The 56,395-nt window shown below is 66.1% G+C and carries 54 protein-coding genes (2 of these 54 only partly in view); 24 read left to right on the forward strand and 30 right to left on the reverse strand.

The annotated features are described in order from the left end of the window. From BLW48_RS35450 to BLW48_RS21915, 6 genes are all read left to right on the forward strand, one after another. A protein-coding gene (locus BLW48_RS35450) for a hypothetical protein (RefSeq protein ID WP_177142382.1) crosses the window boundary here: on the forward strand, positions 1-293 show its 3' portion. 3,874 nt of this gene lie to the left of the window's left edge; only the last 293 of its 4,167 coding nucleotides appear in the window; its start codon lies off the left edge, out of view; the stop codon is at positions 291-293. Positions 294-390: 97 nt separating this feature from the next. Further along, positions 391-894, forward strand: coding sequence for a peptidoglycan-associated lipoprotein Pal (gene pal, locus BLW48_RS21890; RefSeq protein WP_093057541.1), 504 nt, complete (start codon positions 391-393; stop codon positions 892-894). A gap of 111 nt (positions 895-1,005) precedes the next feature. Further along, positions 1,006-4,122, forward strand: a complete 3,117-nt coding sequence (locus tag BLW48_RS21895) for a glutamate ligase domain-containing protein (protein ID WP_093177447.1) — start codon at positions 1,006-1,008, stop codon at positions 4,120-4,122. A 357-nt stretch (positions 4,123-4,479) separates the two neighbouring features. Next, complete coding sequence (locus BLW48_RS21905) at positions 4,480-6,300, forward strand: peptidase domain-containing ABC transporter (RefSeq protein ID WP_093177448.1); 1,821 nt, start codon at positions 4,480-4,482, stop codon at positions 6,298-6,300. 31 nt (positions 6,301-6,331) lie between these two features. Then, complete coding sequence (locus BLW48_RS21910; protein WP_093079720.1) at positions 6,332-7,648, forward strand: HlyD family type I secretion periplasmic adaptor subunit; 1,317 nt, start codon at positions 6,332-6,334, stop codon at positions 7,646-7,648. After that, positions 7,645-9,216 carry a TolC family protein gene (locus BLW48_RS21915; protein ID WP_093177450.1) on the forward strand — a complete coding sequence of 524 codons (1,572 nt, stop codon included), beginning with the start codon at positions 7,645-7,647 and terminating at the stop codon, positions 9,214-9,216. Before BLW48_RS21910 ends, BLW48_RS21915 begins: the two co-directional genes overlap by 4 nt. A 15-nt stretch (positions 9,217-9,231) precedes the next feature. On the opposite strand, the gene BLW48_RS21920 is transcribed toward BLW48_RS21915, so the two are convergent. The 16 genes from BLW48_RS21920 to BLW48_RS21995 form a co-directional block, all read right to left on the reverse strand. Next, positions 9,232-10,671 carry a sigma 54-interacting transcriptional regulator gene (locus tag BLW48_RS21920; RefSeq protein ID WP_093079715.1) on the reverse strand — a complete coding sequence of 480 codons (1,440 nt, stop codon included), beginning with the start codon at positions 10,669-10,671 and terminating at the stop codon, positions 9,232-9,234. A 13-nt stretch (positions 10,672-10,684) separates the two neighbouring features. After that, positions 10,685-12,805, reverse strand: a complete 2,121-nt coding sequence (locus BLW48_RS21925; RefSeq protein ID WP_093177451.1) for a TadG family pilus assembly protein — start codon at positions 12,803-12,805, stop codon at positions 10,685-10,687. A 12-nt stretch (positions 12,806-12,817) separates the two neighbouring features. Continuing rightward, on the reverse strand, positions 12,818-13,330 hold the full coding sequence (locus BLW48_RS21930) for a TadE/TadG family type IV pilus assembly protein (RefSeq protein WP_256330864.1): 513 nt from the start codon (positions 13,328-13,330) through the stop codon (positions 12,818-12,820). Further along, the gene (locus BLW48_RS21935; protein WP_093177453.1) at positions 13,327-13,806 is read right to left on the reverse strand and encodes a TadE/TadG family type IV pilus assembly protein; all 480 of its coding nucleotides are present in this window, start codon (positions 13,804-13,806) and stop codon (positions 13,327-13,329) included. The genes BLW48_RS21930 and BLW48_RS21935 overlap by 4 nt, the downstream gene beginning before the upstream one ends. 35 nt (positions 13,807-13,841) lie before the next feature. Beyond that, complete coding sequence (locus tag BLW48_RS21940) at positions 13,842-14,246, reverse strand: DUF3613 domain-containing protein (RefSeq protein ID WP_093177454.1); 405 nt, start codon at positions 14,244-14,246, stop codon at positions 13,842-13,844. Continuing rightward, positions 14,243-15,013, reverse strand: coding sequence for a tetratricopeptide repeat protein (locus BLW48_RS21945; RefSeq protein ID WP_256330865.1), 771 nt, complete (start codon positions 15,011-15,013; stop codon positions 14,243-14,245). The genes BLW48_RS21940 and BLW48_RS21945 overlap by 4 nt, the downstream gene beginning before the upstream one ends. A gap of 83 nt (positions 15,014-15,096) precedes the next feature. Beyond that, the gene (locus BLW48_RS21950) at positions 15,097-16,056 is read right to left on the reverse strand and encodes a type II secretion system F family protein (RefSeq protein WP_093177456.1); all 960 of its coding nucleotides are present in this window, start codon (positions 16,054-16,056) and stop codon (positions 15,097-15,099) included. Beyond that, positions 16,053-17,048 carry a type II secretion system F family protein gene (locus tag BLW48_RS21955; RefSeq protein WP_177142383.1) on the reverse strand — a complete coding sequence of 332 codons (996 nt, stop codon included), beginning with the start codon at positions 17,046-17,048 and terminating at the stop codon, positions 16,053-16,055. Before BLW48_RS21955 ends, BLW48_RS21950 begins: the two co-directional genes overlap by 4 nt. Next, positions 17,041-18,357, reverse strand: coding sequence for a TadA family conjugal transfer-associated ATPase (locus tag BLW48_RS21960; RefSeq protein WP_093177457.1), 1,317 nt, complete (start codon positions 18,355-18,357; stop codon positions 17,041-17,043). Before BLW48_RS21960 ends, BLW48_RS21955 begins: the two co-directional genes overlap by 8 nt. A 4-nt stretch (positions 18,358-18,361) precedes the next feature. Next, the gene (locus BLW48_RS21965; protein WP_093177459.1) at positions 18,362-19,645 is read right to left on the reverse strand and encodes a CpaE/TadZ family protein; all 1,284 of its coding nucleotides are present in this window, start codon (positions 19,643-19,645) and stop codon (positions 18,362-18,364) included. A gap of 37 nt (positions 19,646-19,682) precedes the next feature. Continuing rightward, positions 19,683-20,966 carry a type II and III secretion system protein family protein gene (locus tag BLW48_RS21970; protein WP_371127563.1) on the reverse strand — a complete coding sequence of 428 codons (1,284 nt, stop codon included), beginning with the start codon at positions 20,964-20,966 and terminating at the stop codon, positions 19,683-19,685. Between the two features lie 131 nt (positions 20,967-21,097). Then, entirely contained in the window at positions 21,098-22,117 is a 1,020-nt protein-coding gene (cpaB, locus tag BLW48_RS21975) for a Flp pilus assembly protein CpaB (RefSeq protein ID WP_093177462.1), read from the reverse strand. 73 nt (positions 22,118-22,190) lie between these two features. Next, positions 22,191-22,688 carry a prepilin peptidase gene (locus BLW48_RS21980; protein ID WP_093177463.1) on the reverse strand — a complete coding sequence of 166 codons (498 nt, stop codon included), beginning with the start codon at positions 22,686-22,688 and terminating at the stop codon, positions 22,191-22,193. A 13-nt stretch (positions 22,689-22,701) separates the two neighbouring features. Next, positions 22,702-22,887: a Flp family type IVb pilin gene (locus BLW48_RS21985; RefSeq protein WP_093177465.1), complete on the reverse strand. Its 186-nt coding sequence runs from the start codon at positions 22,885-22,887 to the stop codon at positions 22,702-22,704. 425 nt (positions 22,888-23,312) lie between these two features. Further along, positions 23,313-24,797, reverse strand: a complete 1,485-nt coding sequence (locus BLW48_RS21990; RefSeq protein ID WP_093177466.1) for a L,D-transpeptidase family protein — start codon at positions 24,795-24,797, stop codon at positions 23,313-23,315. Further along, entirely contained in the window at positions 24,764-25,867 is a 1,104-nt protein-coding gene (locus tag BLW48_RS21995) for a nuclear transport factor 2 family protein (protein WP_093177468.1), read from the reverse strand. Before BLW48_RS21995 ends, BLW48_RS21990 begins: the two co-directional genes overlap by 34 nt. A 157-nt stretch (positions 25,868-26,024) precedes the next feature. Between BLW48_RS21995 and BLW48_RS22000 the strand changes: the two genes are divergently transcribed. From BLW48_RS22000 to BLW48_RS22045, 10 genes are all read left to right on the forward strand, one after another. Beyond that, positions 26,025-26,987 (forward strand): LysR family transcriptional regulator, encoded by a 963-nt coding sequence (locus BLW48_RS22000; RefSeq protein ID WP_093057559.1) that lies wholly within the window; start codon positions 26,025-26,027, stop codon positions 26,985-26,987. Positions 26,988-27,117: 130 nt separating this feature from the next. Continuing rightward, entirely contained in the window at positions 27,118-27,639 is a 522-nt protein-coding gene (locus tag BLW48_RS22005; protein ID WP_093057560.1) for a cupin domain-containing protein, read from the forward strand. A gap of 37 nt (positions 27,640-27,676) precedes the next feature. Beyond that, positions 27,677-28,684 carry a hydroxyquinol 1,2-dioxygenase gene (locus BLW48_RS22010; RefSeq protein WP_093057561.1) on the forward strand — a complete coding sequence of 336 codons (1,008 nt, stop codon included), beginning with the start codon at positions 27,677-27,679 and terminating at the stop codon, positions 28,682-28,684. A gap of 83 nt (positions 28,685-28,767) precedes the next feature. Then, on the forward strand, positions 28,768-30,231 hold the full coding sequence (locus BLW48_RS22015; protein WP_093177599.1) for an aldehyde dehydrogenase family protein: 1,464 nt from the start codon (positions 28,768-28,770) through the stop codon (positions 30,229-30,231). A gap of 44 nt (positions 30,232-30,275) precedes the next feature. Next, on the forward strand, positions 30,276-31,529 hold the full coding sequence (locus BLW48_RS22020; RefSeq protein ID WP_093079672.1) for an ABC transporter substrate-binding protein: 1,254 nt from the start codon (positions 30,276-30,278) through the stop codon (positions 31,527-31,529). 5 nt (positions 31,530-31,534) lie between these two features. After that, a complete protein-coding gene (locus tag BLW48_RS22025) occupies positions 31,535-32,254 on the forward strand; it encodes an ABC transporter ATP-binding protein (RefSeq protein ID WP_093177469.1) in 720 nt (239 codons plus the stop codon). After that, entirely contained in the window at positions 32,251-32,967 is a 717-nt protein-coding gene (locus BLW48_RS22030; RefSeq protein WP_093057564.1) for an ABC transporter ATP-binding protein, read from the forward strand. Before BLW48_RS22025 ends, BLW48_RS22030 begins: the two co-directional genes overlap by 4 nt. Continuing rightward, the gene (locus BLW48_RS22035) at positions 32,960-33,823 is read left to right on the forward strand and encodes a branched-chain amino acid ABC transporter permease (RefSeq protein WP_093177471.1); all 864 of its coding nucleotides are present in this window, start codon (positions 32,960-32,962) and stop codon (positions 33,821-33,823) included. Before BLW48_RS22030 ends, BLW48_RS22035 begins: the two co-directional genes overlap by 8 nt. Positions 33,824-33,837: 14 nt before the next feature. Continuing rightward, entirely contained in the window at positions 33,838-34,845 is a 1,008-nt protein-coding gene (locus tag BLW48_RS22040; RefSeq protein ID WP_256330868.1) for a branched-chain amino acid ABC transporter permease, read from the forward strand. Positions 34,846-34,979: 134 nt separating this feature from the next. Further along, positions 34,980-35,987 carry a Bug family tripartite tricarboxylate transporter substrate binding protein gene (locus BLW48_RS22045; RefSeq protein WP_093177474.1) on the forward strand — a complete coding sequence of 336 codons (1,008 nt, stop codon included), beginning with the start codon at positions 34,980-34,982 and terminating at the stop codon, positions 35,985-35,987. Between the two features lie 22 nt (positions 35,988-36,009). On the opposite strand, the gene BLW48_RS22050 is transcribed toward BLW48_RS22045, so the two are convergent. Together BLW48_RS22050 and BLW48_RS22055 are read right to left on the reverse strand one after the other, a co-directional pair. Beyond that, positions 36,010-37,278, reverse strand: coding sequence for an esterase-like activity of phytase family protein (locus BLW48_RS22050; RefSeq protein WP_305367589.1), 1,269 nt, complete (start codon positions 37,276-37,278; stop codon positions 36,010-36,012). Between the two features lie 268 nt (positions 37,279-37,546). After that, a complete protein-coding gene (locus BLW48_RS22055; protein ID WP_093079655.1) occupies positions 37,547-38,332 on the reverse strand; it encodes an IclR family transcriptional regulator domain-containing protein in 786 nt (261 codons plus the stop codon). A 138-nt stretch (positions 38,333-38,470) separates the two neighbouring features. Here BLW48_RS22055 and BLW48_RS22060 point away from each other — a divergent pair, with 138 nt between their 5' ends. The 4 genes from BLW48_RS22060 (at position 38,471) to BLW48_RS22075 (ending at position 42,250) form a co-directional block, all read left to right on the forward strand. Beyond that, complete coding sequence (locus tag BLW48_RS22060; RefSeq protein ID WP_093177477.1) at positions 38,471-39,172, forward strand: 3-oxoacid CoA-transferase subunit A; 702 nt, start codon at positions 38,471-38,473, stop codon at positions 39,170-39,172. Positions 39,173-39,232: 60 nt separating this feature from the next. After that, on the forward strand, positions 39,233-39,874 hold the full coding sequence (locus BLW48_RS22065; RefSeq protein ID WP_093177479.1) for a 3-oxoacid CoA-transferase subunit B: 642 nt from the start codon (positions 39,233-39,235) through the stop codon (positions 39,872-39,874). Between the two features lie 35 nt (positions 39,875-39,909). Continuing rightward, positions 39,910-41,115, forward strand: coding sequence for a 3-oxoadipyl-CoA thiolase (pcaF, locus tag BLW48_RS22070; RefSeq protein WP_093057572.1), 1,206 nt, complete (start codon positions 39,910-39,912; stop codon positions 41,113-41,115). Positions 41,116-41,245: 130 nt separating this feature from the next. Continuing rightward, entirely contained in the window at positions 41,246-42,250 is a 1,005-nt protein-coding gene (locus tag BLW48_RS22075) for a Bug family tripartite tricarboxylate transporter substrate binding protein (protein WP_093177480.1), read from the forward strand. Positions 42,251-42,331: 81 nt separating this feature from the next. Here BLW48_RS22075 and BLW48_RS22080 read toward each other — a convergent pair whose 3' ends face one another. The 3 genes from BLW48_RS22080 to BLW48_RS22090 all read right to left on the reverse strand — a co-directional run bounded on the left by BLW48_RS22080 (position 42,332) and on the right by BLW48_RS22090 (position 45,302). Next, on the reverse strand, positions 42,332-44,188 hold the full coding sequence (locus BLW48_RS22080; RefSeq protein ID WP_093177482.1) for an ATP-binding response regulator: 1,857 nt from the start codon (positions 44,186-44,188) through the stop codon (positions 42,332-42,334). Continuing rightward, entirely contained in the window at positions 44,185-44,793 is a 609-nt protein-coding gene (locus BLW48_RS22085) for a response regulator transcription factor (RefSeq protein WP_093079647.1), read from the reverse strand. Before BLW48_RS22085 ends, BLW48_RS22080 begins: the two co-directional genes overlap by 4 nt. A gap of 101 nt (positions 44,794-44,894) precedes the next feature. After that, positions 44,895-45,302 carry a hypothetical protein gene (locus tag BLW48_RS22090; RefSeq protein ID WP_093177483.1) on the reverse strand — a complete coding sequence of 136 codons (408 nt, stop codon included), beginning with the start codon at positions 45,300-45,302 and terminating at the stop codon, positions 44,895-44,897. A 204-nt stretch (positions 45,303-45,506) separates the two neighbouring features. Between BLW48_RS22090 and BLW48_RS22095 the strand changes: the two genes are divergently transcribed. Further along, positions 45,507-47,186 (forward strand): InlB B-repeat-containing protein, encoded by a 1,680-nt coding sequence (locus BLW48_RS22095; protein WP_143047764.1) that lies wholly within the window; start codon positions 45,507-45,509, stop codon positions 47,184-47,186. 40 nt (positions 47,187-47,226) lie between these two features. On the opposite strand, the gene BLW48_RS22100 is transcribed toward BLW48_RS22095, so the two are convergent. Continuing rightward, a complete protein-coding gene (locus BLW48_RS22100; protein WP_256216909.1) occupies positions 47,227-47,649 on the reverse strand; it encodes a ribbon-helix-helix domain-containing protein in 423 nt (140 codons plus the stop codon). A gap of 77 nt (positions 47,650-47,726) precedes the next feature. Next, the gene (locus BLW48_RS22105; RefSeq protein WP_093177486.1) at positions 47,727-48,305 is read right to left on the reverse strand and encodes a DJ-1/PfpI family protein; all 579 of its coding nucleotides are present in this window, start codon (positions 48,303-48,305) and stop codon (positions 47,727-47,729) included. A 336-nt stretch (positions 48,306-48,641) separates the two neighbouring features. On the opposite strand from BLW48_RS22105, the gene BLW48_RS22110 reads away from it, so the two are divergent. Then, positions 48,642-49,058: a hypothetical protein gene (locus tag BLW48_RS22110; RefSeq protein ID WP_093177488.1), complete on the forward strand. Its 417-nt coding sequence runs from the start codon at positions 48,642-48,644 to the stop codon at positions 49,056-49,058. A gap of 26 nt (positions 49,059-49,084) precedes the next feature. On the opposite strand, the gene BLW48_RS22115 is transcribed toward BLW48_RS22110, so the two are convergent. Further along, positions 49,085-49,600 (reverse strand): DinB family protein, encoded by a 516-nt coding sequence (locus BLW48_RS22115; RefSeq protein WP_093177490.1) that lies wholly within the window; start codon positions 49,598-49,600, stop codon positions 49,085-49,087. A gap of 124 nt (positions 49,601-49,724) precedes the next feature. Between BLW48_RS22115 and BLW48_RS22120 the strand changes: the two genes are divergently transcribed. Beyond that, positions 49,725-50,321, forward strand: coding sequence for a TetR/AcrR family transcriptional regulator (locus tag BLW48_RS22120; RefSeq protein WP_093057577.1), 597 nt, complete (start codon positions 49,725-49,727; stop codon positions 50,319-50,321). Between the two features lie 4 nt (positions 50,322-50,325). Here BLW48_RS22120 and BLW48_RS22125 read toward each other — a convergent pair whose 3' ends face one another. The 6 genes from BLW48_RS22125 to rtcR form a co-directional block, all read right to left on the reverse strand. Next, complete coding sequence (locus BLW48_RS22125; protein ID WP_093057578.1) at positions 50,326-50,556, reverse strand: hypothetical protein; 231 nt, start codon at positions 50,554-50,556, stop codon at positions 50,326-50,328. 140 nt (positions 50,557-50,696) lie between these two features. Then, positions 50,697-51,647 carry a bifunctional Delta(1)-pyrroline-2-carboxylate/Delta(1)-piperideine-2-carboxylate reductase gene (locus BLW48_RS22130; RefSeq protein WP_093177491.1) on the reverse strand — a complete coding sequence of 317 codons (951 nt, stop codon included), beginning with the start codon at positions 51,645-51,647 and terminating at the stop codon, positions 50,697-50,699. Between the two features lie 8 nt (positions 51,648-51,655). Next, positions 51,656-52,516, reverse strand: a complete 861-nt coding sequence (locus tag BLW48_RS22135) for an alpha/beta hydrolase (protein WP_093177493.1) — start codon at positions 52,514-52,516, stop codon at positions 51,656-51,658. Then, a complete protein-coding gene (locus tag BLW48_RS22140) occupies positions 52,513-53,088 on the reverse strand; it encodes a 3'-5' exonuclease family protein (RefSeq protein ID WP_093177495.1) in 576 nt (191 codons plus the stop codon). The genes BLW48_RS22135 and BLW48_RS22140 overlap by 4 nt, the downstream gene beginning before the upstream one ends. Before the next feature lie 4 nt (positions 53,089-53,092). Beyond that, positions 53,093-53,953, reverse strand: coding sequence for a 2'-5' RNA ligase family protein (locus BLW48_RS36075; RefSeq protein ID WP_093177497.1), 861 nt, complete (start codon positions 53,951-53,953; stop codon positions 53,093-53,095). A gap of 16 nt (positions 53,954-53,969) precedes the next feature. Further along, complete coding sequence (rtcR, locus tag BLW48_RS22150) at positions 53,970-55,577, reverse strand: RNA repair transcriptional activator RtcR (protein WP_093177499.1); 1,608 nt, start codon at positions 55,575-55,577, stop codon at positions 53,970-53,972. Positions 55,578-55,789: 212 nt separating this feature from the next. On the opposite strand from rtcR, the gene BLW48_RS22155 reads away from it, so the two are divergent. Next, on the forward strand, positions 55,790-56,395 hold the 5' portion of the coding sequence (locus tag BLW48_RS22155) for a vWA domain-containing protein (RefSeq protein WP_093177501.1). It continues 948 nt past the right edge of the window; only the first 606 of its 1,554 coding nucleotides appear in the window; it begins with the start codon at positions 55,790-55,792; its stop codon lies beyond the right edge, outside the window.

Consider the following 56,395-nt stretch of genomic DNA (forward strand, 5'->3'; position numbering starts at 1 on the left):
TGGCCAACATCCTGCAGCCGGTGACCTCGGTCGCCAGCGGCCTGACCGACACCGTGGCCCCGATCGTCTCGAACGCGACGGGCGCGGTGCACGACGTGACGGCTCCGGTGACCGACATCCTGGCCGGTGCCACGACGGCCACCGCTCCGGTGGCAGACGCTGTCAGCAGCGTGGTGAACGGTGTCGAACATGCAGCCACCCCGCTGGTGACCGATGTCGTGACCCCGATCACTAGCCTGGTCGAGCACGCCGCGTCGCCCGTGACGAACATCCTTCACGGTCTGCTGGGCTGATCACTAAAAGACAAAGAAGGAAGAGGGGCGAGGGAGCTAGTAGCTGCTGCAGCACCAGGGACAGGCCACCACCGGCCTGTCCCTCGAAAGGACCGATATGAAAAAGAATTTCCGCACACTGACCATCGTCGCCCTCGGCGCAGCCCTCGTGGGTTGCGCGGCCCCGAAAGCGGGCCGCGACGATGCAACGTACTACTACTCGAACAAGGCCGCCACCGCGGTGCCGAAGGTGGAGCCGGCACCGCCGCCGCCGCCGCAGAACGGACCGGTCGGCGTGCCGAAGATCGTCTACTTCGACTTCGACAAATACAACATCAGGCCGGGCGATCGCAACATCGTCGAGGCGCATGCGAGCTTCCTGCGCAACCGGCCGGCGAGCCGGGTCGTGATCGAAGGCCACACCGACCAGCGCGGCGGCCGCGAGTACAACCTCGCGCTGGGCCAGCGCCGTGCCGATTCGGTACAACGCACGCTCACGCAGCTCGGCGTACCCGCCGAGCGCATCGAAGCCATCAGCTGGGGCCTGGAAAAACCAGCGTCGCTCGAAACCACCGAGGAGGGCTATCAGCTCAATCGCCGAGCCGAATTCAGCTATCGCTGAACCGGATCACCGCGATGACTTCGACGACGGCGGTTTCCGGCCCACGCACACGTCATCAAAGCGAGAGCAGATGACGGGCGCGGCCGGTCTCCCGCATTCGTCCGGAGCCGAATGATGTCCTTCCCAGACCAGCTCCACGCCTGCCACGAACGCCTGGTGTCGGTGTGCGCGGCGCTGCCTGCCCCGTACCCGGCGTTCACGCTGTTCTTCTCCGTGAGCGATGGCTCGCAGCGCGCACACGTCGTGCACGCGCGGGCCGCCGATTTCGAGACCGCCTGGCGCGAAGGCGCCGAGCATGCCGAGCGCTGGGTGCGCGAGCGCGGCATCGTGTCGCCGTGGCTGCGCATCGACTGGGTCGAGGGCGCGAGCCCGATGGACTGGGCACAGTTCAAGACACAGCTCACCGCCGTCAAGCGCAACTACTTCCGCCTCGGCCTGGCCTTCGACAAAGATTTCGCGCTGGCCTTCACCGAGCAGGAGCTCAACGCCAACGCCATGCTGTGCGGCGATTCGACCATTCCGCATTCGGTGGTGAACGCGCGCAACTTCGAGGTCTACGGCCAGGCGCGTTTCCAGAGTTCGCCGCCGCTGGACATGCCCTCGGACCAGCCGGTCTACCTGCTCGCCACGGTGGGCGTGTTCTGCCAGCCCGACGGCGTGGTGCACAAGCTGGTGGGCACGGGGCTCGACGCGGGCCGCCGGCAGTTGCCGGCACTCAACCCGCAGTCGGTGCTCGACCTCGTGCGCAGCGGCTCGTCGTACCTGGCGCGCCAGGTGCAGAGCGACGGCCTCTTCGTGTACGGCTACTTTCCGTGCTTCGACCGCCGCATTCCGACCTACGACGCGATGCGCCATGCGAGCGCGCTCTACGCAATGATCGAAGCGTGGGAGCTCACGCGCGACGAAACGCTGCGCGCGGCCATCGACCGCTCGCTCGACCATCTCACGAGCTCGCTGATCCGCGACTACACGCTGCTGGACGGGCGCGCGGTGGCGTTCCTGGTAGACACCGGCGGGGAGATCAAGCTCGGCGGCAACGCGGCCTGCGTGCTCGCACTGGTGAAGTACTGCGAGCTGACGGACACGCGCCGCTGGCTGCCGCTGCTGGAAAAGCTCGCGCTCGGCATCGCCTCGCTGCAAGACCCGTCCACCGGCCGCTTCAACCACGTGCTGCATGCGGCCGACCTCACGGTCAAGCAGGCCTCGCGCATCATTTACTACGACGGCGAAGCGGCCTATGGCCTCATGCGCCTCTATGCCCTCACGCGCGACCCGCAATGGCTGGCCGTGGTCGAGAAGGCGTTCGATCATTTCATCTCCAGCCAGCACTGGCAGGCGCACGACCACTGGCTCAGCTGCTGCGTGTACGAGCTCACGCACTGGAGCCCGCAGGAGAAGTACTTTCGCTTCGGCCTGCAGAACGTGGCGGGGTATCTGGACTTCGTGCTCGACCGGAAGACCACCTTCCCGACGCTGCTCGAACTCATGCTGGCCGCGCAGCAGATGCTCCAGCGGCTCGAGGGCATGCCCGCGATGCGGCACCTGCTCGACGAGCTCGACGTCGAGAAGTTCTACCGTGCGCTCGACTACCGCGCGCACTACCTGCTCAACGGCTTCTTCTGGCCCGAGATGGCGATGTACTTCCGGCGGCCTTCCACCGTCGTCGGCTCGTTCTTCATCCGCCATCACTCGTTCCGCGTGCGCATCGACGACGTCGAGCAGTACGTGTCGGGCTTCGTCGCCTATCACCGCTACCTGGTGGAGCGGCGCGCCTCGCCCGGAGCGGCCGGCACTGGCGGCGGCGGCAGCACCGGCGTGGGCGGCGCGCGCGACGACGGCGCCGTCTGGACCGCGAGCGAGATGGCACGCGTGACCGGCGGCGAATGGGTCGTCAAGCCCGAAGACGGCTGGCGCGCCACCGGCGTGGCGCAGCGCTCTTTCATGCGCAAGGGCCGCGTGGTGTTCGACCACCAGACGCGGCCGTCGAAGACACCACTGGCGGCCGTCACGCTCAAGGGCGTGCTGCAACCGGCCGCGGCCGTGCTGTGCACCGACCCCAAGCCGCACCTCGACAAGCGCGTGCCCGTGCTCAAGGTGTCGAACGTGCTGCAGGCCGTACTGGAGCTGGGCGACCATGCGCGCGCCGAGTTCACCGGCCGCGTGTGCGGCGTGCTCGGCAGCGGCGCGACGAACGGCGCGGCAAGCGGCACCGTTGCCGCCATGCTGGCCGGCGCGCTCACCGTGTGGGGCGAGGTCGGCCAGCCCGAGGGCAACGTCAGCCTGCCATCGGGCATTGCCTGGAACATGACCTGCATGCCGCGGCACGCGGCCTACTGGGTGCTGGAGATGGGCACCTCGCACATGCCGGCGTCGGCGCAGCTGGTGCGGCCTTCGCTGGTGGTGGTGACGGGGCTGTCGGCTGCGTCGCAGAAACACCGCGGCCCGTCGGAGGCCGCAGCGCGGCTCGACAGCCGGATCTTCCAGGCCATGGCGCCGGGCGACAGCGTGGTGCTCAACCGCGACATGCCCGAGTTCGCGACCTTCGCCGAAGCGGCGATGGCGCAGCAGCTGCAGATCGTGACCTGCGGCGAGCACAAGGACGCCGACGTGCGCCTGCTCGCCTTCGACCATGGCGAAGTGCAGGCGATGGTGGCGGGCGAGCCCTTTCAGCTGCGGCTCAATGCGCCTGGGCGCCACATGGGCGCGAGCGCCATCGCCGCGCTCGCGGCCCTGCAGGCAATGCGCCTGCCGCTGGCGGCCGCGGTCGAGCCCTTCGCGCATTTCGAGCCGCCGGGCGGCCGTGGCGCACTGCACACCATTCACATCGGCGGCGGCAGCTTCAAGCTGATCGACGAGACCTACGACGCCAACCCGAGCTCGATGCGCGCGGCGCTGGAGCTGCTGTCGCAGGCGCCCTGCGAGCCGTCGCGCCGCGTGGCGATCCTCGGCGACATGCAGGAGCTCGGCCCCGCCGCGCAACGCCACCACCTCGACCTCGAAGCCGAGCTGCTGGCCTCCCAGCCCGACCGCGTGCTGCTGTGCGGCCCGCTGATGCGGGCGCTGCACACGCGCATTCGCACCAAGGTGCGCTCGCACTGGTTCGTCGACGTGTCCGATCTGTCGACCGCGCTCGGCAGCCTGCTGCAGCCCGGCGACTGGGTGCTGGCGAAGAGTTCAGCGGGCGTCGGCCTGTCCCGGTTGGCCCGGGTTTTGAAAGCACTGCCATGAGATGGAACGTACTCGCGAATTCGCCCTTCGAACATGAGGCGCCGCTGCGTCGGCAGCCGTTGCGCCGCTGGTGGCTGGGCTGGCTGCAACTGCTGTGCGCATGGGTGCTTTGCATGCTGCTTTGCGCCAACATCGCATTGGTGTTCGCAGAGGGTTTGCCCCAATCAAACAGGGAGGCCAAAGCAGGGAGTCCGGCCGGTTGCGCGGTTAAGGGAAGCGCCGCGCAACCGGAGCCGGTTCATGGGAGGCGAAAGCTGTCGTGTTGATGTGCACGGCGAGTGAATTTTTGCCTTGTAACAGCCGGGTAACAGTTGATAATGACGCAGGCGTCATTGCACGACGGATCGGCTCTTTCCCATGATCAAGTTCCTCTTGCCCAGTCAATTGGTTGCCGACACGCCAGACGAACCTGGCGCCAGTCCCTATGCGGGCGCCTTGAACGCCGCATTCCGAGCGGCCTATCCGCTGGTGAAGAGCGCGGCATGGCGCTCGCTACCCATCAGCCTGTTCGGGCTGCTGCCCTCGATCTTCCTGCTGCAGGTGTATGACCGCGTGCTCTCGCGCAGCGGTACCTCGACGCTTGCCGCGCTGGTCAGCGGCATTCTGTTTTTCCTGTGCATCGAGTTCTGGCTGCGCACGCGCCGCTCGCGCCTGCTGCGCAATGCGGGCGCCATCATCGACCACGGTGTGTCGGGCGCGCTGCTGAATTCGATGCTGGGCCGCCCGCTGCGCGCGCTCGAAGCACGGCCTGCTTCTGTGTGGCACCTGTACTTCCGCGACGTGGCCTCGGTGCGCGGCACCGTCACCGGCGGGCTCGCGCAATCGATCTTCGACCTGCCGATGGCCATCTTCGCGCTCATCGTCATCGGCATCGTCGCGCTGCCGGTGTTGCCGGTGGTGGCGCTGTTCCTGGCCATCATGTCTTTCCTCGCGTGGTGGTGGGCCGACGAAGTGCGCTCCGGCCGCGTCGAGGAAGTGCAGCGCGGCCGTGGCCTGGAGCGCGTCACGGCCGAGATCTGCAACGCGCGCGAAACCCTCAAGGCCCAGGCCAACGACGCGCCGACCATCGAGATGTGGCGCAAGACCTACAACTCATGGCTCACCGAGAGCTTCAGCAAGAACGGCCAGATCGAAACCGCGCGCGACGGCACCACCGTGCTGCTCACCGTGTTCTCGGTCGTCGTGGTGACCGTTGGCGCGGTCTCGGTGATGGAGCAGTGGATGACGGTGGGCGGCCTCGTCGCATCGAACATGCTGGCGCTCAAGGCGCTGCAGCCGGTGGCGGGGCTGGTGTCGAACTGGCGCTCGCTGGCCACCGCGAAGGAAGCCGCCAAGCGGCTCGAAACCGTTCTGAGCGAACCGGTCGAGAAGCCGCCCACGGGCATGACGCTGCCGCAGCCGCTGGGCCGCATCACCCTGAAGGACGTGAGCTTCAGCTTCACCGAAACAGCGCAGCAGCCGGTGCTCGAAAACGTCGACCTCGACATCGGCCCGGGCGGGCTGCACGTGATCGTCGGGCGCAACGGCGCGGGCAAGTCCACGCTGGTGAAGCTGCTGTCGGGCCTGTACACGCCCACGCGCGGCATCGTCAGCATCGGCGAGTACGACCTCTCGCAGTTCGGCCGCGAAGAGCTGTCGCACTGGATCAGCTATCTCTCGCAGGAGGTCTACTGGTTCGGCGGCTCGCTCATCGACGTGATGCGCCGCACGGCCCCGGGCCAGAGCGACGAGCAGATCGTTGCGGCCTGCAAGCTCTCGGGCGCGCACGACTTCATCTCGCGGCTGCCCGATGGCTACCGCACCATGGTCGGCGAAGGCGGCACCGGCGTGTCGGTGGGCGAGCGGCGCAAGCTGGCGCTGGCCATGAGCTTTCTGCGCAAGCCCTCGGTGCTGGTGCTCGACGAACCCAGCAACGACCTCGACTTCCAGAGCGAGCGCAACCTGCTCGCCACGCTGCTCGCGGTGGCCAAGGTACGCACCGTGGTGGTGGTCACGCATTCGCTGCGCATCGTCTCCGCCGCCAGCGTGGTCTACCACGTCACGGGGCTGGGCAATGTGGAGCAGGGCACGGCCGCAGTGATGGTGCCGAAGCTGTTCGGCGTGAAGAAACCGCTGGTCGCGCTGGGCGATGCGGAAGACGGTGCAGCGGGGGCCACGGCCTCCCGCTCGATGGCGTGATGCGCGAATGACGAGTGACCGGGGACGCGACTTGAAATCAGATTTGCCGCAGATTCTTCAGGACGAGAACGACAAGCGCGCGGCCCAGACCTCGCCGCAGGGGCGGCGGCGCCAGTGGATCATCGGCGGCGCGATCGGCGTGCTGGCCCTGGTGGGCCTTGGCTTCCCGATGGAGACCGTGGTGGTCGCGCCCGGCCGCGTGATCCCTTCTGACCGCGTCAAGTCGATCCAGCACCTGGAAGGCGGCATCGTCAGCAACGTGCTGGTGAAGGAAGGCGACAAGGTCAAGCAGGGGCAGTCGCTGGTCGAGATCGACCTTGGCGGCAGCGGCCTCAACCTCGAAGAACTCACGGCCCGCTATGCCGCCACGCAGGCTACCCGCGTGCGCCTCATCGCCGAGAGCCGCGGCCAGCCGCTCAAGCGCGAATCTTTTGCCACCGACATCGACGAAGCCGTGTTCGAAGGCGAGACCGGCGCCTACCAGGCGCGCGCGCTCGAACAGCGCGGCGTGATGGCCGGCGCCGTGTCGGGCCTGGAGCAGGCGCGCAGCAAGCAGCTGGAGCAGCAGGCCAAGGTCAAGGGCTTGAGCGACCGGTTGGTGCTGGCGCAAAAGGAACTGGAAATCTCCGAACAACTGCTCAGCGAGAAGCTGGTCGGCCAGGTCGAGGTGCTGGAGAAGCGGCGCCAGGCCGAGAGCGCGCGCAGCGAACTCGCGGTGGCGCGCCAGGGCGTGATTTCAGCCAACGCGTCCATCACCGAGGCGCAGGCCAAGATGGCCGAGGCCGAAGGGCGCTTTCGCCGCCGCGCATCGGATGAACTGGCCACGGTGGAGCGGCAGTTCGCCAGCCTGAGCGAAGACCTGGCGCGTGCCCGCACCCAGCGTTCGCGCACGGTGGTGAAGGCGCCGTCGGACGGCATCGTCAAGGGCCTGCGCAACTCCAGCCCGGGCTGGGTGGTGAAGCCCGGCGAGTCGATTCTCGAAGTGGTGCCCGACGAGGACGAAATCATGGTCGAGGCGCGGCTCAACCCCAACGACCGCGGCTTCATCGAAGTGGGCCAGCAGGCGCGGGTGAAGATCACCGCCTACGACTACCTGCGCTACGGCGCGGTCGACGGCAAGGTCAAGCTGGTGGCGGCCGATGCCGACCGCGACCCCGCCATTTCCAGTGGTGCGCCGTACTACCGGCTGCTCATCAGCATGTCTCAGTCCCACGTGGGGCGCGACGAGAACCGCATTACCGCCGGCATGGAGTCCGAAGTGGACTTGCGTGTGGGCACCGACCCGTTCATCTGGTACATCCTGCGACCTGTGCTCAAGCTGCGGCGCGAAGCCTTCCGCGAACCATGAAGTACCGCAAACCGGTCGACCTGCGCCGCATGGGCTCCGGCGCTGTCTGCGCAGCGTTGTGCGCGAGCTTCGCGCTGCCGCCCGCTGCCTTTGCGCAGGAGCAACAACAGCAGCAGGAGGCAGGTGCCACGCTCATGCTTGCGCGCCGCCTGTCCCCGCCGTCGCTCGGCGCCGCGAGCTACACCCAGCAGGTGAAGCAGGCCCTGATAACGCTGTCGCAGGAATACCCTGAAGTGCAGACCGCGCAGGCGGCAGCCAACACCAGCAGCTACAGCGTGGATGCGGCCAAGCAGGCGCGCTACCCGCGCTTCAAGCTCGGCACTTCGTCCGGCAACTACAACAGCGGCGCGGAAAACGCCAAGACCCAAAGCTACACCGTGCTCACCGCCGAGGCGCGCGTGAGCCTGATCGACGGCGGTGCCATGAGCGCCGCGCAGCGCGCCGCCGAAGCGGGCAACCAGGCGGACGACGAAGCCGTCATCACCACCTCGCAAAAGGTGGTGCTGGACGCGCTCACCGCCTACCTGCAGGTGCAGCGCTTCGACCTCAAGAAGCAGATCGCGCACAAGGCCACCGAAGTGGTGGCCGAAATCTCCAAGGCCGAGGCCCGCCGCGTGGCGCTTGGCGTGAGCGGTGACAACGACCTGAACATGGCGGCCTCGCGGCGCGCGCTGGTGGCCGCGCGCGAGTCCGACTTCGAGGCGCAGCGCGACGAGGCGCTCGCCAAGTTCCGCAACTACTTCAAGTTCTCGCCCAATCCCGAGTCGCTGCCCGTGCTCGCGGCGCCGGCGCAATGGCGCATCGGCTCGCAGGAAGAAGCGCTGCGCCGCGCCGAGTCGCGCAGCACCGAGATCGCCGAGGCGCAGGGCCGCATCGACCGCGCCAAGGCGCTGGCCGACCAGCAGGACGCGAGCCTTTATCCGACGATCGACGCCGTGCTCGTGAAGAGCAAAGACCCGCGCGGTGTGTCGCCGCAAGACCCGACGCGCGCGGCCTTCGAGCTCAACTGGAACTTCGGCAACGGCTTCGACCGGCAGCTGCGCCTGAAGTCGGCACTGGCCGAAGTCGCCAACCAGGAAGCCAAGCTCGAAGGTGTGAAGCTCAACCTGTTCGAGCTCACGTCGGCATCGTGGTCGCGCACCGTCTCCGGCCGCGAGCGCGAGAAGCAGCTGATGGAAGCCGTCAGCACCGCCGGCCAGGCCTTCCGTGGTCGCCGCCGCCTGATGGAGTTCGGCCGCGAGACCCTGCCCAAGGTGCTCGACGCGCAGCTCGACTACTACACGCTGCTGTTCGACTACGTCGACGGCGTGTTCGACCTGCGCATCTCCGAACTGCGTCTTGCGCGCACCACCGGCGAACTGCGCATCGACCCGGTGGGCACCAACGGCTGGATCGACCGCCTCTTCGGCGCGCCCAGCCGCCAGGTGCTGACGGAAGACGGCCTGCTGGCAAAGCTCTGCATCTCGAGCAACACGGCCTGCGCGAGCGAGCCGGTGGCCGAGCGCAGCGTGGACGCGGCTGGAGCGAACCCGCCGCTGCGCAGGACCCCGCGCCTTTCGACGCCCTGAGGCCGCTGTCGTCGGTCAGGCGTCTTCGGGGATGCCTGGCTCGCCGTCGAGGATCTGGTACTTGCGCATCTTCTCCCACAGCACCTTGCGGCTGATGCCCAGGTGCTGCGCGGTGTCCTGGCGCTTCCAGTCGTTGATCTCCAGCGCTGCGATGATGCGGTTGCGCTCGCTGCTGTTCCAGCCCTTGCGGTCGGCGCTGCCATCGAGCGAGCTGCCATTGCCGTTGCTGCTGCCGCCGCCCATGCCATTGCGGTCGGCGAAGATCGCCGGCGCGGGCGTGCCGCGCGTGAGCGCGATGGCGCGCTGGATCAGGTTCTGGTCCCAGGCGTGCAGTTGCCGCGCGATCACGCCCACGCGCTCCGCGAGATTGCGCAGCTGCCGCACGTTGCCCGGAAAGTAAGTCTCGGCCACCGCGTCGCTGAGCCAGTGCGGCGTTTCGCCGAGCGTTTCGAGCTCGTCGCCCAGCACGTTGGTCAGCAGCGCCTTGAAGATCGCGATCTTGTCGACCTCGCCGCGCTCTTCGAGGCTGGGCACGTGCAGCTCGATCACAGCGAGCCGGTAGAACAGGTCGGCGCGGAACTCGCCGCTCGCCACCATCTCGCGCAGGTTGCGGTTGGTGGCCGCCACCAGCCGGAAGTCGACGCGCACCGGCGCCGTCGCGCCCAGCCGCGTGACCGCACTGTCTTCCAGCACGCGCAGCAGCTTCACTTGCTGGTAGCGCGGCAGGTCGCCGATTTCGTCGAGGAACAGCGTGCCGCCCGTGGCCTGCTCGAAGTAGCCGCGATGCGCGTGCACAGCGCCCGTGAAAGAGCCCTTGGTGTGGCCGAAGAACAGCGACTCGAAGAGCCCGTCGGGAATCGCGCCGCAGTTCACCGCCACGAACGCGCCCTTGCTGTAGTGCTGGTGCCCCAGGTGCAGCTGCTGCGCAATGCGCTCCTTGCCCACGCCCGTTTCGCCGCGCACCAGCACGCTGTGATCGCAGTCGGCAAAGGCGCCCACTTCTGCCAGCAGCGCCTTCATCGCTTCGGAGTGCGCCACCAGCACATCGGGCGGCTGCGGCGCAACCTCGCGCGCGCGCAACTGCCGCACCAGCTTCGCGACCATCGTGCGCAACTCCGCGCAGGTGAAGTCGTACGGCAGCACGTGCAGATATTCGGGCGGATAAGTGCGCGAATCGCGCTCGCGCGAACCCGCCGCAACCCAGATCACCGGCATGCCCTGCAGCAGCTCGGTGGCATGCGCCAGCCCGCCGCTGTCGATGACCGTGACGCTGATGATCGCCACCGAGGGACGCAGCGCGGCACCGCGATCCTGCGGCGGAGGCGGCAGGCCATCGGCCCGGATCACCTCCACGTCGAAGCTCGCCATGCACCGCGCGATGCGGTCGAGGATGTCGGCTTTGCCTTCCCAGACAAAGAGGTCGAGTTCGTCGAAGTTGGAGGCGGGGGAATTCATCGGAGGGGGAGCGTCAATACACCAGCTTGGCGTTCTGGCAACTGAGGGATTGCAGGTGAACGTCGGTACGACCGAGTTCAAGGCCCAGCGTGCTGCCAAGCAGATTGGAAATGAGATTGCCGACAGAGTTCAGGATGGGCTGCAGCAGTTGCAGCAGCGGGCCGAGGATCGCGGAAAGCAGAGGCGTGCCGCTGTCGCCCCTGCCCAGGCCGAGCAGGTTGGACACGAGGGTGACCAGCCCATTGAGAAGGCCGGAGACAAGGCCATCCTGTGCAGCCGACTGAAGCGAATCGATCAGCTTGGTGCGGATGCATGCGGCGGTGGGAGGCGGTCCCAGCAGTTGCGAGCAACCCGTGGGTTTCAATGCTCCGACGTTTGCCGCCCACTCGTCGGGCATTGGCACTGAGAAGAGGCCAAGCAGGCCGCCGGGTCGGCTCCATGTCAGGCTGTCGGCGGTGAGTAGTGCCTTGACCGCATTGACATTGGTGCTTCCGCCCTTGGCGAGGTAATAGTCCGCAAGCTTCGCGGCAATCTCCGGTGTCGTTGCTCTGTCGGCGGGAGTGTCATCCGCGCCGGTGTTGCCGCCCAGCAGCAGCTTGAGCACTTGATTGAGCAGTGCGGTGACCGTGTCGCCGATATTCAGCGGATTGCGCGTGGTCGATTTCGTCTCGCCGACCGCGAGAGTGACATCCTCGACAGCATTGAGGGCGGGGACGGCCACCTTGCCTTTCAGGAGGTCGATGCCGAGGAGTCTGACGAAAGTCTTCGTGTTCAGGTCTGTCGTGCAGACGTCGGACTTCGACCAGAGCTTTGTCGGATCGATCGTGCCGGCACACGCTGTCAGGATGGGGGCTTCCACACGAATCGTCGCCTGGGGGGGCGTTACATCGCAGTTGATGGCGGTGAGCTGACCGAACGCGTTCACCACGTCGATGGCGATCGGCAGGTCGATGGTGGTGCCCAGCGCTCCCAGCAGGCCACTCAGTGCCGAGCTGCCGGTATTGATGCCAAGGACCACGCGCACCTGCGAGTTGTAGGCCTTGGTGCCGACGGGACCGATCCCGATCGAGGGCGGCTCGATGATGCGTGTTTGAAGTGTGACGCCCAGGGGGTTCACACCCGTATTGACATTCACGGCATGCCCTGTGGTGCCTACTCCAACTGCCGCTGTCACCAGATCGAGAGCATCGAGTTTCACGTCCAGCGCGGATCCTGAAGTTGGCGCTGTGATCTGAGCGAAGAGGCCCCGCACACCGCTGGCGGGATCGGTGCCCAGTTGCACCAGCAGGCTGTCCACGGTCACACCGGCGCTTACGAGTGAATTGATGAGACCCGCGTTGGCCGACAGCAGGCTGTTCTGTCCGGCGACAACGGCGATGGCGTCGAGCAACTGTCCCAACGTCACTTTCTTCGCCGCCAGCAAGGCGTTGAGGCCTGCGACGGTCAGGTCGGTGGTGACTGGAATGCCAAGCTGCGCGAGCAGCCCGCCGGGCGTGATCTTGACGCCGGCAAGGCCGGTGTAGCACGCGATGCACGTTCCGGAAATGTCGGCGCCTGCAAACTTCAGGAGCGAGATCAGAGGCGCATTCGAATTGATGTCGATGAGCTTGGACCCTACGGTGAACACTGCCAGGGGATCGTCCTTGGCGGCGTATGCATCCACGATTACTGTCCGTATCGAGTTGCCCGGAAGAGCCGGGAAAAGGAGCGAGGGCCGACCCACGATGTTGATGTGGAGCGCATTGATCGTTCCGCTGCCGCCAGTACTGAAATGCTGGGGAGTGGAGGCATTGGCCACCGGATCCCATACCCCGCAGGTCGAGGTCAATGTGTACTGGCTTGCCGGAAGCGAAAGGTTGCTGGCTGCGTTTGCAGAGGCCGCTGCCGATGCCGGGGCGCAGTTGCCGGGTTGAAGGACTTGCGTTCCCGCCAGCGCTGCCAGGTCAGCTGCTTTCTGGAGCTCCCGCTTCATGTAGAAAAGGTAACCGAGTTCCGTGCCGATGAGGACGATCAGGACGAGCGACAGCGCAATGACTGCGTTCACGACCACCGACCCCCGCATGCGCGCGCTGCGCGGGCGGTGAGGCCTTGCGAGAGAGCGATGGCGCTGCTTGATGTTGCGTGTGGCGTTCATGCGCGTGCTCCTTTAGGACGGAATCGCGACCGTCGCCTGGCTGCGCAGGGTGTCGGGCATCCATCGACTGGTATCGAGAACGGGCAATGTCGGGAGCAGACGGTTGGCGCTGTACGGGTAGGTCACGGTGACGACTGCCGTCGTGTTGGGGCTGGTGCCCGCCGCACCGCTGAGGGTGACAGCCACGGTGGTGTTCGAGGCTATCCAGCTGCGTTTGCTGCTCGACGTGCTGCTGTTCGCCGCAGGAACGACCAACGCGGCTGCCAGCGAGTCATAGACCGTGGCCTTGATCCTTGCATCGTCGGCGGCGATGACGGGAGACAACATCATCGGGACGGCCCGTGCTCCATCCTCTGCCGCACGGGAAACCACTTGCTGCGTATAGAACACGGCGCCGAATGTCGCGAGCCCGTAGATCAGAAAAAAGAGTGCCATGAAAACGAATGCGAATTCGATGGCGGCGACGCCGCGCTGGCGACGGGCAGGGACGAGACGCGATACGTGCAAAAAAATGGATGTCGTCACAGCGACCTCCCGTCGAGAAGCATGCTGGCCTGCCCGGCGATCGTGTCGGGCACGGCAAATCGGGGCAGTGGCGGGAGCAGGCTGCCCATGCTCGTTGCCGTGACTGTCACGACCACCTGGCAACGGAAATCCCAGGTGGTGCCGCAATTCGGTGTGTCGCAATTGCTGGCCCCGGTCGACAGCACCTGGCAACGCTGCGCCGTAACGGTGGGAGGCACCGGAAGCGTCAGGGGAATCTGGGCCTGGGCTACCCGGATTGCCTCCGCCTTGCGCGCTTCCCAGTTGACCTGGTAGCGCAAGGCCGCCCTCGCTCCGTCCTCTGCTGCATTCTGCAAGCCGAATCTCAACGTGAACACGATGCCGTAGCAGACGATCGCGTAGAGCATCGTGAATACGAGGAGGAACACGATGGAGAACTCGACCGCGTAGGAGCCGCGCTGCGTGCGGGCAGAGTGGCTGCGTGTGAGGCGGTTCATGGCGGTACGGGGCGCAGGCAATCTCGGGCTTCGGCTTATTGGCTGCCGGTGCTGCTCGACGCCTTCTTCACCGACGAATTCAAGCGCTCGGGAATGGGGTATTCGAAGCTTTTCAGATAGCGCTCGTAACTCCGAACCGCAACCGCACCGGCGATGGGGCGCGGCGTCTTGGATGCAATCTCGCCGGAGCTCTGCCAGGCCAACAGGTTCTGCGTGGCGTCGCCCACTTGCAGCGGCGCGGCCTCCTCTTCTTCCATCGGTTGTTCGAGGGGGGCCATGGCAGTTGCGTCCGTGGGCGCTCCCGTCGCCTTGTGCATATCGTCGGATGCCACAGGCTGTGCTGCGACCTGAGCGATGGCTGCAGGCGCGAACGGTGCAATGACCAGCGTCAGCGCAAGAACCTGAATGATGGAATTGCGCGTGGATGGAATTTTCTTCATGGCGTACCTCTGGAGGTCGAACCGGTCGGTGCCGGGGTGGTGGAGCGCGAGGCTTTCAATGTCAGCTGCACGGCGTTGTCGTTCAGCACGGCGTTATTGGCGACAGGCACGGCAGCGCTGACGCGTGTCGAAGCCACCAGTTGCCTCGCGGCGTCCTGAATCGCCGCACGCGTGGTGGCGGGAATCTTGTTCGCGTCCATCAGTGCGGTTGCCTGTTCGCGTTGCTGCGTGACCTCGAGGTACATCGCCAGGTTGGCCTGCGCCTGCGGGTTGTCGGGCTTGAGCTGCAGTGCCTGCATCAGAGGCAGTCGCGCATCGTCGATCAGGCCCGCGCGCAGGCTGGCGTAGCCCAGATCGTTCAGCAATAGGGCGTCAGTCGGGTTGCGTACCTGGGCCTGCTTCAGCATCCGAACGGCCTCGGGGTAGTCGCCGCGCGCGCCGGCCAGCAGGCCAAGGCCGCGATAGCCAGCCGCTTCGAGGGGCGTTGCGAGCAGCCGCCGATAAGCGGCCTCGCTTGGCAGGGGCTGTCCGGCATGACGCAGGGCCTCGGCGCGTGCGCGAGTCGAATCGGGCGAGACGCCCCAGCGTTGTTCGAGTGCGTCGATGTGGGCGAGCGAGGCAAACCATAGCCCCTCCTGTTGCATCTGGTCGACCAGCTTCAGGTAGGTGGCCTGCGTATCGATGTTGGCGCCTGCGCGGGTATTCGCGTTCTCTTCGGCGGCTTGCCGCTGCTGCGCTTCGGCGGCCGCGGGATAGGCATCCTTCATGCCGGCACAGCCGGTCGCGGCGAGCGACGCAACGAGAACCAGGCAACCGAAAAGGCGGCCCCTGGTGGGTGAAGTACTTGCATTCATTTGGCGAGAGCCCCCAGTGAGCGGAAGACGGCAAGGAAGCCGGGGCCGGCAGTAACGATGATCAACGCCGGTAGCAATGTGACCACCATCACACCGGTCATCTTCACAGTGATCTTGCCGATGCGTTCTTTCAGCTCCGCGCGGCGATGTTCCCGCAGGCGATCGCTGTATTGGCGCAGTGGTTCTTGAACTGCACCCCCGTGCCGATCGACCTGGACAAGCAGCGCGACGAGTCCCGCAAGGTTCTCGTTGTTGTGCAATGTGGCAAGCCGCAGCAACGAATGCTCGCGAGTGCGGCCCTGGCTGTATTGCCGGTTGGCGAATGCAAGTTCGTAGCCCAGCACACGAAGCACGTGCGAGAAATCGGTCGCCATGATCTGCAGGCTCTGGTCGAGACTGAGTCCTACGCCTTGCAGCAACCTCAGCAGGTCCACGAACAACGGCAACTCGTGCGCCACACGTTCGCGTCGCGTCGCGGCTTGCCGTGCAAGCAGCCACTTGGGTGTCATGAAGCCGATCACGAATGCGCCGGCAAGCACCGCAAACACTTGCCTTTGCGGATGCTCCGAACCCCAGACGAAGTACGCGACTACCGGCAGCAAGACCGCGAGTGTGATGCGCGAGACGAGGAAGATGAGTTGCGCGCGCAGCGAGGGGAAACCGCACTGATCGATCAGTTTTCGATCTTCGTTTGCCACCAGCATGCGGCCGAGCTTGGTGTCGAGCCAATGGAAGGGCAATTCGACCTCGGCCTGTGCTGGCGCACCGTCGTCGGTCGACGCGGTGGTCGTGTTCGTCGTGGACGTCTCGGCACCGCGACGAATGGCGCGGCCCAGTACTTCGCCGCGGCGTGCGCGCCGAAGCTCGCTTCCGATCAGCAGGCCGGCCGCTGCAAGCAACCCAAGGGCAAGCAGCGACAGGCTCATGACGCCGAGTTGGGAGGGCGTGAACGTCATACGAACCTCGCCAGCCGATAAAGCAGGAATGCACCCAGGATCTGCATTCCGACCGCACCGAACACCATGTACTGACCTGTGCCGTCGTGCCACATCCGCAGAAAGTAGGAGGGGTTGAGCGTGATGATCATGGCTCCCACGCACACGGGCAACAAACCGAGGATCCAGGCGGACAGGCGTGTCTCGGCCGAAAGGGCCACGAGCTCATGCTCGGCCTGCTCGCGATCGCGCATGAAGTTTCCAACGCGTTCCAGCAGCAGGTCTGCGCGGCCGCCGTAGCGCACGCCCAATCCGAGGATGGAGGCCAGCAGGAACAATTCTTCGATGTGAACGCGCGAGGCCATCTGGTGCAGCGCGCGGTCGAGGTCGACGCCCGCGCGCACAAGACTGCTGGCACGGTCGAGGTAACCACGCAGCGGTGCACGCGTGGTTGCAATGGCGAGTTGGAAGGCTGCCTGGGTCGAGTTTCCGATGGTGATCAGGCGCACCATCGCATCGATGTAGGAGGGCAACTGGGTGACGAGCTGGCGGCGGAATTTCTGCAACCGGAACCACAGGCCGAATGCCGCCAGCAGCACGGAGAACAGAAATGCACCCAAGGCTGCGGGCCAGCCGCCGAGCAGGGCCGCGGCCACTGTGAGCACGACGATGGCCCCGGCGCCCAGGACAAGCACCGGCGCTTCCACTGCGCCTTCGAGCCGGGCCGGAATCAAGGCCTCCATGCGATTCGCGCTCGACTTCGCAGCCGCCTCGCCAGATGTAGCTGTGCTCCAGGGATCGGCAAGGGCCGAGTCGACCGCGCTGGCCGCAGGGTTGTCGCGAAGCGGCGGCAAGACGGTGGTTGGCGGTGCGATGGTTGCTTCGATCTGTTGCCTCAGATGCTCCTCTGTCATCTGGCGTACCTGCCGGGTGGAGGCCCAGCGCCACATCAGCAGCCCGGAGGCCGCCAGCAAGAGCGCGATGCATGCCACGACAAGCAGCGTTTCAGCCACGACGTTCTCCCCCGCCGGAGCGTGCCAGCGTCTGGCGGAAGCGCGTGATCTTGGGCGAGTGCGGGGCAATGCCGAGCGATATCCAGCGGTCGCGCTCCTCGCCGTCGGGGGAGACGACCGGTTCGTAGCGGTACAGCTCCTGCATCGCGACCACGTTGTCGTTGACACCGGTCACTTCGCTGAGCGAAAGAATCCGGCGCTGGCCGCCCGACAAACGGCCGATCTGCACGATGAAGTCGATGGCGTTCGCGATCTGCCGGCGCAGGCTGGTTTCGCTGCCTTGATAGCCTGCGAAGCCGGCAAGCATTTCGAGCCGGTAAAGGCATTCGCGCGGCGAGCTTGCATGGATGGTGCCCATGGAGCCTTCGTGGCCCGTGTTCATCGCCTGCATCATCTCGATCACTTCGGCGCCTCGGACTTCGCCCACGATGATGCGGTCGGGCCGCATGCGCAGGCTGTTGCGCAGCAGGTCACGGATCGATACCACGCCCGTGCCGTCGAAGCCACCCGGACGGCTTTCGAGCCGAACCACGTGGGTGTGACCCAGCGAAAGCTCGGCCGTGTCTTCGATGGTGATCACGCGCTCTGCATGCGGAATGAAGCTCGCCAGTGCATTCAGAAGAGATGTCTTGCCAGAACTGGTGCCACCGCTTACGAGGATGTTGCAGCGCGCGCGCACCGCGATTTCCAGAAGCTGAGCCATGCCCGCGTCGAAGGTGCCGAGCTTCACCAGGTCGGCCGGCGTGAGCGGCTCCTTGCGGAACTTGCGGATCGATACCGACAGGCCGTCGATGGCCAGCGGCTCGATGATGACGTTGATGCGGCCACCGTCGGGCAGGCGCGCATCGACCATCGGATTGGCTTCATCCAGGCGACGACCAAGCGGCGCGAGGATGCGGCGGACGATGCGCATCACGTGTTCCGAATCAGCGAAACGCAGCGTTTCCCGCTCCAGCACGCCGTGGCGTGACACGTAGACGTTCTGGTAGCCGTTGATCAGGATGTCTTCGACAGCCGGGTCGTTGAGCAGGTCTTCCAGCGGGCCGAAGCCCGCGAGCTCCTTCGTCAGCGCATCGGAGATGAGCTGCATCTCTCGGTCGTTGATCGGCACGCGACGCAGGCGCACGAAGCTGTCGACTTCCAGTTCGACGAACTGCTGGATCGAGGCGCGCGACCAGCGGCCGAACTCCGCGCCCAGCTCCTCGATGCGACTGAGCAGGTGGTCATGCGTCCAGCTCTTGATGTCCTGGAACTGCTGGGAGTTGATGAACGCCTGGTCGTCGTCGGCAAATTCGATATCGGTGGACATGGGCTCAACCTTCGTGTGAACTCTTCCAGAGGCCGGTAACTTGCGACATGAGCGCAACCCAGCGTGGATCCTTGGCCGGGGGTTGGCCCGTGGCAGACATGTATTCCTGGTGCAGGCTGCGGGCAACTCCAGTCACAGCCTGCGAATATGGGTCGGTGCGCGACGTACGGATCAGCATCTCTCCACGGCTTGCTGCGGCCAACAGTTGCGCGCTGCGTGCCGGTAGTACGTGGCGCAGCGGCAACTCGAGGCGCTCGGCGATGTCCTTGGCGGACAGGCCCACATGGTTGTCAAACTTGTTGACGACCAGCGCGAGACGCTCGGTCTCCACGCCTCGTGCACGCAACTCCTTCAGCATGCTGGCCGTGGACACGATGCCTCCGATGCTTTGGTCGCACACAACCCACGCCTGTTGGGCTTCGCGCACGGTCTGCGCCACGAAGTCGATCGTCGAGAAACCGCCGAGATCGGCAATCTGGAAATCGAAGAAATCCGCCAGCCGCTTGATCAACGCCACGGAGTCTGCGTGCGAGATTTCTCGCACCTGCGAAAGACTTGCGGGCAGCGGCAGAACGGCGACGCCGCTGGTGTGGTGTGCGAGGGCCGTGTGCAGCAATGTCTGGTCGAGGCGGCGCAGGTTGCGCACGCCGTCGACAAAGCTGAAGCCACTTTGTGTGTCGAGGTAGAGCAGGCCGTCGCGCGCCGGCAGGCCCAGGTCCAGCAAGGCCACGCCGTGGCGCGCGGCACGGCCCGGAGGACGCGCCGGTGCTTGCGACAGCTGATCGTTCAGCGTCAATGCCAGACTGCTTGCCAGCGTGGTGACCCCCAGGCCGGCACGTGCACCGAGCAACGCCAGGGTGCAGCCGCGGGTGCCTCCCTGGAGCGAGCTGCGTTTTTCGAGCAAGGCGCGCAAGATGTTGACTGCTTCGCCGGGTGGCGCCGCGATGTCGATGAAATCGTCCACGCCCGCGCGCAGCGCAGCCAGCATGGCGGCGGGCTCGGCGGAAACGCCCGTCGCGAGCACTGGCAACGTTGGCCAGTCCCGCTTGAGGCGCTGGTGAAGCTGATTGGCGTCTGCGATCTGGTCCGACGAGAAATCGATGAAGACGGCCACCGGGCCCAGCAGGGCGATCCGTTCATCGATCGACTTCGTGCCTGGTGCGAGGACCACCACCGAGCCCAGGCGACCGAGCGCATCGGTCAGCCAGGTGATATGTGCACCGTTGCTTGACGCAAACAGGTAGGTTTCGGCACCCATTTCAGGAATGCTGTCTCGTGGAGCGTTCATGGTGTCGGCCCGTGGTGCATGGTCCGATGGGGTTGCATCAACGCGAGAAGCCCGGGAGCGCCGTGTTCGAGGCGCCACCGAGGAAGATGGAGCGCCACACGGCACCGTCACGCTGCTCGGTACTGCCGGGCATGTAGGGCGTGAGATCTGTGCCGCGAGCGATCGGCTTGACGAGGTGCGGCGTCACCACGATCACCAATTCCTTTTCATTCATCTGGTACTTGCTCTGCTTGAAGAACGTACCGAGGATGGGCAGGTCGCCGAGCAACGGGATCTTGTCGGAGTTGGATGTGGTCGTGCGGCTGACGAGGCCGCCGATGATGAAGCTCTCGCCGTCGCCCAGCTCGACGGTGGTGTCGGCGCGGCGGGTCGTGATTGCAGGTACGGCAACGCCGCTGAGGCTCAGTGAATTCGTGTAGTCGAGATCGCTTGCTTCAGGCGCGACCTTGAGCACGATCCGTTCGTTCGACAGCACCGTGGGTGTCAGCGTCAGGCCGATGCCGAATGGCTTGTACTCGATGGCCGTGGTGCCCAGCCCCTGGGGGACCGGCACGGGCAGTTCGCCGCCAGACAGGAAGCTTGCGCTTTGGCCGGACATTGCCACCAGCGTCGGCTCGGCGAGCACTCGGGCCATGCCGTTGCCCTCGAGGAACCCCACGTTCAGGCCCACGCCGGCCTTGCCGAAATTCAGCAGCAGGCTGAACGCCTGCGCAAGTGGATGATTGGCTTCCGTGGTGATGGAGCCATCACCGCCGAATGTGGATTTGGTAAGCGTGGTCGGAGTGAACACGCCGAAGCTGAACCCGCTCGAGTTGGCCCGGGTGCTGAAGATATTCAGGCCTGCCTGCTTGAGGACGCTGCGATTGAATTCCACCACCTTCACCGACACCTGCACCGTCTGGCTGCGGACATTCACTGTCGCTGTGTCGTTCACGGGCGTTTTTTCCGCCTCGGTTGACAGTGCAGCATCGCGGGCCTGCTGGTACGCAGGAAGACTGTCCATCGTGCCGGTCACTGACGCTGTCCGCCGTTGCACGGCCAGCGTGTACGTGGTGGCCGAGGCCTGTCCTTTTTCCCACACCATCAAGGTAGTGCGGCCCGGCAGCTTGCCTGTAATGATGAGCCGCGCCGCAGGCGAGCCCGGCGTCTTGCGGGTGACGGTCACACCCGCGATGGCTTCGTCCGCAATGGCGATGCGATCCACGCCCTTGTCGATCAGCAGTTCACGCTGCGAACCTGCTGCAACCGTCAAAGGGGCCGGGGATAGTGCTGGCGCGCCCGGCGCCGACGATGCGACCGGCCAGGTGGCGGGCGCCATCATGCACAGCACGAGCAGCGAAGGGCGCAGCAGGTGCTGTTGCGTACGGCGGCGTGTGGCGGGGGGCGTCATCGCGCGGGGCTGGTCCGGCATGGATTTACTTTCTTTGACAAGGGCGGTCATGGCGGAGCGGGTCAGTAGCGCACTGTCTCGCTACGGTCGCCGCGGATCATTTCGACCTCCAGGCCTGACCGGCCGCCGGTGCCGGGTGAGCGAGGGGTCGAGGCGGTTGGTGTCGTGTTTGCACGGGATTCGACAGTCGGTCGACGGCCGCCAACGCCGCCAGAGACCAGGTCGACTGTCGTGAGGCCTGCCTGAGCGCGATCGAGGCCTTCCAACGGAGGGCGAGGTGGTTCACCGCGCCGCGGCGCCGGAGGCTGTATTGCCGTTGGCAGTTCGGCCAGCAGCTTGGGGTCTGGAACCGTGGTGTCCAGGGGGTTGCGCAGCGCCAGCAGCAAACGGCCCGCGGATTCACCGAGCGTGAGGCGGTTGATGTCTTCGACCGGCACGGCGAGCACTGCCGTACGGGCCGCGTCGCCACGCTGTTGCTGCTGTGCGCCAGAGCTTGCGTTGGCGCGGCCATCGATGTTCTTGGAGGCCAGTCCATCAACCGACGCACCGCCGAACGCAAGCACGCGTTTGCGAGACAGCAGCAGGCGTGCCTGACTGCGGTCGATGTCCTTGCTGTCGGACTTGAGCATCACGAACACATCGACGAAGTCGCCTGGCTGGACCTTGTTGCCCACGCCCATGACTTCGTCGGCCTTGACTGCGACAGCGCGCTCGCCTTCCTCAATGCGTGAGGCCAGGCCTGAAGAAAGCTGACCTTCCAGCAGCGGCGTACCTTCTCCAAGATCGAAAACCGGGACGCGACCGACGACTGCCGTTGTTTCCCTGAACGCACCGGCCGGGTTGATGGTCAGTTGCTCCACGCGCAGGGCGTCGGGTGGGATCGCCTGTCCTGCCGGCAGCGGCTTGGTTGCCACGACCACCGCAAATGTCGGAACTCGCGCCGTGCTTGAAGAACTGGCCGCAGGCGCCGTTGCGACAGGCGCGGGCGTGGCGGGCTGTCGACTGAGCACCCATGCATATCCCCCGAGAGCGATGGCCAGGAGCACCAGGATGGCGGCGATGATTTTTGTAAGGTGGATCATGGGCGGCGGATGAAGGAAATGGGTAGGCGATCGGCGAGTTGAGGGAAGGCCCACGGTGACGAGTAGCGCGGGGCTAGCTCGGTCGGCCCCAAATCATCCAGACCGCCGAAGCCAACGCGAGGTAAGCCGCGAAGGGAATAGGGCGGGTTTGCTTGCGCGAACCCGAGGCAGCGTCGCTGCGAGGCTTTCCCGACAGCATCAATGCAAGTCCGGGAAACCAGGCGAAGCGCTGCAAAGCCAGCAAGAGCAGGCCATGTGCTCCAGCCAACAGGCTGGCACCGATCCAGATCGGCAGTAGCGGCGACATGCCGACCCAAAGGCCGAGTGCGCCCGCGAACTTGACGTCGCCAGCACCCATGAAGCCGGTGGCGTAGAAAAGCAGAAGGAACCCAAAACCGACGACGCAGCCGAGGAGTGCGTCGGACCATCCGATGCCGAAGGGTTGCGCATTCATGGCAAGGGCTCCGATTGCGACCGCCGCGCCCCCCAGCACCAGCCAGTTGGGGACGCGGCGTTGTTGAGCGTCATAGACCATGATCATCAGCAGCCACAGCAGCGACAAATGGAGCATCCGGACTCGGTGCTTATTTGGGAGTCGCCTTGGTACCGATGGCCGTGAAGATGCCATCCAGGATTTTGCCGACGCCGGACGAAGTGTCGGTGCCAAAAACAGCAATAAGAATTGTCGCCATGAGCCCCGCAATAATTCCATATTCAATTGCGGTTGCACCCTCTTCGTCGCGCAGAAAACGAGTAATAGAGCTAAGCATGATTTCCCCTTTCAGGAAGTGTTAACAAAGGCTTGCAAGGTGGATGTTATACAGCGTAACTCCGTGTATCAACAAGGCAAACCCGCAAGACTTTCGCCCAGGTGTGCTAGCCAAAAGGAGTAAAGCAGGGTGGCTGCAAGCCTCCTGCCAGCCCGAGCCAGGAAGAGACCTGGTCAGCTGGTGGACAGTTTGGAAGTGAATTTTTCCCTCTGTAGGGCGCGCGGCGCCTCCCATGAAGAGGGGATGCGACGTTACGTCGCCGGGAACGCGCGAAACGGGGGTGTTACGGGAACAAGTGCGTTACGTGTTACGTAGCACGAAGCCCCAAAGGGCCAGATGTAACAGTGAAAAAAGGCTAAACCCGTGAGCAAAAAGTCACGGGTTTGAGGGGGTGACCCCGTCGCCGAGAGGGATTCGACCGGGCCTCAGCCCAGGATTTCTTCGTGAAAGAGCTTCCAGTCGGTACCCTGGCGTAACCAGTACTGGCGCCGGGAACGTCCGCTCTTCTCGCCTTCGAACACTTCGCCGAAGGTAACAATCATGGTGTCGTCACCGTCCCGCCAGTGGAGGTACGACATGTCCTTGAATTGCACGCGCTTGCCCTGCGCGTATTTCACTTCTTCGTCGACAGCCGAAATTCCTTCAGTGGATTTCTTGCTGCTGCGCTGGAAATCGGGCAAATAGAATTTCTTCAATTGCGCTTCATTTCCATTGGCTCGCGCATCTTTCCAGCCATTGATGGCGCTTGTAATTGACTGGGTTTCTTTTTCAGCCTGCGGTTGTGAAATCCATTGCAGGCTGCGCGCGGTGACCACCGGGGTGGCGCCAATTTGCACTTTTCGCAAAAGCTGCTTCAGGTCAGGGTTTGCCATGACCACGCACCCGTCGCTTGCCAGCGGCGCCCGGGCGAACTGCTGGGGCGGGGTGCCGTGCAGCCAGATGCCGCCGCCGGTCTTGCCGCGCCGCACGTCGTACGGGTTGGGGTAGTTGATGGGCAGGGCGCCCGCGCCGTAGAAGTCTTTCAGCGACTTCGGATCGAGGCTGCTGGTGATGTAGTACACGCCCAGCGGGGTGCGCGCGTCGCCCTCGGTGACCTTGTCGGTGCCCGACTTGCCGACCGAGATGTAGTAGTCGGCCGTGAGCTTCAGGCCCTTGTCCGAGTTTTCGAACAGGTACAGCCGCGAGCGCGAGGCGTCGACGGCAATGGCGTAGCGGCTGCGGGTCGAGAGCGTCAGGAACTGCGACGGCACGGTGTTGGCCGGCGGGCGCTCGCGCAGGGCCTGCAGGCGGCGTTTCGATTCCTCGTGCAGCTCGGCCATGGCCGGATTGCCGCGCATCTTCGCGATGCTGGCGGTGTCGGGCAGGGCATTCGACGGGGGCACTTGCGCCGCGAGCAGGTCGCCGTAGACGAGCTGCGCAAGCTGGAAGTTCGGGTAGTCGCGCACCAGGTCGCGGGCCTTGGCCAGCGCGGGGCGGGCCTGTCCGCGGCCGAACATTTCATAGACCGCGATCAGGCGGGCTTCGGCGTTGCTGGCTTCCTGGATGGAGGAGGCGGATGCCGACCTGCGTGTGGGCCTTGTTGCCGTCGCGGCAGCCGTTCGGGCCTCTGCAGCGGCCACGCCCTTCTTGCCCTTGGCGGAAGAAGACCGGCCGGTCGCGCTGCGCGCGGTGGAACGGCTGCTGTTCGCAGCCTTGGCCTTGGTGCTGCCGCTGGCGGCTTTGGCGCTGCCGGCCTTGTGGGTGCTGTTCGACGCCAGCGCCGCACCGGGCGCCGCCAGCATCAGCGCCGATGCGGTCATCAGCGCTGCGAGCAGTTGTCCGCTGCGCAGACGAAACGGGGGATTCTGAAGCCGGCCGAGCCGGACGATGTCTGCCACTAGCCGCCGACGCTTTCCTTGCGAATGTGCCATTGATTGCCGGAGCGCTGCAGGTCCAGCGTCTTGCGGCTCGAAACGTTGAGGTTGTCCGCGCGATAGATCTGGCGGAACTTGGCCGTCGCGTTCTGTCCGTCGACCTTGATCGCGAGGTTCTCGATGTTCACGCTGATGCTCGACTTGCCGACGATGCGGGCGCGGCGGTCTTCTTCCCAGCCCTTGCGGCTCTGGCCGCCGGTGGGCGTGAAGTCGGGGCCGTAGGCCGCGAGGTAGCGGTCCATGTCCTGGCTGGCCCAGGCCGAAGCCCAGGCGCGCACGGCGGATTCGACTTCGGCATTGGAAGCGGTGCTGGCTGCGGGGGCCGGTGCAGGTGCTGGAGCCGGCGCCGCTTCGGGCGCCTTTGCCTCGGGCGCCTTGGGCGCGGCGGCCACCGGTGCGGGAGCTGCGGCAACCTTGACTGGTGGCGGCGGCGCAGCGGGGGCTGGCGCGGGAGCCGGCGCCTTTGCCGCGGGGACAGGTGCTGCCGAGGCCACCAGGGCTGTCGGCTTGGCGCCCGGCGGTGTCGGCGTGAAGAGCGTGCGGATCACCGCCAGCTTGGGCTGCACGGCCGTGTTGTTCTGGTCGAGCTGCAAGGCCTTGCTGTAGGCCTGGCTGGCCAGCCGTGCATACACGTCGCCGAGGTTTTCCTGGGCAGTGGCGTAGCTGGGGTTGGTGCGAATGGCGCTTTCGAGCGCGCTGCGTGCCTTGTCGAACTGGTTCTGGCTCGCGTAGATCACCGCGAGGTTGTTGTACGGCTCGGGCAGCTCGGGCGCGTCCAGCGTGAGCTGGGTGAAGGCGGCGATGGCCTCGTTGCGCTTGCCGGTGTCGAGCTGGATCACGCCCTTGAGAAAGCGCATCTGCGGGTCGCGCGGCTTGTCTTTGAGGAAGGCGTCGGCCTTCGTCAGGGCCTCGTCGAGCTTGCCGGCCTGCATGAGCTTGTCGACCTCCTCATGCTCGATGGCGGCCAGCGCCGGGAGCACGGCGCCACAGGTTGCCGCGGCCAGGAACAGGGCGCGCACGGTGGGGGAGAAGCTGAAACGGGCGCGTGGCCGGGGGCTCTTGGGCATTGCGGACAAGACCTCGTAGGGGTGGGTGATGCGGCAGGGATTGTAAGTGGGGCACGTAACTCCCCGACACAGGGATGACCGTCTTTCGCGGCCTTTAGGCTTGCCCGCAACGTCCCGTGGCGCCCCGCGCCGACCGGCCCCGCAGTACAGTGCCGCCGTGGACCGCCTCCAAAGCATTGAAACTTTCGTTCGCGTCGCGCAGACCCAGAGCTTTGCGGAAGCGGCGCGGCAGCTGCGCGTGGCCAACTCGGTCGTCACCACGCGGGTCAAGCAGCTCGAAGAGTTCCTGGGAGCGCCGCTGTTCCATCGCAGCACCCGGGTGGTGAGGCTCAGCGACATGGGCCAGGCCTTTCTGCGCGACTGCACCGAGCTGGTGGGCCGCGCCAACGACATCGTCGACCAGATGCGCGATGCGCGCGGCACGCCCTCGGGCATCCTGCGCGTGCATGCACTCACCGGCATGGTGCTGGGCCGCTTCGCCACGCTGCTGCGCGAGTTCCAGACGACATACCCTGACATCCACCTCGAGCTGATCGTGAGCGACGCGGTGGCCGACCCCGTGAAGGCCGGCGTCGACTGCGCGCTGCAGATCTTTCCCGCGGCCTCGCAGGAGCTGGTGTCGCGGCCGCTCTTTCCGGTGCGGCGGGTGCTCTGCGCCACGCCGGCGTACCTCGAAGCGCACGGCACGCCCGCTGCGCCGCGCGACCTGCACCGGCACAAGCTGGGCCTCTACTCGGGCTACCCCACGCGCGACCGATGGACCTTTCACCACGAGGGCGAGCAGACCACCATCTACCTGAACGCCGCGCTGCTGACCAACAGCGTGCACCTGCTGCGCGAATATGCACTGGAGCATGCGGGCATCGTCTGCCTGCCCACGCTGGTGGCGGGCGATGCCATTGCGCGCGGCGAGCTGCGCGTGGTGCTGGCCGAGCACCAGCTGTCGTCGTTCTCGCTGAGCGCGGTTTATGCGGGCACCTCGCGCAATGCGCTGAAGCTGCGCCTCTTCATCGAGCACATCGCCACCCGCTTCACGCGCGTGCCGCCGTGGGACGCCACGCTGATCGAGCGAGGCCTTATTCCTGCCGAGCTCATCGAGTTCAGCCGCTCCAGCGGATAGCGTCCGAACGGGGGTAAACCCCTGCGATTGTTCGGAAGCTCCGAATAATCCTCTTCCAAACTGGTCCCTACCGGTGCCGCCGCTTGACTCCTAGAGTTCACCCATCACTGGAGACAACAGGAGACAAGCCATGACAGCCACCACTGCGACCGCCTACAAGACCCGCTTCGGTTCACTCAAGCACTTCGAGAAGGGCCACGTCGAGCCCATCGACGACGACGTTCGCCACTACGCGTTCTCCAACTGCTTCGAGATCGCGAGCATCAGCAAACCCTACGAGAAGGTCGTGTTCGGCCAGAACCAGATCTACGTACTGGAGACGCTGCGCGCCGAAGGCACCTCGCCCTGGTACACCTGCGCGCACGACGAGTTCGCGCTCGTGATGGACGGCGACGTCGAAGTGCACCTCGTGCAGCTCGACGACGGCCAGGCAGTGGCCGACAAGGAAAAGAACGGCGCCGTGCTCGTCAAGGGCGAGCCCAAGGGCAAGAAGATGGGCTGGATGAAGCTCTCGCGCGGCCACCAGGGCCTGCTGCCGAAGAACACCGCCTACCAGTTCCGCAGCGCCGGCGAGCCGGGCGTGATCGTCCTGCAAAGCTGCAAGGGCGACCTCTCGGTCGAGAAGTGGGCCGACATCTGCCAATCGCACTGAGTGCATTGACCGCACCCGAATCCAGGAGCCACACACCATGAACGCACCCGCAGAACTCGCCAAGGTGATCGCGTCGCAGCCCGACGCCACGCTCGGCTACAAGGACTTTTCGCTCGGCAGCTTCAGCTTCCGCCGCGACGAATACTTCGTTCACATCGGCTGGAAGACCCGCGACGGCCGCCCCATGAGCCACACCATGGACGCCGGCAGCTACCTGCGCGCACTGATGCGCGACGTGGCCTGGGGCTTCTTCTACGGCTGGGTCAACTTCGACGACGTGTTCGGCACCGTCAACCACTACGAGTCGGTCGACCTGTACGCCGGCAGCTTCAACGGCACCATGAAGGACGCGGGTATCGACCTGCTCGAGAACTTCCCGACCGCGCAGATCCGCGCCACCTTCGAGGCCATGCTCGACGACTGGACCAACGAGAGCTTCGACCCCTTCGCCGCGCCGCAGGAAACCGGCTCGCCCTACGGCCGCAAGAACGGCAACAACACCGCCAAGATCACGAGGGCGCGCGAACTTGCCAAGCGCTGCGTGGGCCTGAAGGGAGACCTCGACCTGCGCAGCGACGAACGCGGCGCTCCGGTGAACCGCGCCTTTGCCGACGTGCCGCAGGGCCAGCCCGAGCTGCACCCCGAGCCCGGCTTCGAGAACGACGTGCACGCCTTCAATCTCTTCGGCTTCCTGAGCCGCTCGCAGGTCACGTGGAACCCGAGCTTCACCTCGGTGGTGAAGCACAGCTACATGTGCCCGACGACCGAGGAGCACATCCTGCCGATCATCCACGGCAACGACCGTGTCGAGTGGTTCTTCCAGATGACCGACGAAATCCACTGGGACTGCGGCGACAAGAACACCGGCAGGCCCATGGCCCGCGTGATCATGAAGGCCGGCGACATGGCAGCCATGCCCGCCTACTGCCGCCACCAGGGCTTCAGCCCCAAGCGCTCGATGCTGCTGGTGTGGGAGAACGGGTCGCCGAGCCTGGTGTACGAAATCCAGAAGGGCGAGAGCCCGGAGATCCCGGTCGAGTTCTGACCGGTTTTTCTCTCCCTCCCGACGCCCTTCCATCCAACTCTCCCCAAGCGGGGAGGGAGAGGAAACTCATGCCTGCTCTTTCCATCCGCCACCAGCTCTTCATCGACGGCCGCTTCGTCGACGCCGAATCCGGCGAGACTCTCGCCACGCTGAACCCGCACGACAACACGCCCATCGCCCAGGTCGCGCTGGCCGGCAAGGCCGACGTCGACAAGGCCGTCGCTGCTGCGAAGCGCGCCTTCCCGAAATGGAGCCGCATGGCTGCCGCCGACCGTGGCCGCATCCTGCTGAAGCTCGCCGACCTCATCGAAGCCAACGGCGAAGAACTCGCGCGCCTCGAATCGCTCGACACCGGCCACCCGATCCGCGATTCGCGCCGGCTCGACGTGCCGCGCACGGCAGCGTGCTTCCGCTACTTCGGCGGCATGGCCGACAAGTTCCAGGGCGAGACCATTCCGGTCGAAGAGGGCTTTCTCAACTACACGCTGCGCGAGCCCGTCGGCATCGTCGGCCAGGTGGTGCCGTGGAACTTTCCGCTCATGTTCACCAGCTGGAAGATGGCGCCCGCCCTCGCGGCCGGTAACTGCATCGTGATGAAGCCGGCGGAGATCACGCCGCTGTCGTCCCTGCGCATCGCCGAGCTGATGGCCGAGGCCGGCCTGCCGCCAGGTGTGGTCAACATGCTGCCGGGGCTCGGCAGCGTGGCGGGCCAGTACATCGCCGAGCATCCGGAGATCGCCAAGATCGCGTTCACCGGCAGCACCGCCACGGGCCGGCGCATCGTGCAGGCCAGCGCGGGCAACCTCAAGAAGGTGCAGCTCGAACTCGGCGGCAAGGGGCCGAACATCGTTTTCGAAGATGCGAACCTGCAGGCGGCCGTCAACGGGAGCGCATGGGCCATCTTCCACAACCAGGGGCAGGCCTGCATTGCGGGCTCGCGGCTGATGCTGCACGAGAAGATCGCCGATGCCTTCCTCGAGCAGTTCATTCCGCTTGCGAAGTCGATCCGCCTCGGCGACCCGCTCGACGAGGCGACGGAGATGGGTCCGCTCACCAGCGCGCAGCATCGCGAGCGCGTGCTGAGCTATGTGGAAGTGGCGCAAGGCGAGGGCGGCGAACTGCTGGCGGGCGGCAAGTCGCCGGGCGGCGATCTGGCCAAGGGCTGCTACGTCGAACCCACCGTGATGCGCGCCAGGTCATACAAGGACCGCATCGCGCAGGAAGAGGTGTTCGGCCCCTTCGTCACCGTGCTCACCTTCAAGAACGACGAAGAGGCGATGCAGATCGCCAACGGCACCGACTACGGCCTCGGCAGCGGCCTGTGGACCAACAACCTGCAGCGCGCCCACAAGGTCGCGCGCGACCTGCACGCCGGCATGGTCTGGATCAACAGCTACAAGCGCGTGAACCCCGGCTCGCCCTTCGGCGGCGTCGGCCAGAGCGGCTACGGCCGCGAGATGGGGTTCGATGCGATGCGCGAATACACGCAGGTCAAGAGCGTGTGGGTGAACGTCGACGCGCAGATACCGCCGCACTTCGCGCGCTGACCCCTGATCGGGCGGCACAAAAAACACAAGAGACGGAGACAACCATGACATTCAATCGCAGACAGTTCACGCAGGCCACGGCCGCGCTGGTGGCTTCGGGCGCAACGCCACTGGTGTTCGCGGCCGACACGCTGAAGATCGGCTACGTGTCGCCGCAGACCGGTCCGCTCGCGCCCTTCGGCGAGGCAGACAAATGGGTCATCGACCAGATGAAGACCGCCTTCAAGGACGGCATCAGTGTCGGCGGCAAGAAATACGCGGTGCAGATCGTGCTGAAGGACAGCCAGTCGAACCCCAACCGCGCGGGCGAGGTGGCGAACGACCTGATCCTGAAAGACAAGGTCGCGCTGGTGCTCACCGCCGGCACACCCGAAACCGCCAACCCCGTGAGCGATGCCTGCGAACTCAACGAGGTGCCCTGCATCTCCAGCGTGGTGCCGTGGCAGCCCTGGTTCTTCGGCCGCAAGGGCGACCCGGCGAAGGGCTTCAACTGGACGTATCACATGTTCTGGGGCCTCGAAGACGTCATCGCCAACTTCACCAACGGCTGGAAGACGCTCGCCACCAACAAGAAGGTGGGCGGCCTGTTCCCGAACGACGGCGACGGCAACGCCTGGGGCGACAAGGAACTGGGCTTCCCCAAGCCACTCGCGCAGATGGGCTTCACGCTCACCGACCCTGGGCGCTTCCAGAACGGCACGCAAGATTTCAGCGCGCAGATCGCGGCCTTCAAGAAAGAGGGCGTCGAGATCGTCACTGGCGTAGTGATTCCGCCGGACGCGAAGACCTTCCTCACGCAGGCTCGGCAACAGGGCTTCAAGCCGAAGATCATCACGCTCGGCAAGGCACTGCTGTTCCCTGGCGCGATCGAGGCGCTGGGCGACCTGGGCGATGGCCTGTCGACCGAGGTGTGGTGGAGCCCATCGCATCCGTTCACGTCGAGCCTCACGCAGCAAAGCGCCAAGGCGCTGGCCGATGCCTACGAGGCAGGTGCGAAGAAGCAGTGGACGCAGCCCATCGGCTTTGCGCATGCGCTGTTCGAGGTGGCGGCGAATGCACTCGGGCGTGCCAAGTCGCTGAAGGCTTCGGACGTGCGCGACGCCGTGGCATCGACCTCGATCAACTCGGTGGTCGGCCCGGTGAAGTGGGGCGGCCAAGGGCCGTTCAAGAACGTCAGCAAGACACCGCTGGTGCTCGGCCAATGGGGCAAGGGCCAGAAGTACAAGGTGGAGCTGACCATCGTGAACAACGAGGCGGCGACGAACATTCCTGCCGGCGGCAAGCTGCGGCTGCTCTGACCGTCATGACGCTGCTGGCACTGCATGCCGTGAGGAAGTCCTACGGGGCGCTCAAGGTCACGGACGACATCACGCTGTCGGTGACCGAGGGCGAGACGCTGGGCATCCTCGGGCCGAACGGCGCGGGGAAGACCACGCTGTTCAACCTGATCTCGGGCGACGTGCGCGTCGATGCGGGGCGCGTCGAGTACGCGGGCCGCGACGTGACGCGGCTGCGACCGCACCAGCGCTGTCACGCGGGCATCGGGCGCAGCTACCAGGTGCCGCAGCCCTTCGGCAACATGAGCGTGTTCGAGAACCTCGTCACGGCCGCCTGCTTCGGCGGGCAGCAGACCGAGCGCGAGGCGTGGCAGACGGCGCACGAGGTGCTGGAGCAGACGGGGCTGATGCCGCACGCGAACAAGCCTGCGGGTGGGCTGACCCTGCTCGATCGCAAGCGGCTGGAGCTGGCGCGCGCGCTGGCGACGCGGCCGCAGTTGCTGCTGCTCGACGAGATCGCGGGCGGGCTGACGGAGCCAGAGGCCGCGGTGCTGGTCGGGGAGCTCAAGCGCATCAAGGCGCGGGGCGTGACGATGATCTGGATCGAGCACGTGGTGCATGCGCTGCTGTCGCTGGCGGACCGCTTGTTCGTCATCAACTTCGGGCAGAAGCTGGCGGAAGGCGAGCCGCGCGCGGTGATGAACGATTCGGAGGTGCGGCGCGTGTACATGGGGATGGAGGCATGAGCGCGCTGCTTTCCACCCACGCCCTCAAGGCTTTCTACGGCGACGCCCAGGCCTTGTTCGGCATCGACTTCTCGCTGGCCCGTGGTGAGCTCGTGGCCATCATCGGTGCCAACGGCGCGGGCAAGTCGACCTTTCTCAAGAGCCTTACGGGCCTGGTGCGCGCGCCTCGCGAAGCGATCAGCTTCAAGGGTGAGCCCATCGGCGGGATGCCTCCCGGCGACATCGTGCGCCGCGGCCTCGCCATGGTTCCCGAAGGCCGCCGCCTGTTTCCCAGCCTCAGCGTCGAAGAGAACCTGCTCATGGGTGCCACCGCCGCGCGCAAGGGCCCGTGGAATCTTCAGCGCCTGTATGCGCTGTTTCCCATACTCGCCGAGAAGCGGCACCAGCCGGGCACGTCGCTGTCGGGCGGCCAGCAGCAGATGGTCGCGCTCGGCCGCGCGCTCATGAGCAACCCCGAGCTGCTGCTGTGCGACGAGTTGTCGCTCGGCCTCGCGCCCATCGTCATCCGCGAGATCTATGCCGCCATGCCCACGATCACCGGCGAGGGCATGACCGTGGTCATCGTCGAGCAGGACGTGACCATGGCGCGGCAGGTCTCTCAGCGCATCTACTGCTTCCAGGAAGGTCGCGTGTCGCTCGAAGGAAATTCCGCCGACCTCACGCGCGAACAGATCTCGCAGGCCTACTTCGGCATCGAGGCCGCCCATGCTTGAAACCATCGTCCAGGGCGTGCTGCTCGGCGGCCTCTACACGCTGTTCGCACTGGGCCAGTCGCTGATGTTCGGCGTGATGCGGCTCACCAACACGGCGCAGGGTGACTTCATCATCCTCGGCGCGTTCGCGGTCATCGCGGGCGTGTCGCTGACGGGCGATGCCATGCCCTGGCTCGTGGCGCTCGCGGTGCTGCCGGTGGCCTTCGGTTTCGGCTACGCGCTGCAGCGCTACGTGCTCAACGGCACGCTCGGCAAGGACCCGTTGCCTTCGCTGGTCGTCACTTTCGGCCTGTCGATCGTGATCCAGAACTTGCTGCTCGAACTGTTCTCGGCCGATCCGCGCGCGATAGAGACCGGCGGGCTCAACACGCAGGGCATTGCGCTGAGCGATGCGATGTCGCTCGGTGTGCTGCCGCTCATCGTGCTGGCCATCGCGGTCGTTGCGACGGGCGCTCTGCAGTGGCTCTTTGCGCGCACGGCGCTGGGCCGGTCGTTTCGCGCCGTGTCCGACGACCGCGAGATCGCCGAACTCATGGGGCTGAACGCGAAGAAGGTCTACGCGCTTGCCACTGCCATCGCCTTCGTACTGATCGCCATCGCGGGCGCGCTGCAGGGCATGCGAACAACCGTCTCGCCTTCCGACGGGCCGCTGCTGCTGCTCTTCGCGTTCGAGGCCGTGATCATCGGCGGCATGGGCTCCTTCTGGGGCACGCTGGCCGGCGCGATGATTCTCGGCATCACGCAGCAGATCGGCTTCAGGCTTGACCCGGGCTGGGGCATCTGGTTCGGGCACATCGTGTTCCTCGTGGTGCTGGTGCTGCGGCCGCAGGGGCTCTTTCCGAAAACGCGTGGATGAACCGAATGACGAGCATGCCCCCACCCCTCATCGCCGTCGAGCGTGCCACCGCCGCGAGCCGCGTCGCACTCTTCGTCGGCATCGGCCTCGTGCTCGTTGCCGCCAGCCTTCCGTGGTGGGGCGAGTCGAGCTGGATGCGCGAGTTCGTCGAGATCGCCTGCTACTTCATCTTCGCAATGATGTGGAACCTGCTTGCCGGCTACGGCGGAATGGTGAGCATCGGGCAGCAGGCCTTCTTCGGCTTCGGCGGCTACGTGATGCTGATGCTCGGCAACTTCGCGGGCGTCAATCCGTTCATTGCGATACCGCTGGGGGCGCTGGCTGCGGGGCTCATCGCCATACCCGTGTCATTCGTCGCGTTCCGCCTGTCGGGCGGCTACTTCGCCATCGGCACATGGGTCATCGCGGAGGTGTTCCGCCTGAGCTTTGCCAACGTGTCGGCGGTGGGGGGTGGCTCGGGCACCACGCTGACTGCGCTGCGCGGCATCGAGAAGGCCACGCGCGAAAGCACCACATACTGGATGGCGCTGGCCTGCGTGGTCGCGGCCATCGCGCTGGTGTACCTGTTCCTGCGCAGCAAGCGCGGCCTGGCGTTGCTGGCGATACGCGACAACGAAGTGGCGGCCGAGTCGCAAGGCATTCCGGTGGCGCGCATGAAGCTCGCGGTGTATGTGGTCGCGGCCTTCGGCGCGGGGCTCGCGGGGGCGCTGTACTTCGTGGGCAATTTGCGCATAAGCCCCGATGCGGCCTTCAGCGTCAACTGGACGGCTTTCGCCATCTTCATGGTGGTCATCGGCGGCATCGGCCGCATCGAGGGGCCGCTGGTGGGCGCGCTCATCTTCTGGGCGCTCAACAAGTTCCTGAGCGACTACGGCACCTGGTACCTGCTGGGCCTGGGCATGCTCGCGATCCTCGTCACGCTGTTCTTCAAGCAGGGGCTTTGGGGCTATGCGCAGCAGCACTGGGGCTGGTCGCTTTTTCCGACGCAGAGGCGGTTGCTGGGGGCTTCGTCGCGAAGGTGAAGTGCTGTCGCGTCCGACGCGATAAAGGCCCTGTGCAAACCTCCTTCTGACTTGCGCAGCAGAGCATGATCCTGTAACGTTTGAAACAAAGTGGTGACATTTCACCGCTTCTTTTCATCGCTCTGGAGCCTCCCTTGACGATCACCAAACGCCGCTTGCTCGAAGGCGGCGCTGCAGCCGTTGCCACTTCGTTGTTCGCACCGGGCTCCTGGGCCCAACAACGCCCGGCAGCCGGTGCCGACGCCTGGCCGACCAAGCCCGTCCACATCCTCGTGGGCTTTCCTGCCGGCGCATCGCCCGACCTCGCGACTCGCGCCATTGCCGAACCGCTGTCGAAGATCCTGCGCCAGCCGGTGGTCGTCGAGAACAAGCCCGGCGCCAGCGGCAACACCGTGGCCGACCTGGTGGCCAAGGCCACCGACGATCACACCATCGGCGCGCTGATCAACGGCAACCTCACCATCGCCAAGCTGCTCAATCCGGCGCTGCCTTTCGACCCCGAGAAAGACTTTGCGCCCGTCGGCCTCATCGGCACCGCGCCGCTGGTGCTGGCTGTCTCGGGCGGCGCCACGGGCAAGACCGCGGCCGACCAGCTGCTGTGGGTGCGCAACCTCGGCAGCAGCGGCAAGTACGGCACGCCGGGCGTAGGCACCGTGGGCCACCTGGGCATGGAGCTAATCAAGAGCCGCGCGGCCATCACCGCGCAGCACAGGCCCTACACCGGCAACCCGCAGGTCATTGCGGGCCTGCTCGCCAACGAGATCCAGCTGGCGCTGCTGCCGCCCGGCCTCGCGTTGCCGCACATCAAGTCGGGAAAGATCAAGGCCATTGGCGTGACCTCGCCCGAGCGCAGCCCGCTGGCCAGCGAACTGCCCACGATTCGCGATGCGGACGTGCGCGGCGCCGACCTCGAAATCTGGACCGCGCTGGCCGCGCCCGCCGGCATGAAGCCCGCGGCCGTCGCCAAGCTCAATGCAGCGCTGGTCGAAGTGATCAGCTCTCCCGACGTGAGCGAGGCGCTGCTGAAGACCGGCTGGCAGGCACAGCCCGGCTCACCCGACACGCTGGCCAAGCGCATGCGCGCCGACACCACGCGCCTGGGCGGCGTGATCATCATGAAGGGCATCCACTCGGAGAGCTGACCGAGGGAGCCCCGGGCTCCCCTTACGTCTTCGACGCGACGCGCTTGAACAGCGCTTGGTCGAAGCGGATCGTGATGACTTCCGTGTCGTCCGGCTTGCCGGGAACGCGACCGTCTTCCGTCGGGAAGTTGGTGTCGATCGCAACGGCCAGGGTGTTGTCGTCCACCACCTCGACGCTCTCGATCGAATCGAAGGGCATGCTGAACTTGCCGGCCACCACGCTGGCCAGCGGACCGCCGATGTCCGTCGGGTCGGAGATGTTCAGCAGGTCGACCAGCAGCGTCTTCTTCAGCACACCGTCGGCATCCTTCACGTCGAGGTCGACCATGTACAGGCGCTTGACCACTGCCTTCGAGCCGTACAGGCTGTCGCGCTCGATCAGCACGAACTTGTTGCCGCCCACGTTGGTCATGTCGCCGATCACGATCTGGTTGTCCTTGGCGGGACCGTCCTTCTTGTAGACCGGGTTCTTGCCGGTGTAGAGCATCGAGGCGGGGTCGAACTCGAAGAAGTTCAGGTAGCGCTCGTCGTCTGCCACCGGCCGCAACGAGGCCAGCGAGGGCGCTGCTTCGGGCACCGCGTAGAGGCGGCTGCTGTCGCCGTTGAAGGCCAGGCTCTCGAAGCCCCGGCTCGAGAGCGAGGTTGCGGTGGCGCCGTCGTTCATCACCAGCGGGTTGGACGGGCTGCGCAGGAACGGATGCGGCACCGGGTCGCCCATCAGCGTGCCGTTCTTGTCGAAGTGCAGGATGTAGGGGCCGAACTCCTCGCCGACGAACCAGGTGCCGTCCTTGGCGCGGGCGATCGACTCGACGTCGAGGTCGAAGCCTGTCAGCAGCCGGCCGCTGACGATGCGCGCATCCACCGGCTTGCCGCTGTCGACCAGGTTGTTGCCGGACACCGTCTGGTAGTTGGCGTAGTCGGCGGTGATCTTCAGGTCGACGCCCTTGCCGTCCTTCAGGAAGCCGTTGGCGTCGTTGAAATTGACGTGGCTGTTCACCTTGATGGTGCCGGGCACCGTCGTGCCGTTGGCCGCGGTGCGGAAGTCGATGTTGACGTTGTAGAAGCCGACCACGAAGTCGCCGGAGTTGCCCTTGCTGCCGTAGCCGTTGTCGGGCATGGCGGTCCAGGTGCCGTCATCGTTCTTCAGCAGTGCCGAGAAGCCCGGCAGCGGCTGTCCGTCGACGAAGGGTGGCGTCACGCCGAGCGCGGCGGTAATGAACTGGCCAGTGGTCGGGCCGGGCCAGCGGAACGTATCGGCCAGGGAGGCCCAGCCGGTCAGCTTGTGAGGCAATCCTGCCGAGTCGTCTTGTGACGGCTGGGGAGCAGGTGCTGGCGCGGGAGGCGGAGCGGGCGTTGCCGCTACCGGGGGAAAGGCAACACCGCTGCCGTCACTGCCGCCGCACGCGGCGAGAACAGCAGAGGAAACGACTGCCAGCATTAGGTGACGCGGCAAGTTGGACGAGGCGAAGCGAACGGACATGAATGGACCCTCCCATGGTTTTTAGTGCGAAGCGCAATCTAAAAAGCCGGTGTGACGTGTCCATGAATACCCATTCGGGTCAGAGCATGCGCGAGATCCGCTCCGCCGCTTCGCGCAGCGCGGGCAGCATCGTCTCCTGCATTGCCTTCGCGCTGGTGCGGTTCGCTTGTCCGCTGATGTTGAGTGCGGCCACCATGCGCCCTTGCCGATCGACGATAGGTGCGGCTACCGAGATCAGGCCTTCCTCGAGTTCCTGGTTCACCAGGCACCACTGCTGCTTGCGTGCCTGCGCCACCTTGGCCATGAGCGCATCGATGTCGGTCACCGTGTGCTTCGTTAGCGCCTCGATGCTCGATGCTTCAAGGCGCGCGCGCACTTCGTCGTCATCGAGGTCCGCCAGCAGCAGCCGGCCGAGCGATGTGCAATAGGCCGGCAGGCGAGAGCCCACACCCAGGTTGATGTGCATGATCTTCTTCGTCGGCACTCGCAGCACGTAGACGATGTCCGTCGCGTCGAGCACGGCGGCCGAGCACGACTCCTGCACCTGCTGCACCAGCGCTTCCATCACCGGCTCGGCGCGGTTCCAGATCGGCATGGACGAGAGGTACGCAAACCCAAGGTCGAGGATGCGCGGCGTGAGCGTGAAGAGCTTGCCGTCGGTCACCACATAGCCCAGCGTCTGCAGCGTGAGCAGGATGCGGCGTGCCCCCGCGCGCGTGAGCCCGCTGCCGGCGGCCACCTCGCTGAGCGTCTGGTGCGGCGCATTGGCGCTGAACGAGCGGATCACCTGCAGCCCCCGCGCAAAAGACTGCACGTAGCTGTCGCCGGGTGCGGGTGTATCGGGTTGTGTGGGGTGGGTTGCCATGGTGCGCGATCCTCTCTAAAATTCATTATACGAACAAATGTTCTTTAGACGAACAAATCGGCGGTTCGCAGAATCGGTCGGCGTGTTCAGGCGGTTCGCTTCCTCGCTTTCTTTTCTTCACTCCCGGAGACAGGCTTCATGATCAACAAGATCGCGCGCTCGGTCGCCGATGCCCTGGCAGGCATCCCAGACGGCGCCACGGTTCTCATCGGCGGCTTCGGCACAGCCGGCATTCCCAACGAACTCATCGAGGGCCTCGTCGAACAGGGCGCCAAGGACCTCACCGTCGTCAACAACAACGCAGGCAACGGCGAGACCGGCCTCGCGGCGCTGCTGAAGGCCGGCCGCGTGCGCAAGATCATCTGCAGCTTCCCGCGCCAGGCCGACAGCCAGGTGTTCGACGGGCTCTACCGCAGCGGCAAGCTCGAGCTCGAGCTCGTGCCCCAGGGCAATCTCGCCGAACGCATCCGTGCGGCGGGCGCAGGCATCGGCGCCTTCTTCTGCCCGACCGGCTACGGCACGCAACTAGCCGGCAACCGCGAGACCCGCGAGATCGACGGCAAGCAGTACGTGCTCGAGTACCCCATCCACGGCGACGTGGCGCTCATCAAGGCCGAGCGCGGCGACCGCTGGGGCAACCTGGTCTACCGCAAGGCCGCACGCAACTTCGGCCCGGTGATGGCGATGGCCTCGAAGAAGACGGTGGCCACCGTGCACGACATCGCAGAACTCGGCACCCTCGACCCCGAAACCATCGTCACCCCGGGCATCTTCGTGCACCAGGTGGTGCGCATCGAACGTGTCGCCACCCAGGCCGGCGGCTTCAAGAAGGCAGCTTGAGCTGCCGGGCCGCCCCAAAGCGAAAACCGTAGCGCGAAAGCGCGGAGGAATCTAATTCTCATGACTTACCAACGTCGCACCAAGGACCAATTGGCCGCCCGCGTGGCGCAGGACATCTTCGACGGCGCCGTCGTCAACCTCGGCATCGGCCAGCCCACGCTGGTGGCCAACCACCTGCCCAAGGGCCGCGAGGTCATCCTGCAGAGCGAAAACGGCATCCTCGGCATGGGCCCCGCGCCCGAGGCCGGCGAAGAAGACTACGACCTCATCAACGCCGGCAAGCAGCCCGTCACGCTGCTGCCGGGCGGCTCGTTCTTTCACCACTCCGACAGCTTCGCAATGATGCGTGGCGGCCACCTCGACATCTGCGTGCTCGGCGCGTTCCAGGTGTCTGCCACCGGCGACCTCGCCAACTGGCACACCGGCGAGAAAGACGCCATTCCCGCAGTCGGCGGCGCAATGGACCTCGCCATCGGCGCCAAGCAGACCTGGGTCATGATGGACTTGCTGACCAAGCAGGGCGTGAGCAAGCTGGTGAAGGAATGCACCTATCCGCTGACCGGCATTGCCTGCGTCAAGCGTGTGTACTCCGACCTCGCCACGCTCGAATGCACGCCGCAGAGCCTGAAGCTGGTCGACCTCGTCGACGGCCTCAGCCGCGAAGAACTCGAAAAGCTCGTCGGACTCCCGATCGCAGCCTGATCCTTTTTTCAAGCAATCAAAGAGAGACAGCTTCCATGACCAATCAAGCCTTCATCTGCGACGCCGTTCGCACTCCCTTCGGCCGCTACGGCGGTTCGCTCAGCAGCGTGCGCACCGACGACCTGGGCGCCGTGCCGCTCAAGGCGCTGATGGAACGCAACAAGAACGTTGATTGGCAGGCCGTGAGCGACGTGCTCTATGGCTGCGCCAACCAGGCTGGCGAAGACAACCGCAACGTCGCGCGCATGTCGGCGCTGCTGGCGGGCCTGCCGCTCGAAATCGGCGGCGGCACCATCAACCGGCTGTGCGGCTCGGGCCTTGACGCCGTGGGTACCGCAGCGCGCGCCATCCGCGCAGGCGAAGCCGGTTTGATGATCGCCGGCGGCGTCGAGAGCATGAGCCGCGCGCCCTTCGTCATGCCCAAGGCCGAGAGCGCCTTCAGCCGCAACAACGCCGTGTACGACACCACCATCGGCTGGCGCTTCGTCAACAAGCTCATGAAGGCGCAGTACGGCGTCGACTCCATGCCCGAGACGGCCGAGAACGTGGCCACCGACTACAAGATCGAGCGCGAAGCACAAGACCTGATGGCGCTGAACTCGCAGCTGCGCGCCGTGGCTTCGCAGAAGTCCGGCTTCTTCGACGCCGAGATCGTGCCCGTGAGCGTGCCGCAGAAGAAGGGCGACGCGATCATCGTCAACAAGGACGAGCATCCGCGTGAGACCAGCCTCGAATCGCTCGCCAAGCTCAAGGGCGTTGTGCGCCCCGACGGCACCGTGACGGCCGGCAATGCCAGCGGCGTGAACGACGGTGCCTGCGCGCTGCTGCTGGCTGATGAAGCCAGTGCCGCCAAGCATGGCCTCACGCCGCGCGCCCGCGTGGTCGGCATGGCCACCGCCGGCGTCGCGCCGCGCGTGATGGGCATCGGCCCCGCGCCCGCCACGCAGAAGGTGCTGGCGCTCACCGGCCTCACCATCGACCAGATCGACGTCATCGAACTGAACGAAGCCTTTGCCGCGCAAGGCCTTGCCGTGCTGCGCCTGCTGGGCCTGAAGGACGACGACGCCCGCGTCAACATCAACGGCGGCGCCATTGCGCTGGGCCATCCGCTGGGCGCCAGCGGTGCGCGCCTGGCCACCACCGCAGTCAACCAGCTGCACAAGGGCGGCGGCCGCTACGCGCTGTGCACGATGTGCATCGGCGTGGGGCAGGGCATTGCGGTGATTCTCGAACGCGTCTGACCGCTGAACGAACACGCGACGACAAAAAGATAACCAGAGAAGCAAGAAGACAAGGCCATCGGAAGCCGCAGGCATAGCGGCCCGATGGCATTTTTTTAACCCAAGAGGACAGAGAGAAAAGGATCAGAGGATGAAGAACTACACGTCGAAGACAACGCGCCGCAGTGCCGGCCTGGCCGCGCTTGCGCTGGCAACCGCAGCCCTGCTGCCTGCAACGGCACCGGCGCAGCAGGCCTTTCCCAGCAAGCCCGTGCGCATCATCACGCCGTTTCCCGTGGGCGGCGGCCCCGACGGCGTGGCGCGCCTAGTGGCCGACAAGCTATCGCGCGCCTGGGGCCAGCCCGTGGTGGTCGAGAACCGCCCGGGTGGCAACGGCTTCATCGCCATCGACGCCTTCAAGCGCGGCGCCAAGGACGGCCACGACATCATCGTGCTCGACAACGTGCACCTGGCCGCGTACCCCGCGCTGTTCAAGAAGCTGCCCTACGACTCGGCCAAGGACTTCGACGCGCTGCTGCCGCTGTTCAAGACCTACTTCTTCTTCACCGTTGCCACCAACAGCAAGTACAAGACCGTGGGCGACCTGATCGCCGACGCCAAGGCCAACCCCGGCAAGCTCGACTACGGTTCGTGGTCGGTCGGCAACCCGGTGCACCTGGGCTCCGAGCTCTTCGAGTCGGCCACCGGCACGCAGATGGAACACGTGATCTACAAGGAGACCACGCAGCTGTACACGTCCGTGGCAACTGGTGAGCTGGCATTTGCTTTGGGCAGCAGCGCCACCGCCGGCCCGCTGCAGCGCGCGAACAAGCTGCGCTTCCTGGCGGCTGCCGCGCCGCAACGCGTGGCCGCCTTCCCCGACGTGCCGACGGTGTCCGAGTCAGGTGGTCCGAAGGGCTTCGAGGTCATCGGCTGGAACGCGATCGCGGTGCCCAAGGGCCTGCCCGCATCGGTCACAGAGAAGATCAAGCGCGACATCGAGAAGGGCCTGGCCGAGCCCGACGTGCTGGAGAAGTTCAAGAGCTTCGGCTACGAGCCGTTCCCGACCACGCGGCCGCAGTTCGACGAGTTCGTGGCGAGCGAGACGAAGCGGTTCACCGACGTGATCCGCAAGGCGAACGTTTCGCTGGATTGATCGGGTTGCGCAGGCAGCCTGCGCCGATCTGACCGCCATGCGGCCCCCGCGAAAGCGCCGGGGCCGCTTTTGTTTGCGGCATCACTCGGCAACGCCTTGCCGACCGAGTGCCTGAATGTGACCCAGAAACGCCCGGAGCTGGGAGGGCCGCACCGGCTTCACGATGACTGGCAGCCCCGCCGCGCGCGCCGCATCCAGATAGTCACCTCCCACATCGCCGGTGACGATCAACGCGGGCAGTTCGGCCTCGTTCAGTGCTGACCGCAGATCCTCGATGGCCTGGATGCCGCTCACTTGCGGCCCCAGTCGCAAGTCCACCACCAGCGCGTGGGGCCTGAAGCCGGCGTGGAGCACGTCCAGTGCGCCCCCGACATCGCTTGCGGACCGGACGTCCATTCCCCATGAAGCGAGCAGCCCGTCAAGCGCCTGCAACGAGCTCGGGTCATCGTCGACCACCAGTATTCGCACCGCCAATGGGGTGGCCGATGACGATGCGGCGGGTCGCTCGACATCCTCCCTCTGTTCGCTCATGGTGGCATCGGCCAAGGGGAGATGAAGTTCGAACACGCTGCCTTGCCCCTGTACCGAGCGGGCAGTCACCCGAAGGTCCAGCAGTTCGCTCAGCCGCTTGACGGTGGCCAGCCCCAGGCCGTAGCCCAGCCGCCGGTCGCGCGCCGGATTGTCGACCTGGTAGAACTCCTCGAAAACGTGCGGCAGATGCTCGGAAGAAATGCCGATGCCCGTGTCCTCGATGGTCAGCTTCAACCGGTCGCCGTCGATTTTTTGGCTGCTGATGCGCACCTGTCCCTCGCGCGTGTAGCGGATGGCATTCGCCAGCAGGTTGGTGACCACCCTGGCCAGCAAGGCCCGGTCGCTGCGCACGGCCACATGGCCGGCGGAGATTTCGAAGCACAGCCCCTTCGCGATGGCCACCGCCTGGTGCGGCCGGCAGCAGTCGCCCAGCAGTTCGTCGATGGCAAAGGTCGACCACTGCGGGCTGAGCGATCCGGCGTCGGCGCGCGTGATGTCGAGCAGGTCGTCCACCACGTCGGTCATGCCGTCGGCGCAGGCCACCAACTGCTCCGACATCTCCTTCACGCGGTGCTCGGTGCTGACGGTGTGCACGGTCTGCGCCAGCAATGCCATCGCATTGAGCGGTTGCCGAAGATCGTGGTTGGCCGAGGCGAAGAAGCGCATGCGCGCGGCCACGGCCTCTTCGGCTGTTCGCCGGGCCGAGCTGCTGCGCTCGTTTTCGGCACTCAGAGCAATCACCAGTTCGGCATTGCGCCGGCGCTGCGCCTGGATCTCGTGAAGCGCTGAGGACAGCTCCCTGGCGCTGAGCAACGTGTAGACGCCGATGAGCGACACGATCGAGGCCATGGCCACGTGATAGCTGCCGCCGAACCAGATGTCGCGCAATACCAGCGGCCCAAGAATGAGCACCACATAGACGGTGGCCGCTCGGCCCATCGTGGAGAGCCGGATCGCTCCGCCCAGCGAGACCGTGACCATGGTGATGTGAAGAATGGCCTCGGCCTGCGCCGGCCCGTCGCTTTGCAGCAGCACGCACAGCACACCGAACGAGAAGGCCATGAGCTGGTTGGTGGCCATGATGGGCAGCACCATCGCCGGCAGGTTCGCGCGAAGCCCCGGCCGCAACGCCCAAGCCAGCCAGATGCCCATGCGCGCGGCGACGATGACGCAGTAGACGGCGAACCATGCCTTCACGCGCTGGCCGTCCACGCCGTCCTTGTATTCGAGGTAGCACAGAAACCCCGCGGCGGCGGCCAGGATCCACGCCCAGGGCGTGGAGCGGATCATCTGCTCCAGTTGCTGGAACTGAAGATCCGAGAAGGACAGGCGCGAGGCGATGAAGCCGCGTGCGCGCGGCGTTTGCGCGGGAGAAAAAGAGTCGGAAGTGGAGGGCTGCGGCCTCATCGCAAATTCAGCATCAGCCCCGCGCGCCGCGCCTGCACCAGCAGGTGGGTGCGGTTGCGCGCGTCCATGGTGTCGAGCAGGGCCGTGATGTGGAGCTTGACCGTGCGTTCCGCGATGTTCAGCTCGGCGGCGATCTGCTTGTTCTGCCGGCCTTGGGCGACCAGCAGCAGCACTTCGAGCTGCCGCGGCGTCAGGTTGGAAGCAGGCAGGCCGGCGCGCGGCTGCAGCACATCAAAAGCCTCGCCGCCCGCCGCCACTTCGTCCAGCGCGGCGGCGATGCGCGCCACCGACTGCGACTTTCCGATGAAGCCGGCCGCGCCTGCGGCACGTGCGCGCGCGGCGAGTGCCGGTTCTTCGTCGCCCGAGATCATCAGGCGGGACACGAGGGGGTGCCGGGCGCCGAACAGGCGCAGCCCTTCGAGGCCGTCCTCGCCGCCCAGGCGGTAGTCGATCAGCACGATGTCCGGCGGGCACTGCGAGGCGCGTTCCACGCCCTGCCCCAGCGACAGGGCGGTCTCCACCTCGAAGTCGGGCCGCGCGTGCGTCAGCGCATGCGCAAAGCCGACACCGAACAGCGGGTGATCGTCGACAAGCAGGAGTTTCATGGTGCCGTGATCCTCGGCGCGAGCCCGGCAGGCCACGCCATCTCCTCGTAGGGTGCCATTGTCCACACCGGTGGGTGTGGCGCGAGCCCGCGCCTCAGTTCTCAGTTGCAACGACCGGCGGCGCGCAGCAGCGCGTTGCAGGCAGGAGCGGGTGCTGGTGCTGGTGCGGTGCCGGTCGCCGGCCTGGCATTGGAACGACGCGCGGACGCGGGCGCATCGCTCTGGCGCATCTCCTGGCAGATGGCGTCGCTGACCACCCGGCCCACCACCGACACTGACCCTTCCACGTAGCAGTTGTACGTGCGGCCGCCGTCGGTCTTGGCCAGGAAGGTCGTTTGCACGCCGCTGTCGGCCCGGTTCGAGATGGTGAACGCAGAGGGCGGCAGGCCCAACGCACGCGAGGTGTTGGTGACGATGGCGTCGTCGGTCACGGCATGCGATGCGCACCCACCCACGAGGACGGTGGCAGCGAGAAGCACGAAGAAGAGGGAGGTGGGTGAAGGTGTCATGCAACGCCGGGAAGTTCAGGGATGCGAGCGAACCCGCACTGGAACCCCCAGCCTAGCCAAACACCGCCCTCCAGGAAACAGCACCATCGGGCAGGTGCCCGATGGTGCTATGGCCCGCGCCGAACCTCCTTCCTACGATCCGACCCTCTTGAACGAGCACAGAAGGCGCCGGGCCCCGGTGTCAGCTAACGAGGAATGGCAGTTATGACGAAGAAGAGCGCCTGCAGGCGATGGATGGCTTGTGTGTGGAGCCTGGCCCTGTTGACGGCCTGCGGGGGCGGCGGCGCAGGAGGGGCCGGTGGCGGCTTGCTTCCACCCATCGGCTTTCCGCCGCCCGTCGCGGTGACGCATCGGATGGACGTGAGCATCACCGGCGCCGGTCGTGTCGCGTCGCAGCCTGCGGGCATCGACTGCGCCGACAGCTGCGGCGCGGACTTCGCATCGGGCACGCAGGTCACGCTCACGGCCACGCCGGCGGCGGGGCAGGTGCTCGGCAGTTGGGGCGGCGCGTGCAGCAGCAATGCCGGCACCTGCACCGTGCGCGTGGACGCCGCGCTCACCGTCACGGCCGCGTTCGTCGCCGCACCGCCGGTGGTCGGCTGGGGCGATGCGGTCACGCTGTCCGCCGCCGGAGCCAGCTTGCCGAAGGTGGGGGTCGATGCGCAAGGGCGCGCGCTGGTCGTGTGGCGTCAACTCGAGGTCAATTCGCTGACGGACAGGCTGTGGGGCAGCCTCTACCAACCCGGCGGCGGCTGGAGCACGCCGCAGCGCCTCGAGGCCAACAACGGTGCGGTGCGCGACGTCCGTGTCGCCATCGACAAGCCGAGCGGCCGTGCCGTCGTGGTGTGGACGCAGTTGAGCTCGGTAACGGGCTATGACCTGTGGGCGCTGCAAGTCGATCCATCGACCGGCTGGGGCACGCCGGCGCTGCTGGAGACCGGCACCGGCACGGTCGGCTTCGCGAGCGCGGGCATCGACGCCAACGGCAATGCCGTCGCCGTGTGGTCGCAGATCGGTCCCGCCACCCGCTTCAGTATCTATGCCAACCGCTACACGCCGGCGGGTGGCTGGGGCACGGCCGCGCTGATCGAGACCGACGAGGTTGTGGGCACCGTGGACGGCGACCCGGCGGTCGTGGTGGCGGGCTCGGGCGAATCGTTGGCCGTGTGGAAGCGCTCCACCGGCAGCAGCGCCTCGCTCTGGACCAATCGCGCCGATGCGGGCGGCACCTGGGCCGCGGCGGCTGAACTCGTGCCGGACGCCGGCACCGCGCAGTCGATCGGCGCGCACGATCTGGCAATCGATGCCGGCGGCAATGCGCTGCTGGCCTGGGGCCAGGTCGACCTGCCCGGCGGCGGCAACCAATGGGAGAGTGCCGTGTGGTTCAAGCGGTTCTCGGGAGGCGCCTGGCAGGGCGACACCGCACGCGTGGGCGCGCCGTTCATGTCGACGCAGGCCTTGCTGAGCACACCCGTGCTGCGCATGAACGCGGCCGGTGCGACCGTGGTGAGCTGGGGGCGGCTGGACAACGCGCTCATGGCCGCAACGGCGGCGCCGGGCGCGGCATTCGGTGCGGACACCGTGGTCCGGCCGGCAGCTTCACAGGCGCTGACGAGCCTGCCCGCGCTGGGCGTGGATGACGCGACGAATGCGCTGGCAGCGTGGACCCAGGCCAACGGCGCGGGGACCGGTGACCTCTATGCAGCCCGCCACACGCTGGCCGGAGCTTGGGGCGCGCAGGCGCTGCAGGAAAGCAGCGATGAAGCGGTCCAGACGCCCGACATCGGCATGAACGAACTGGGGAACGCGGTCCTGGCCTGGCAACAGTTTGACCCGGCTGCGGGAACGCGCATCTACATCCGCCAGTACGGTTCTGGCAGATAGGCCTCGCGCTGCTGTGTGCAGTCGCGGGCCGGGGCGGCGACTAAGCCCGCCGCCGCGCGGCCACGTGGAGCGTGCGCACGCGCGTCTCGTCTTGCGGCTGCGCAGGCGTCGATCTTCCCCACCCCTGCGGCAGCTCATGCAGCACGGTTTCCGCATCGAGCGAGCGAATGGCCACCGAGGTATCGGCCGGAATCCGCCCCTGCGCCACCATCGCCTCATAGCGCAAGGCGCACACCCGCAAGAACGACGCGAAGTTGCCGACTTCGCCGCGTGCCGCAACCAGCTCGTCATACAGCCGCTCGATGAGCTGCACCACGACCATGCCGTCGCGCTGCGCGATTTCTTCGAGCACCTGCCAGAACAGGTTCTCCAGGCGGATGCTGGTGACGACGCCGTGCAGCCGCACCGAGCGCGTGCGCGCGTCGTAGCTCTGCGGATCGGCACTGATGAAGACTTCGCACATGGGCGGCCTCCTTGTGAGGGATGAGGTGGGGACGCACGCACTGTAGCGCCGCCCGTGGCGCAGCGGGCGCCGGTCGATCAGTGTTCGATGCGCGTGCCCAGCACAACCAGGAACTGCGAGAGCCATGCCGGGTGCGCCGGCCATGCAGACGCGGTGACCAGGTTGCGGTCGGTCACGGCTTGGTCGACCGGAATGCCCATGTACTCGGCGCCCGCCAGTTCCACCTCGACCTGGCAGGCCGGGTAGGCCGACACCTTTCGGCCCTTCAGCAGGCCCGTGGCCGCGAGCAACTGCGCGCCGTGGCACACCGCCGCCAGCGGCTTGTCGGTGGCCAGGAAGTGCCGCGCGATCTCGACCACGCGGCTGTGCATGCGCAGGTATTCGGGCGCGCGGCCGCCGGGAATGACGAGGGCGTCGTAAGCCTCGGGGCGAACGTCGGCGAAGTTGGCGTTCAGCGTGAAGCGGTGGCCCGGCTTCTCGCTGTAGGTCTGTGCGCCCTCGAAGTCGTGGATGGCGGTGTGAATCCAGTCGCCGGCCTTCTTGTCCGGCGCCACGGCATGCACCGTGTGGCCCACGGCGAGCAGCGTCTGGAAGGGCACCGTGGTTTCGTAGTCTTCGGCGTAGTCGCCGCAGAGCATCAGGATCTTGCGAGCCATCTCTTGTCTCCTTCGAATGAGGTTGGAATGCGGCTTGGCGCCGGGGCGCCCGCCGTCGCCGCATTATTCGAAGGGGGAGTGCCCAGCGGGTAGCAGCCGGCTGTGACTCCGCTGCACCGGCCTCAGATGAGCGTCGCGCGCACGCCTGGTTGAGGGAAGGTGCTGATGCAGTTAACAGAAGTTCGCAAAGATTGCAGGGCGTGCCAAAGAGCTGTGCCGCGCCACAGGGTCGTCATTGACCTGCCTTTTCGCCTGAATAGTCTCGCTCAGGGTTTTCCCGCATCTCCGGGCCGACCTCATCCGGACAGACAGACAACTTACAGAAAAGGCCGAATCATGAAGACCACCAAACTCGCCCTCGCTGCTGCGCTCACCGTGCTTGCAGTCGCTTCCGCCAATGCCCAGCAACGCACTCGCGAAGCCGTCGAAGCCGAAGCCATCGCCGCCGCTCATGCGCCGGACCAGAACGTCACGCGCGGCTCGCGCGGTGCCGATCCGTTCAAGTCCGTGGCCGATCCTGAAGCCGTGTACAAGCAAGCCGTTGAAACCGCCAGCGCGCCCAACCAGAACGTGACGCGCGGCTCGCGTGGCGCCGATCCGTTCACGTCCAGCCGCGACCCGGCTCAGGTCTACCAGGAAGCCATGGCTACCGCCGCGGCGCCCGACCAGAACGTGACCGGCGGCTCGCGCGTCAACAGCAGGGTCATCTCGACCATGCAGAACCCCGTGCTGCAGTCGGCACAGGGCAAGTAAGCAGGCTCCGAAAGCGCCGCCGCTGCCTACGCACTGCTCCGCGCGCGGCGCCCGGGCTCGGCCTGATGCAGATAGCCGGTGAAGGTGTCGGGCGGCGACGAGCCCGTGAGCCGGGTCAGGATGCGGCCGACTTCGCCCCGGTGATAGCCCGCATGGGTCGCCACGTGGGCCAGCATCTCCTCGCGCGACATCCGCCCCGGGGCTCCGTCGGTGAACGTGAACTCGATGCTTTCCGCAAGTTCTTGCGAGTTCAGGCGCGCGACGTAGTCGACGTACCAGCGATCGGTTTCCCTCACTGATTCGGCCAACGCTTGCAGCAGCGGCGGCTCTTGCGCACCCGTCGCGGTGTAGGCATGCGTCATGCGCTGGACATTCGCGACGAAGATGCGGTCGACGATGCAGGCGTGGTTGAAGACGCGAAGCGCCATGCGGTATTCGTCGGGCGGGCCTTGCCTGGCCAGGTCGGCCAAACCCGCGAGCAGCCCCTCGTCGGCCCAGGCCTTGTACTGGAACAGCGAAGTCAGAAGCGTCTGCGTACTCATCACAATCTCCCCTTGAACCATGAAATGCACGCCTCGCGTTTCATCGGATGGCCGCCAGCGTGCGGTCCTATTCTTGAGTGGAGCCTCGAACTTGGGTACTCGCATTCCCCCGCCGCGCAGGACCATGCGCAAAGCGCCGCGCCAGCAGCGTTCGCGCGTCACGGTGGACGTGATCGTCGAAGCCGCAACTCGCGTTCTGGCGCGCCGCGGATGGGCGCGATTCACAACCAACGAGATCGCGGCCGTCGCGGGCGTGAGCGTCGGCTCGCTCTACCAGTACTTTCCGAACAAGCTGGCGATTGCCGAAGCGATCCGCCAGCGTCATCTCGATGAGGTGCTCGTGGCGCTGTCCGGCGCCGGGGACGACAACGAGGCCATCCCGCTCGACCAGCGGGCGGCGCGGTTTGCCGACGGTGTCATTGCCGCCCATTCGGTCGACGAGGCGCTGCACCGGGTTCTGCTCGACGAGGTGCCGCTCGTGGCGCGGTCGAGCTATGCGGAGTTCGAGGCGGAATACCAGCGACGCTATCGGGCGCTGATCGCCGCGAGCGCGAGCGGTGCCGCTGGTGACGACGAGACGGCCGCCCGCGTGCTCTCATCCGCCGTCGAAGGGGTCGTCCACGCGGCGGCGCATCGTGGCGACCTGGGCTTGCCCGCGCTCAGAAGCGAACTTGTCAGGTTGATCCTTGCCTACCTGCGCGACCGCCAGCAGGCAGCGTGAACGCTCAGGCGTAGGCCTTGGTCGAGCGCAATTGCAGCAAGGCCAGCATGCGCGCTTCCTCCGCATCCCGCAGGCTCTTGGCGGCCCGGCTGGCGGAGTACGACACGTAGAGCGTGTCGATCGCTTTCTCCCAGCACTGGGCCGTCTGGTAGATGCTGTCGGCACTTCCCGGCTTGGCCGGCACGGCGTATCCGGCCTTGTGGAGGATGTTGGCTTTGTGGTCGGTGCTGAGCATGACGTGGTCCCCCCAGTCGATGGTGTGAGGACCACGATATCCGCGATGCAGCATGTGCGCTATTGGCCACACGACGTATCCAGATGTAGGAAAAACCCGCCCCCAAGGGGCTTTGGCGGCCAGAAACTAGGCCATAAGGCTTAGATCGTGTCTCTCGATTGCCACACGAGGGTGGCGGCAGTCAGGTCTTCCAGGGCACTGCCGACGGCCTTGAACACGGTGCGTTCTCCGGCGGCCGAGCGACCCGGATGCTCCGCGCGGCACAGCGTGGCCAGCGTACCCCGGACCTCTTCAGCGCGCAGCGTGCCGGCGGCCATCGCGTCGAGCAGATCGCCGGATTTCTGCAGCGCCTCTTCCGTGTCCACGAAGGTTTGCGCGCCTGCGAAGCACTGCACGTCGGCCTCGCGCATCGCGGGTGTGAAGCTGCCGATCAGGTCCAGGTGCGAGCCCGGCGCCAGCCATTCGCCGCGCACCAGCGGCGCGGTGGCCAGCGTGGCGCAGCTCACGATGTCGGCCCGGCGCACGCCTGCCTCCAGGTCGGTGGTTGCCCGCGCGTTCCAGCCCTCGGCGCGCCACTGCGCGGCCAGCGCTTCGGCGCCTTCGGCCCGGTGGTTCCACACCCACAGTTCGTCTATGGGCCGCACGCTCGCGTGCGCGGCCGGCAGCATGCGAGCGATGCGGCCGGTGCCCAGCACCAGCAGCCGATGCGCGTCCTGCCGTGCCAGAAACGAGGCCCCAAGTGCCGACGCCGCGGCCGTGCGGCGTGCGGTGATCTCGTTGCCGTCCATCATCGCCAGCGGCACGCCGGTGTGCGCGTCGTACAGCACATAGGTCGCATGCAGCCCGGGCAGGCCGCGCGCGCTGTTGCCGGGAAAGATGTTGATGGTCTTGATGCCCAGGAAACCCGCGTCGCTCCACGCCGGCATGATGAGCACGGTGCCTTTGCTGCTGCCGTCGCTTCCCGCAGTTTCGATGCCGTGCACGTGGCGCGGAGGCACCTGGGCCCCGGCCGCGAAGGCCGCGTGCAGCGCGGGCACCAGCCGCTCGAAGCTCAGCGGTGCGCGGGTGGCGGCTTCGTCGAAATGCTTCATGGCTGTCGTCATTGCTGCAGCGGATGCTGCGCGGACTCGAAGAACGCGGTCAGCGCCTTGCGGTAGGCGGTGCCGTACCGCAGGGCCGTCATCGGTTCGAGGTGACTGGCGCCCGGCACCTCGATCAGCCGCTTGGGCTCGCGCGCATCGGCCAGCAGGCGCCTCGAATGCGTGGGCGAAATCACCTGGTCGGCTGTGCCATGGATCAGCAGCAGCGGAATGGGCGACACGGCCGCCACGTACTTCGACGCCGCGTACTCGTCGCTCACCAGCATGCCCGCACCCCACAGCTTGTCGTTGGCAATCGATGAGTAGGAATAGAAAGTCGACTCGATGGCCGCCGCCCTCACGCCCGCCCGGTTGCCAGCGCCCACCACCGCAATGGCATTGGTGCCGCCCAGGCTCTGCCCGAAGACGAACAGCCGCTGCGCATCGACATCGCTGCGCGAGCGCACGTAGTTCAGCGCGGCGTTGGAATCCTCGAACACGCCCTTGGGCTCAGGCTTGCCTTCGGACTGGCCGTAGCCGCGGTAGTCGAACACGAACACGTTGTAGTCCTGCTTCGGCAGCCAGGCCGCGAAGCGCCAGTGCGTGCTCATGTTCTGCGCGTTGCCATGGAAGTGCACCACCGTGCCCTTGGCTTCCTTCGGGTTCCGGCGGTTCTCCGCGGGCAGGAACCAGCCGCTCAGGCGCGTGCCGTCTGCGCTGGTGAATTGCACGCTCTCGTAGCGCAGGCCCAGAACGTCGGGCGTTTCATAGGCCACGCTGTCGGGGTAATAGAACATCGACTGCACGCAGCCCGTCAGCATGAGCGGCAGCGCGCACAGCGCCAGCTTCTTGCACCACCGGCGGACAGCGCTGTTCGTCATGTCAGCTCGCTGCCTGCGGTGGCCGCGCGGTTCTCCGCGAGCATGTTGCAGAAGAGGGCACCTTGCTCGATGGCGTCGTCCAGCGCGACGTGCGTGTGCGGCAGCTTGTCGAACCAGCGGCGCGGCATGGCGCGCTTGGTGCTGTCGCGGTAGTCGAGCTTGAGCATCGCCATGGCGAACGACTTGACGTCGAGCGCCGAGTGGCTGAACGGACTCTCGCCCGCAAAGCGCATCAGGTACCAGTAGACGAAAAGAAAGTCGAAGCCCGCCGGGTAGGCGACGAACACCGGCCGCGCGGGCAGGCCCTTGAGCCAGCTCACGTAGTTCTTCATCGCGTGGGCTGGGTCCTGCACATCGGTGCGGCATGCGGCCCAGGCCTCGGGCTGGGTCTTCCACCAGGCAGCGGTCTTGGGGTCGGCCTCGGCGCCGGGCAGGGTGTGCAGGTTGGCGCTGAAGGTGGAGACGAGTTGCTTGTCGGCCGTGTAGGCGGCCGAGCCGAAGCTGAGCATCGAGTTCGGGCCCGGGATGGGGCCGTCGGATTCGACGTCTGTGCTTATGTAGATTTCTGACATGGGTTCAATCGATTTCGAGGATGGACCCGACCGAGCGCTGGAGTTCTTCTATCAGCTCGGGGTCCATGTATTTGTATTCATCGGGAATGTCGAGCACATGGATCGGCTTGCCTTCCAGCATCCGCGTGAACTCGGCCACCAGGCGTGACTTGTGTTTTTCTTCCATCACGAGGATCACGTCGGCCCATTCGACGTCGTCGACGGACACCTTGTGCCGCGCGTTCGGGCTCGTGCCGGCGGAGCGTGCGGAAATCAGCGGGTGCCGGCGCCAGAGTTGTTCCGCGGTCGGGCTGCGCCACTGGTTGCGGCTGCAGATGAAGAGGACGTTGCGCATGAATCGGGTGGAGGCTTGGGGCAGCTGGAAGACATGCATGTCTTGCCAGCGCCCGGACGAGTTTTCTATCAGCGTGACTTCGGCGCACGTCGCATGCACGGCGCCAGATGCGAGGAGGCGAATCTGCAGTTCGGCGGCTGCCGCATCCGCGTCGAGCGTGTTGCCGTGCGCCACCGTCAGATGCGGAATGACGCCTTGGTGCTCGCCGCCGTACGGCGGGAAATCGGGGAAGGCTTCCACGAGCGCCATCGTCATTTCGATGAAGGGCGCGGCCGGCTCCGGTGCGAGGTAGGCGGTTTCGGGGAAGCGCTCGACCTTGGCCAGGGAAAAGTCGAACGACGGCGTCTTGTTCAGAACCTGCTGCGCACGCTCCAGCACTTCGGGTGTGATCAGGGCAGGGTCCATGAAAGGCACGAGCACCGTGATGTGTGCCGGCACGCCGAGTGCGACAGTCGCGTCGTAGCGGCGGCGCAGGTCCCCGACAAGAGCCTCGGCAGCGGGGACTTTCACGGCGAATGCGGAGATGGCCATCGCGGCGGAGGATAGCTCAGGCGTTGGCGGTCTGGCCCCAGTCGAGCCCGTGCTTGACGAGGTACTTGCGCAGCCTGTCCGCATCGTTCACCACGCTGCGTTGCGCGCGCGAGGCCTGGAAGAGCTGGCGGCCCGCATCGGACAGGCTGCGCGATTGCCGGCAGACGCGCACCACCGCTTCGAGCTGCAGGCGGTCGAACAGGTCGAGCGCTGCTGCGCGCTCTTCGCCGAGCAGCGCATCGAGATCGACGTCGCCGCCCGCGACTGCCGACGGCCCCTGGTGCTTCCACAGCCACCGTAGCCGCGCAATCTCCGCTTCCACCAGTGCCACTGGAATGCGTCCGCCATCAGCCAGCGTCGCCAGCCGCGTCACGCTCGCCGACAGGTCGCGGAAGTTGCCGCTCCAGATCGCCTCGCCGCTCTGTGCAAAGCGCAGGTAGGCAGCGCGTGCTTCGGCGTTGAAGCGCACCACGCGATGGTTCTCCGTTGCGTGAATGGCCAGCAGGTGATCGACGTTGGGCTCGATGTCCTCGGGGCGCTGCGCGAGGCCCGGCAGGTCGTAGGTCCAGAGGTTGATCCGAGCGAACAGGTCTTCGCGGAACCGGCCTTCGGCCACGTCGCTGCGCAGGTCGCGGTTGGTGCCGGCGATGAGCTGGAAGTCGCTTTCCACTTCCTTGTCGGCGCCCACCGGGAAGAAGCGCTTCTCCTCGATCGCCTTCAACAGCATGGCTTGCTCGTCGAGCCCGAGCTCGCCGATTTCGTCGAGGAAGAGGGCGCCCTGGTGCGCAGTGCGCAGCAGGCCCGCACGATCACTTGCCGCTCCGGTGAAGGAGCCCTTCTTGTGCCCGAACAGCGTGGACGCCGCCCCGTCCCCGCGCAGCGTCGCGCAGTTCACTTCCACGAATGGCCCCGTCATCTGGTGCCGCGCCTGCTTCAGCTCGAACATGCGCCGCGCCAGGAACGACTTGCCAGCGCCCGTCGGCCCGATCAGCAGGATCGGCGCGCGCGATCGCACGGCCACGCGTTCGATTTCGTCGATCAGCGCATTGAAGCGTGCGTTGCGCGTGGCGATGCCGCTCTTCAGGAACGCGACCGCATCGCGCTGCTCTGCATCGAAGCGCCGCGCGATCACGTCGTAGCGCGACAGGTCGAGGTCGATCAGCGTGCACTTGCCGGCCTCGCCTTCGCGCTGCTTCCTGGGCGGCGAAGTCTGTGCCAGCACGCCGGGCACCACGCGCGATTCCGACAGCAGGAACATGCAGATCTGCGCGACGTGCGTGCCGGTGGTGATGTGCGTCCAGTACTGCTCGCGCTCGGTGTCGAAGCTGTAGCTGCGCGCCCAGTCGTACAGGCGCGTGTAGACCTCGCCGAAATCCCACGGGTCCGCAAGGTCGAGCGGCACGAGGTTGACGGTGGTCTCGGGAGACACGGTGGCGATGTCGGCCTTCACCACTTCCGCCAGCGCCTTGTGCCGCAGCGTGTAGAGCAGCTCCATGCGCGAGACGACCATGTCCTCGTGCTGGGCGAGCGAGACGGTGGGACGCCACTTGTTCCAGCGGCCCGCGCCCTGGCCGGCGTCGAGTTGGGTGCCGAGGAAGCCGATGACGACGATTGGTTTTTTCATTTATTCGCTAAATAGCTAGCAAAAATTATAAGAATACTGGATAAGTCTTCTGGGATTTTTGAGATCAATCAGGTCTGCGGTGGAAAAAGCTCAACCAAATCAAGGACTTGAAATATTCAAAGCCGAACAGGCCACCACTGGCACACCCATTGCAATAAGGATCACACACAAGAAAACAACTGAACAAAAAGAACCTCGCAAGGAGCAATCAAATGGCCAACCTGCAACTCTTCCAGACCCTGCGCGGCGCACTGCAGCCGCAAGCCGCAGCCCGCAACGAAGCCGGCGGTGCCGCCTACGCGCTGTCGCCCAAGCACCAGCTGGCGCAACTCGCAGCCACCGGTTGCCTGAACAACACCTTCTACGCACAAGCGCAGGATCAACTCGACGCCGTGCTGGCCCTGGCCCGCGAGGTCGATCCGGTGTTCGTGGCCAAGACGGCTGTGTACGCCCGCCGCGCTGGCCACATGAAGGACATGCCGGCGCTGCTGGCCGCCACGCTGGCGGTGCGCGACGTGTCACTGCTCGCCAAGGTGTTCCCCCGCGTGGTGGACAACGGCAAGATGCTGCGCAACTTCGTGCAGATGCTGCGTTCCGGCGCGGTGGGCCGCAAGTCGCTCGGTACGCGTCCGAAGAAGCTCGTGCAGCAATGGCTGCTCGAAGCGACTGAAGCGCAGCTGTTGAACGCCTCGGTGGGCAACACGCCGTCGCTGGCCGACGTGGTGAAGATGGTTCACCCGAAGCCCGCCGAAGCCTGGCGCGCAGCGTGGTTTGCGTGGTTGATCGATCGTCCGTATGCGCTGGAGGCACTGCCTCCG

The organism is Variovorax sp. YR266, assembly GCF_900107295.1.
Classification (GTDB): Bacteria; Pseudomonadota; Gammaproteobacteria; order Burkholderiales; family Burkholderiaceae_C; genus Variovorax.

Bases quoted from the DNA above. Each gene is read 5' to 3' on its own strand.
- pal (WP_093057541.1), top strand. From the start codon at position 391: ATGAAAAAGAATTTCCGCACACTGACCATCGTCGCCCTCGGCGCAGCC.
- BLW48_RS21895 (WP_093177447.1), top strand. From the start codon at position 1,006: ATGATGTCCTTCCCAGACCAGCTCCACGCCTGCCACGAACGCCTGGTG.
- BLW48_RS21905 (WP_093177448.1), top strand. From the start codon at position 4,480: ATGATCAAGTTCCTCTTGCCCAGTCAATTGGTTGCCGACACGCCAGAC.
- BLW48_RS21915 (WP_093177450.1), top strand. From the start codon at position 7,645: ATGAAGTACCGCAAACCGGTCGACCTGCGCCGCATGGGCTCCGGCGCT.
- BLW48_RS21920 (WP_093079715.1), bottom strand. From the start codon at position 10,671: ATGAATTCCCCCGCCTCCAACTTCGACGAACTCGACCTCTTTGTCTGG.
- BLW48_RS21925 (WP_093177451.1), bottom strand. From the start codon at position 12,805: ATGAACGCCACACGCAACATCAAGCAGCGCCATCGCTCTCTCGCAAGG.
- BLW48_RS21935 (WP_093177453.1), bottom strand. From the start codon at position 13,806: ATGAACCGCCTCACACGCAGCCACTCTGCCCGCACGCAGCGCGGCTCC.
- BLW48_RS21940 (WP_093177454.1), bottom strand. From the start codon at position 14,246: ATGAAGAAAATTCCATCCACGCGCAATTCCATCATTCAGGTTCTTGCG.
- BLW48_RS21945 (WP_256330865.1), bottom strand. From the start codon at position 15,013: ATGAAGGATGCCTATCCCGCGGCCGCCGAAGCGCAGCAGCGGCAAGCC.
- BLW48_RS21950 (WP_093177456.1), bottom strand. From the start codon at position 16,056: ATGACGTTCACGCCCTCCCAACTCGGCGTCATGAGCCTGTCGCTGCTT.
- BLW48_RS21960 (WP_093177457.1), bottom strand. From the start codon at position 18,357: ATGTCCACCGATATCGAATTTGCCGACGACGACCAGGCGTTCATCAAC.
- BLW48_RS21965 (WP_093177459.1), bottom strand. From the start codon at position 19,645: ATGAACGCTCCACGAGACAGCATTCCTGAAATGGGTGCCGAAACCTAC.
- BLW48_RS21970 (WP_371127563.1), bottom strand. From the start codon at position 20,966: ATGATGGCGCCCGCCACCTGGCCGGTCGCATCGTCGGCGCCGGGCGCG.
- cpaB (WP_093177462.1), bottom strand. From the start codon at position 22,117: ATGATCCACCTTACAAAAATCATCGCCGCCATCCTGGTGCTCCTGGCC.
- BLW48_RS21980 (WP_093177463.1), bottom strand. From the start codon at position 22,688: ATGCTCCATTTGTCGCTGCTGTGGCTGCTGATGATCATGGTCTATGAC.
- BLW48_RS21985 (WP_093177465.1), bottom strand. From the start codon at position 22,887: ATGCTTAGCTCTATTACTCGTTTTCTGCGCGACGAAGAGGGTGCAACC.
- BLW48_RS21990 (WP_093177466.1), bottom strand. From the start codon at position 24,797: ATGGCACATTCGCAAGGAAAGCGTCGGCGGCTAGTGGCAGACATCGTC.
- BLW48_RS21995 (WP_093177468.1), bottom strand. From the start codon at position 25,867: ATGCCCAAGAGCCCCCGGCCACGCGCCCGTTTCAGCTTCTCCCCCACC.
- BLW48_RS22005 (WP_093057560.1), top strand. From the start codon at position 27,118: ATGACAGCCACCACTGCGACCGCCTACAAGACCCGCTTCGGTTCACTC.
- BLW48_RS22010 (WP_093057561.1), top strand. From the start codon at position 27,677: ATGAACGCACCCGCAGAACTCGCCAAGGTGATCGCGTCGCAGCCCGAC.
- BLW48_RS22020 (WP_093079672.1), top strand. From the start codon at position 30,276: ATGACATTCAATCGCAGACAGTTCACGCAGGCCACGGCCGCGCTGGTG.
- BLW48_RS22025 (WP_093177469.1), top strand. From the start codon at position 31,535: ATGACGCTGCTGGCACTGCATGCCGTGAGGAAGTCCTACGGGGCGCTC.
- BLW48_RS22030 (WP_093057564.1), top strand. From the start codon at position 32,251: ATGAGCGCGCTGCTTTCCACCCACGCCCTCAAGGCTTTCTACGGCGAC.
- BLW48_RS22035 (WP_093177471.1), top strand. From the start codon at position 32,960: ATGCTTGAAACCATCGTCCAGGGCGTGCTGCTCGGCGGCCTCTACACG.
- BLW48_RS22040 (WP_256330868.1), top strand. From the start codon at position 33,838: ATGCCCCCACCCCTCATCGCCGTCGAGCGTGCCACCGCCGCGAGCCGC.
- BLW48_RS22055 (WP_093079655.1), bottom strand. From the start codon at position 38,332: ATGGCAACCCACCCCACACAACCCGATACACCCGCACCCGGCGACAGC.
- BLW48_RS22060 (WP_093177477.1), top strand. From the start codon at position 38,471: ATGATCAACAAGATCGCGCGCTCGGTCGCCGATGCCCTGGCAGGCATC.
- BLW48_RS22065 (WP_093177479.1), top strand. From the start codon at position 39,233: ATGACTTACCAACGTCGCACCAAGGACCAATTGGCCGCCCGCGTGGCG.
- pcaF (WP_093057572.1), top strand. From the start codon at position 39,910: ATGACCAATCAAGCCTTCATCTGCGACGCCGTTCGCACTCCCTTCGGC.
- BLW48_RS22075 (WP_093177480.1), top strand. From the start codon at position 41,246: ATGAAGAACTACACGTCGAAGACAACGCGCCGCAGTGCCGGCCTGGCC.
- BLW48_RS22080 (WP_093177482.1), bottom strand. From the start codon at position 44,188: ATGAGGCCGCAGCCCTCCACTTCCGACTCTTTTTCTCCCGCGCAAACG.
- BLW48_RS22085 (WP_093079647.1), bottom strand. From the start codon at position 44,793: ATGAAACTCCTGCTTGTCGACGATCACCCGCTGTTCGGTGTCGGCTTT.
- BLW48_RS22090 (WP_093177483.1), bottom strand. From the start codon at position 45,302: ATGACACCTTCACCCACCTCCCTCTTCTTCGTGCTTCTCGCTGCCACC.
- BLW48_RS22095 (WP_143047764.1), top strand. From the start codon at position 45,507: ATGACGAAGAAGAGCGCCTGCAGGCGATGGATGGCTTGTGTGTGGAGC.
- BLW48_RS22100 (WP_256216909.1), bottom strand. From the start codon at position 47,649: ATGTGCGAAGTCTTCATCAGTGCCGATCCGCAGAGCTACGACGCGCGC.
- BLW48_RS22105 (WP_093177486.1), bottom strand. From the start codon at position 48,305: ATGGCTCGCAAGATCCTGATGCTCTGCGGCGACTACGCCGAAGACTAC.
- BLW48_RS22110 (WP_093177488.1), top strand. From the start codon at position 48,642: ATGAAGACCACCAAACTCGCCCTCGCTGCTGCGCTCACCGTGCTTGCA.
- BLW48_RS22115 (WP_093177490.1), bottom strand. From the start codon at position 49,600: ATGAGTACGCAGACGCTTCTGACTTCGCTGTTCCAGTACAAGGCCTGG.
- BLW48_RS22120 (WP_093057577.1), top strand. From the start codon at position 49,725: ATGCGCAAAGCGCCGCGCCAGCAGCGTTCGCGCGTCACGGTGGACGTG.
- BLW48_RS22125 (WP_093057578.1), bottom strand. From the start codon at position 50,556: ATGCTCAGCACCGACCACAAAGCCAACATCCTCCACAAGGCCGGATAC.
- BLW48_RS22130 (WP_093177491.1), bottom strand. From the start codon at position 51,647: ATGAAGCATTTCGACGAAGCCGCCACCCGCGCACCGCTGAGCTTCGAG.
- BLW48_RS22135 (WP_093177493.1), bottom strand. From the start codon at position 52,516: ATGACGAACAGCGCTGTCCGCCGGTGGTGCAAGAAGCTGGCGCTGTGC.
- BLW48_RS22140 (WP_093177495.1), bottom strand. From the start codon at position 53,088: ATGTCAGAAATCTACATAAGCACAGACGTCGAATCCGACGGCCCCATC.
- BLW48_RS36075 (WP_093177497.1), bottom strand. From the start codon at position 53,953: ATGGCCATCTCCGCATTCGCCGTGAAAGTCCCCGCTGCCGAGGCTCTT.
- rtcR (WP_093177499.1), bottom strand. From the start codon at position 55,577: ATGAAAAAACCAATCGTCGTCATCGGCTTCCTCGGCACCCAACTCGAC.